At 59.5% G+C, this 56,938-nt stretch carries 53 protein-coding genes, 1 tRNA gene and 4 pseudogenes (1 of these 58 cut by a window edge); 20 read left to right on the forward strand and 38 right to left on the reverse strand.

Features of this window, described 5'->3' with window-relative positions:
- The 4 genes and pseudogenes from E8E75_RS00205 to E8E75_RS00220 all read right to left on the reverse strand — a co-directional run.
- Positions 1-224, reverse strand: a pseudogene (locus tag E8E75_RS00205) (electron transfer flavoprotein subunit alpha/FixB family protein); the annotation flags it as partial.
- A gap of 1 nt (position 225) precedes the next feature.
- Positions 226-975, reverse strand: a complete 750-nt coding sequence (locus tag E8E75_RS00210) for an electron transfer flavoprotein subunit beta/FixA family protein (protein WP_280357650.1) — start codon at positions 973-975, stop codon at positions 226-228.
- Between the two features lie 65 nt (positions 976-1,040).
- Positions 1,041-1,904 carry an MBL fold metallo-hydrolase gene (locus E8E75_RS00215; RefSeq protein ID WP_280357652.1) on the reverse strand — a complete coding sequence of 288 codons (864 nt, stop codon included), beginning with the start codon at positions 1,902-1,904 and terminating at the stop codon, positions 1,041-1,043.
- A gap of 251 nt (positions 1,905-2,155) precedes the next feature.
- Positions 2,156-3,787 (reverse strand): response regulator, encoded by a 1,632-nt coding sequence (locus E8E75_RS00220; protein ID WP_153918050.1) that lies wholly within the window; start codon positions 3,785-3,787, stop codon positions 2,156-2,158.
- A gap of 153 nt (positions 3,788-3,940) precedes the next feature.
- On the opposite strand from E8E75_RS00220, the gene E8E75_RS00225 reads away from it, so the two are divergent.
- Positions 3,941-8,917: a DUF4573 domain-containing protein gene (locus tag E8E75_RS00225; RefSeq protein WP_280357654.1), complete on the forward strand. Its 4,977-nt coding sequence runs from the start codon at positions 3,941-3,943 to the stop codon at positions 8,915-8,917.
- Positions 8,918-9,226: 309 nt separating this feature from the next.
- Entirely contained in the window at positions 9,227-9,592 is a 366-nt protein-coding gene (locus tag E8E75_RS00230; protein ID WP_153921187.1) for a phage antirepressor, read from the forward strand.
- 1 nt (position 9,593) lies between these two features.
- On the opposite strand, the gene E8E75_RS00235 is transcribed toward E8E75_RS00230, so the two are convergent.
- Positions 9,594-9,887 (reverse strand): hypothetical protein, encoded by a 294-nt coding sequence (locus E8E75_RS00235; protein WP_153921185.1) that lies wholly within the window; start codon positions 9,885-9,887, stop codon positions 9,594-9,596.
- A 207-nt stretch (positions 9,888-10,094) separates the two neighbouring features.
- Here E8E75_RS00235 and E8E75_RS00240 point away from each other — a divergent pair.
- A pseudogene (locus tag E8E75_RS00240) lies at positions 10,095-10,704 on the forward strand (tyrosine-type recombinase/integrase); the annotation flags it as partial.
- A gap of 15 nt (positions 10,705-10,719) precedes the next feature.
- On the opposite strand, the gene E8E75_RS00245 reads toward E8E75_RS00240, so the two are convergent.
- On the reverse strand, positions 10,720-11,577 hold the full coding sequence (locus E8E75_RS00245) for a hypothetical protein (RefSeq protein WP_153921183.1): 858 nt from the start codon (positions 11,575-11,577) through the stop codon (positions 10,720-10,722).
- 1,338 nt (positions 11,578-12,915) lie between these two features.
- On the opposite strand from E8E75_RS00245, the gene E8E75_RS00250 reads away from it, so the two are divergent.
- A complete protein-coding gene (locus E8E75_RS00250) occupies positions 12,916-18,288 on the forward strand; it encodes a calcium-binding protein (RefSeq protein WP_153921181.1) in 5,373 nt (1,790 codons plus the stop codon).
- Positions 18,289-18,309: 21 nt separating this feature from the next.
- Here E8E75_RS00250 and E8E75_RS00255 read toward each other — a convergent pair whose 3' ends face one another.
- On the reverse strand, positions 18,310-19,413 hold the full coding sequence (locus E8E75_RS00255; RefSeq protein ID WP_153921179.1) for a helix-turn-helix transcriptional regulator: 1,104 nt from the start codon (positions 19,411-19,413) through the stop codon (positions 18,310-18,312).
- 211 nt (positions 19,414-19,624) lie between these two features.
- A pseudogene (locus E8E75_RS00260) lies at positions 19,625-20,513 on the reverse strand (phage portal protein); the annotation flags it as partial.
- 100 nt (positions 20,514-20,613) lie between these two features.
- Here E8E75_RS00260 and E8E75_RS00265 point away from each other — a divergent pair.
- A pseudogene (locus E8E75_RS00265) lies at positions 20,614-21,147 on the forward strand (tyrosine-type recombinase/integrase); the annotation flags it as partial.
- Between the two features lie 251 nt (positions 21,148-21,398).
- Here E8E75_RS00265 and E8E75_RS00270 read toward each other — a convergent pair.
- The 17 genes from E8E75_RS00270 to E8E75_RS00350 form a co-directional block, all read right to left on the reverse strand.
- Entirely contained in the window at positions 21,399-21,716 is a 318-nt protein-coding gene (locus E8E75_RS00270) for a transcriptional regulator (protein ID WP_280357698.1), read from the reverse strand.
- 1 nt (position 21,717) lies between these two features.
- Entirely contained in the window at positions 21,718-22,044 is a 327-nt protein-coding gene (locus tag E8E75_RS00275) for a helix-turn-helix transcriptional regulator (protein ID WP_280357659.1), read from the reverse strand.
- A complete protein-coding gene (locus E8E75_RS00280) occupies positions 22,028-22,282 on the reverse strand; it encodes a type II toxin-antitoxin system RelE/ParE family toxin (protein WP_280357660.1) in 255 nt (84 codons plus the stop codon). The genes E8E75_RS00275 and E8E75_RS00280 overlap by 17 nt, the downstream gene beginning before the upstream one ends.
- A gap of 46 nt (positions 22,283-22,328) precedes the next feature.
- Positions 22,329-23,603, reverse strand: coding sequence for a hypothetical protein (locus E8E75_RS00285; RefSeq protein WP_280357662.1), 1,275 nt, complete (start codon positions 23,601-23,603; stop codon positions 22,329-22,331).
- A gap of 53 nt (positions 23,604-23,656) precedes the next feature.
- A complete protein-coding gene (locus E8E75_RS00290; RefSeq protein ID WP_280357664.1) occupies positions 23,657-25,003 on the reverse strand; it encodes a secretin N-terminal domain-containing protein in 1,347 nt (448 codons plus the stop codon).
- A gap of 11 nt (positions 25,004-25,014) precedes the next feature.
- Entirely contained in the window at positions 25,015-26,121 is a 1,107-nt protein-coding gene (locus E8E75_RS00295) for a zonular occludens toxin domain-containing protein (protein ID WP_280357666.1), read from the reverse strand.
- Positions 26,122-26,128: 7 nt separating this feature from the next.
- The gene (locus tag E8E75_RS00300; protein WP_120654596.1) at positions 26,129-26,500 is read right to left on the reverse strand and encodes a hypothetical protein; all 372 of its coding nucleotides are present in this window, start codon (positions 26,498-26,500) and stop codon (positions 26,129-26,131) included.
- 2 nt (positions 26,501-26,502) lie between these two features.
- Positions 26,503-27,759, reverse strand: coding sequence for a hypothetical protein (locus E8E75_RS00305; RefSeq protein ID WP_280357669.1), 1,257 nt, complete (start codon positions 27,757-27,759; stop codon positions 26,503-26,505).
- A 237-nt stretch (positions 27,760-27,996) separates the two neighbouring features.
- On the reverse strand, positions 27,997-28,293 hold the full coding sequence (locus tag E8E75_RS00310; protein WP_280357671.1) for a hypothetical protein: 297 nt from the start codon (positions 28,291-28,293) through the stop codon (positions 27,997-27,999).
- 12 nt (positions 28,294-28,305) lie between these two features.
- Positions 28,306-28,476 (reverse strand): hypothetical protein, encoded by a 171-nt coding sequence (locus tag E8E75_RS00315; protein WP_280357672.1) that lies wholly within the window; start codon positions 28,474-28,476, stop codon positions 28,306-28,308.
- 159 nt (positions 28,477-28,635) lie between these two features.
- On the reverse strand, positions 28,636-28,932 hold the full coding sequence (locus tag E8E75_RS00320; RefSeq protein ID WP_280357673.1) for a hypothetical protein: 297 nt from the start codon (positions 28,930-28,932) through the stop codon (positions 28,636-28,638).
- A 206-nt stretch (positions 28,933-29,138) separates the two neighbouring features.
- A complete protein-coding gene (locus tag E8E75_RS00325) occupies positions 29,139-29,423 on the reverse strand; it encodes a hypothetical protein (protein WP_280357675.1) in 285 nt (94 codons plus the stop codon).
- Positions 29,420-29,719, reverse strand: coding sequence for a hypothetical protein (locus tag E8E75_RS00330; protein WP_280357676.1), 300 nt, complete (start codon positions 29,717-29,719; stop codon positions 29,420-29,422). The genes E8E75_RS00325 and E8E75_RS00330 overlap by 4 nt, the downstream gene beginning before the upstream one ends.
- The gene (locus E8E75_RS00335; protein ID WP_280357678.1) at positions 29,697-30,005 is read right to left on the reverse strand and encodes a DUF5447 family protein; all 309 of its coding nucleotides are present in this window, start codon (positions 30,003-30,005) and stop codon (positions 29,697-29,699) included. The genes E8E75_RS00330 and E8E75_RS00335 overlap by 23 nt, the downstream gene beginning before the upstream one ends.
- Positions 30,002-30,229, reverse strand: a complete 228-nt coding sequence (locus E8E75_RS00340; RefSeq protein ID WP_280357680.1) for a hypothetical protein — start codon at positions 30,227-30,229, stop codon at positions 30,002-30,004. Before E8E75_RS00340 ends, E8E75_RS00335 begins: the two co-directional genes overlap by 4 nt.
- A 2-nt stretch (positions 30,230-30,231) precedes the next feature.
- Entirely contained in the window at positions 30,232-30,909 is a 678-nt protein-coding gene (locus E8E75_RS00345; protein ID WP_280357682.1) for a DNA cytosine methyltransferase, read from the reverse strand.
- Positions 30,909-31,130 (reverse strand): DNA-binding protein, encoded by a 222-nt coding sequence (locus tag E8E75_RS00350; RefSeq protein ID WP_348530006.1) that lies wholly within the window; start codon positions 31,128-31,130, stop codon positions 30,909-30,911. The genes E8E75_RS00345 and E8E75_RS00350 overlap by 1 nt, the downstream gene beginning before the upstream one ends.
- A 584-nt stretch (positions 31,131-31,714) precedes the next feature.
- Here E8E75_RS00350 and E8E75_RS00355 point away from each other — a divergent pair.
- The 3 genes from E8E75_RS00355 (at position 31,715) to E8E75_RS00365 (ending at position 34,794) form a co-directional block, all read left to right on the forward strand.
- Positions 31,715-32,881, forward strand: a complete 1,167-nt coding sequence (locus E8E75_RS00355; protein ID WP_280357683.1) for a DUF262 domain-containing protein — start codon at positions 31,715-31,717, stop codon at positions 32,879-32,881.
- A 1-nt stretch (position 32,882) separates the two neighbouring features.
- Positions 32,883-34,097, forward strand: a complete 1,215-nt coding sequence (locus tag E8E75_RS00360; RefSeq protein WP_280357684.1) for a hypothetical protein — start codon at positions 32,883-32,885, stop codon at positions 34,095-34,097.
- Positions 34,098-34,170: 73 nt separating this feature from the next.
- The gene (locus E8E75_RS00365; protein WP_280357686.1) at positions 34,171-34,794 is read left to right on the forward strand and encodes a hypothetical protein; all 624 of its coding nucleotides are present in this window, start codon (positions 34,171-34,173) and stop codon (positions 34,792-34,794) included.
- Between the two features lie 455 nt (positions 34,795-35,249).
- Here the strand turns inward: E8E75_RS00365 and E8E75_RS00370 are convergent, their stop codons facing one another.
- Positions 35,250-35,924 (reverse strand): HNH endonuclease signature motif containing protein, encoded by a 675-nt coding sequence (locus E8E75_RS00370; RefSeq protein WP_280357687.1) that lies wholly within the window; start codon positions 35,922-35,924, stop codon positions 35,250-35,252.
- Between the two features lie 220 nt (positions 35,925-36,144).
- Here E8E75_RS00370 and E8E75_RS00375 point away from each other — a divergent pair, with 220 nt between their 5' ends.
- The gene (locus E8E75_RS00375; RefSeq protein ID WP_280357689.1) at positions 36,145-37,140 is read left to right on the forward strand and encodes a tyrosine-type recombinase/integrase; all 996 of its coding nucleotides are present in this window, start codon (positions 36,145-36,147) and stop codon (positions 37,138-37,140) included.
- 2 nt (positions 37,141-37,142) lie between these two features.
- On the opposite strand, the gene E8E75_RS00380 is transcribed toward E8E75_RS00375, so the two are convergent.
- Positions 37,143-38,108, reverse strand: coding sequence for a DUF3883 domain-containing protein (locus E8E75_RS00380; protein WP_280357691.1), 966 nt, complete (start codon positions 38,106-38,108; stop codon positions 37,143-37,145).
- A 62-nt stretch (positions 38,109-38,170) separates the two neighbouring features.
- Positions 38,171-38,845 carry a PIN domain-containing protein gene (locus tag E8E75_RS00385; RefSeq protein WP_280357692.1) on the reverse strand — a complete coding sequence of 225 codons (675 nt, stop codon included), beginning with the start codon at positions 38,843-38,845 and terminating at the stop codon, positions 38,171-38,173.
- Positions 38,846-39,001: 156 nt separating this feature from the next.
- Between E8E75_RS00385 and E8E75_RS00390 the strand changes: the two genes are divergently transcribed.
- Complete coding sequence (locus E8E75_RS00390; RefSeq protein WP_280357694.1) at positions 39,002-39,271, forward strand: DUF5334 family protein; 270 nt, start codon at positions 39,002-39,004, stop codon at positions 39,269-39,271.
- 117 nt (positions 39,272-39,388) lie between these two features.
- Here the strand turns inward: E8E75_RS00390 and E8E75_RS00395 are convergent.
- Positions 39,389-39,478: transfer RNA gene (locus E8E75_RS00395), tRNA-Ser, on the reverse strand.
- A gap of 269 nt (positions 39,479-39,747) precedes the next feature.
- On the opposite strand from E8E75_RS00395, the gene E8E75_RS00400 reads away from it, so the two are divergent.
- Entirely contained in the window at positions 39,748-40,437 is a 690-nt protein-coding gene (locus E8E75_RS00400) for a crotonase/enoyl-CoA hydratase family protein (RefSeq protein ID WP_120651546.1), read from the forward strand.
- A 41-nt stretch (positions 40,438-40,478) separates the two neighbouring features.
- Complete coding sequence (locus E8E75_RS29365; protein WP_178123556.1) at positions 40,479-40,886, forward strand: hypothetical protein; 408 nt, start codon at positions 40,479-40,481, stop codon at positions 40,884-40,886.
- A gap of 162 nt (positions 40,887-41,048) precedes the next feature.
- Here E8E75_RS29365 and E8E75_RS00410 read toward each other — a convergent pair whose 3' ends face one another.
- Positions 41,049-41,906 (reverse strand): alpha/beta fold hydrolase, encoded by an 858-nt coding sequence (locus E8E75_RS00410; RefSeq protein WP_120651547.1) that lies wholly within the window; start codon positions 41,904-41,906, stop codon positions 41,049-41,051.
- Positions 41,907-42,063: 157 nt separating this feature from the next.
- Here E8E75_RS00410 and E8E75_RS00415 point away from each other — a divergent pair, with 157 nt between their 5' ends.
- Entirely contained in the window at positions 42,064-43,035 is a 972-nt protein-coding gene (locus tag E8E75_RS00415; RefSeq protein ID WP_120651548.1) for a magnesium and cobalt transport protein CorA, read from the forward strand.
- Positions 43,036-43,114: 79 nt separating this feature from the next.
- Here the strand turns inward: E8E75_RS00415 and E8E75_RS00420 are convergent, their stop codons facing one another.
- Positions 43,115-43,834 (reverse strand): amidotransferase, encoded by a 720-nt coding sequence (locus tag E8E75_RS00420; RefSeq protein WP_120651549.1) that lies wholly within the window; start codon positions 43,832-43,834, stop codon positions 43,115-43,117.
- Between the two features lie 340 nt (positions 43,835-44,174).
- Between E8E75_RS00420 and E8E75_RS00425 the strand changes: the two genes are divergently transcribed.
- The 3 genes from E8E75_RS00425 (at position 44,175) to E8E75_RS00435 (ending at position 45,121) form a co-directional block, all read left to right on the forward strand.
- Positions 44,175-44,399: a hypothetical protein gene (locus E8E75_RS00425; protein ID WP_120651550.1), complete on the forward strand. Its 225-nt coding sequence runs from the start codon at positions 44,175-44,177 to the stop codon at positions 44,397-44,399.
- Positions 44,400-44,421: 22 nt separating this feature from the next.
- Positions 44,422-44,682 (forward strand): hypothetical protein, encoded by a 261-nt coding sequence (locus E8E75_RS00430; protein WP_120651551.1) that lies wholly within the window; start codon positions 44,422-44,424, stop codon positions 44,680-44,682.
- Between the two features lie 67 nt (positions 44,683-44,749).
- The gene (locus E8E75_RS00435) at positions 44,750-45,121 is read left to right on the forward strand and encodes a glutathione S-transferase N-terminal domain-containing protein (RefSeq protein ID WP_120651552.1); all 372 of its coding nucleotides are present in this window, start codon (positions 44,750-44,752) and stop codon (positions 45,119-45,121) included.
- A 63-nt stretch (positions 45,122-45,184) separates the two neighbouring features.
- Here the strand turns inward: E8E75_RS00435 and E8E75_RS00440 are convergent, their stop codons facing one another.
- From E8E75_RS00440 to E8E75_RS00450, 3 genes are all read right to left on the reverse strand, one after another.
- Positions 45,185-47,329 carry a 3-hydroxyacyl-CoA dehydrogenase NAD-binding domain-containing protein gene (locus E8E75_RS00440; protein ID WP_120651553.1) on the reverse strand — a complete coding sequence of 715 codons (2,145 nt, stop codon included), beginning with the start codon at positions 47,327-47,329 and terminating at the stop codon, positions 45,185-45,187.
- A 100-nt stretch (positions 47,330-47,429) separates the two neighbouring features.
- On the reverse strand, positions 47,430-48,635 hold the full coding sequence (locus tag E8E75_RS00445; RefSeq protein WP_153921175.1) for an acetyl-CoA C-acetyltransferase: 1,206 nt from the start codon (positions 48,633-48,635) through the stop codon (positions 47,430-47,432).
- A 599-nt stretch (positions 48,636-49,234) separates the two neighbouring features.
- Positions 49,235-50,122, reverse strand: coding sequence for an AEC family transporter (locus E8E75_RS00450; RefSeq protein ID WP_120651555.1), 888 nt, complete (start codon positions 50,120-50,122; stop codon positions 49,235-49,237).
- A 146-nt stretch (positions 50,123-50,268) separates the two neighbouring features.
- Here E8E75_RS00450 and E8E75_RS00455 point away from each other — a divergent pair, with 146 nt between their 5' ends.
- Positions 50,269-50,625, forward strand: coding sequence for a rhodanese-like domain-containing protein (locus tag E8E75_RS00455; protein WP_120651556.1), 357 nt, complete (start codon positions 50,269-50,271; stop codon positions 50,623-50,625).
- Between the two features lie 3 nt (positions 50,626-50,628).
- Complete coding sequence (locus E8E75_RS00460) at positions 50,629-51,426, forward strand: cytochrome c (protein WP_120651557.1); 798 nt, start codon at positions 50,629-50,631, stop codon at positions 51,424-51,426.
- 209 nt (positions 51,427-51,635) lie between these two features.
- Here E8E75_RS00460 and E8E75_RS00465 read toward each other — a convergent pair whose 3' ends face one another.
- From E8E75_RS00465 to E8E75_RS00480, 4 genes are all read right to left on the reverse strand, one after another.
- Positions 51,636-52,367 (reverse strand): proteasome-type protease, encoded by a 732-nt coding sequence (locus E8E75_RS00465; RefSeq protein WP_120651558.1) that lies wholly within the window; start codon positions 52,365-52,367, stop codon positions 51,636-51,638.
- A 105-nt stretch (positions 52,368-52,472) separates the two neighbouring features.
- On the reverse strand, positions 52,473-53,267 hold the full coding sequence (locus E8E75_RS00470; protein ID WP_120651559.1) for a transglutaminase family protein: 795 nt from the start codon (positions 53,265-53,267) through the stop codon (positions 52,473-52,475).
- Positions 53,264-54,214: an alpha-E domain-containing protein gene (locus E8E75_RS00475; protein WP_120651560.1), complete on the reverse strand. Its 951-nt coding sequence runs from the start codon at positions 54,212-54,214 to the stop codon at positions 53,264-53,266. The genes E8E75_RS00470 and E8E75_RS00475 overlap by 4 nt, the downstream gene beginning before the upstream one ends.
- 2 nt (positions 54,215-54,216) lie before the next feature.
- Positions 54,217-55,626 (reverse strand): circularly permuted type 2 ATP-grasp protein, encoded by a 1,410-nt coding sequence (locus tag E8E75_RS00480; RefSeq protein ID WP_120651561.1) that lies wholly within the window; start codon positions 55,624-55,626, stop codon positions 54,217-54,219.
- Positions 55,627-56,064: 438 nt separating this feature from the next.
- Between E8E75_RS00480 and E8E75_RS00485 the strand changes: the two genes are divergently transcribed.
- The gene (locus E8E75_RS00485) at positions 56,065-56,616 is read left to right on the forward strand and encodes a peroxiredoxin (protein WP_120651562.1); all 552 of its coding nucleotides are present in this window, start codon (positions 56,065-56,067) and stop codon (positions 56,614-56,616) included.
- A gap of 267 nt (positions 56,617-56,883) precedes the next feature.
- On the forward strand, positions 56,884-56,938 hold the beginning of the coding sequence (gene ydcS / locus E8E75_RS00490; protein WP_120651563.1) for a putative ABC transporter substrate-binding protein YdcS. The gene runs 1,097 nt beyond the window's last position; 55 of the gene's 1,152 nt are visible here — the first part of the coding sequence; it begins with the start codon at positions 56,884-56,886; the stop codon falls past the right edge of the window.

Below are 56,938 nucleotides of genomic sequence, written 5' to 3' on the forward strand. Positions count from 1 at the left end.
GGAGCGACGTTCTCCGGCAGCTGGTGAGCGTAGGCGGCGTTGTCGGCGACCAGCACCTTGGATACGCCAGCAACCTTGGCGGCAGCTTCTGCAGCAGCACCGACACCCTGGCCTGCGACCAGAACGTGGATATCACCACCGATCTTCTGAGCGGCGGTCACGGTGTTGAGGGTGGCGGCGGCCAGCGCGCTGTTGTTGTGTTCAGCGATTACCAGGATTGCCATCTCAGATCACCTTCGCTTCGTTCTTCAGTTTCTCGACCAGTTCAGCCACAGACTTGACCTTGATACCCGCCTGGCGGGCGGCCGGGGCTTCAACCTTCAGGGTCTTCACGGTGGAGGCAGTGGAAACACCCAGGGCATCCGGGGTAACCACGTCCAGCGGCTTCTTCTTGGCTTTCATGATGTTCGGCAGCGACGCGTAGCGCGGCTCGTTCAGGCGCAGGTCGGTGGTGACGATCGCCGGCAGGTTCAGCGCAACGGTCTGCAGACCGCCGTCGATTTCACGGGTGACGTTGACCTTGTCGCCCGCCAGCTCGACCTTGGAAGCGAAGGTGCCCTGGGCGTAGCCAGTCAGGGCGCCGAGCATCTGGCCGGTCTGGTTGTTGTCGCTGTCGATGGCCTGCTTGCCGAGGATGACCAGCTGCGGCTGCTCTTTCTCGACCACGGCCTTCAGCAGCTTGGCGACTGCCAGGGAGTTCAGCTCCTCAAAGGACTCGACCAGGATGGCGCGGTCAGCGCCCAGGGCCAGGGCGGTGCGCAGTTGCTCCTGGGCACCACTGGTTCCCACGGTCACCACCACCACTTCCGTGGCGATGCCTTGTTCCTTAAGGCGCACAGCCTCTTCCACAGCAATCTCGCAGAAGGGATTCAGGGCCATTTTCACATTGGCGAGATCGACGCCGGATTGGTCCGCCTTGACGCGGACCTTGACGTTGAAATCGACCACGCGCTTTACCGCAGCCAGTACTTTCATCCAGGGCTCCTGTTGAACGGGACAGAGCGTCCCCATTTCCCTCGAAGGGGTCGGTTAAAGGGGTATCAACTATCCAGCCGATGCAGATCGGCGTGATGGTCGAAGGGTTGGTAGCGCGATTGCCGGTCGCGCATGACCTTGATCATCGCGACGCCGGGATCGCGTGGCAGGAACAGCCGCCCGCCGATGGCCACCAGGTGGTCGAGCAGGCGTTCCTTTTCGTCGATCAGGCATTCCGGGTTGCGGTCGAAGGCAGTGGTCAGGTCCAGCCTGAGCCAGTGCATGGCGGGCACCAGGTCGCCGGCGAATACGATGGGGCCACCGGGCATATCGATTTCCGGCAGCAACTGGCCGGGGGTGTAGCCGTCACTGACGTGGAAGCGCCAACCGTCACCCAGGAAGTCGCTGTTCTTTTCGTCCAGCAGCTTCATGCGGCCACTGCCCTCCAGCTGGCGAATGATCTGCGGCACGAACAGCGCGCGGTCGCGGGGGTGCGGGTGCCGGGCCCGCAGCCAGTGGCGCCGTCCGGTCAGGTAGCGCGCCACGGGGAACAACAGCCTGGGGGCGTTGCCCTCGCGCACCGCCTCTTCCACATCATGGGGCAGCACCGCATGCAGGTGGGTCAGCACCACAGCATGGATCTGCCCCTCTCCAAGACCATGTCGGGCGAGGCTGTCCAGCAGGCCTTGGGCCTGAGGTTGGCAACGGCAAGTGCGCGGCGGCGGCGCCAGCAGCGCATCGGTCCCGGCCATGACCAGGATGTTCAAACCGTCCTGCTGAACCAGCAACGCACGACTCGCCATTTCAACCCGATTGTCGTAGTCAGGGCTCATCCACTCGATCCAGGCACGTCGTGGCGTACTGCCGAACACGGCACCACCATCGAGCTTGCGGCTCCTGCCGGTTAACGTGGAAAGACTGCGGTTCACAACACTCACCTCTCTGAACATGCCCATCACTCGACGGAGTCATGGGCACTGACAGCCTATTCAGGATGCAAGCGTCTTTCCCCACCCCCAATGGGGTGGGAAATGGATAACCGATGGGAGGTAGGCGCGGATACGGCCGAGTTTTATGCAGGAGCGAGCTTGCTCGCGAAAGGCCGGCTCAGGAAGTTCGCGAGCAAGCTCGCTCCTACAAGTGCCGACTATGCAAGCCCCGAAGCGTCGGTGAACCGCCCCTAACACTGCTTAGCAAGGGGCAGTGACAGGTGCACGAGTTGTTCTGGTTCGGCGCTGTAGCGGCCAGCCATAAAGGCCGTCAGTTGCTCCGCAAGGCGTCGCTCGATGTCATGGGGCCTTCTTCTGCGACCTGGCACGGCCGGAGGTGCGGACACCTGCAGCGCAAGGTCGACTATCCCGGCAGGAGCCACCGTACCTCGCAGGCTGATCTGGATACTCCCCTGTGGACTCTGCCTGGCGGCGTAGCTCAACAACACGTCGATCAGGTGCAGGAAATGCTCCTCGTCCACCCAGACGTCAGGAAACGACTCCTGACAGCTGAGATCGACCTGGATGCCCGGGCGCTCGCCGGTAGCTTTCCAGGCCTCCACGCCCTGCCGGACCAGGTCGGCTGGTGAGCATGGGGAAGGCGAAAGGGTCAGGCCGCCGGCGGCGATATCGGCGAAAAGCCTGAGCCTCGCCGCGAGCCTGTGAATGGGTGAAGAGCTCCCGGCCTTCGGCAGCAGGTCCAGGCCGGATTGGAGATCAGCGGCCAGGCTACGCAGCAACTCGACATCATGCCTGTGCCTGGCTTCGGCCTCTTCCTTGGCGTTACGCAGCTCCTGCACCAGGAGGTCGTGCTCGCTGAGATCGACCACACCGCCGAGCATGCCGAGAATGCGTCCTTGCGCATTGCGAAAAGGGAAAAGCCAGGCGTGTATCAACCGCTTCTGCCCAAATATCTCGACCATTCCATCGCCGCTAAAGGATGTCCCGTTTTCGATCAATCCCAGGTAGCGCCGCTGGACACGGGCACCAAGCTCGGGCGTGAACCACCCTCCCTCGCCGATTCGGGTGCCTTCGACCCGTTCTGGTGTTGTTTGGTAGTAATCGAGAAAGCGTTGATTACAGAGCAACAGTCGCCCCTCACGATCACGCACGAACATCGCGTAGGGAGAGTCATCGACCAGCGGTCGCAGCCGCTCCAGTTCGTTGGCCCATTCGCTGGGCGCCGGAGCCAGGTCGACGCTCTGGGAATCCGGGCGGGAAAGGCCATTCCGCTGCGCAATCTCGACCAATTCCACCAGGGAGCCCGCGTGCAGCTTCTCGAGAAGTCGCGTTTTGTAGGTACTGACAGTCTTGAAGCTGAGGACCAACTCGTCGGCGATCTGCTGGTTGGAATACCCCTGCGCCAGATGATGCAGAACCGTCAGTTCCCGCGCCGAGAGCTGTCCAAGCTCGTCCGGCTGCGGTTCTCCACCCGCCTCGAGGACTCGGGGAAAGTAGCTGCGCCCGCGCAATGCGGCGCTGATGGCCAGGTTCAGTTCCGCGGGCTTGTCCTGTTTGCTGACGAAGCCCGATGCCCCCAGGGCCTGACAGCGCGGCGCAAACTGCCGGACGCTCTGGGCGCTGAAAACCACGACCTTCAACTGTTCGTCATGGGCGCGAAGCCGGCGCACCAGCTCCAGGCCGCCATGTCGCGGAATCGCCAATTCGAGAATGACCAGGTCAGGGCGCAGTTCCCGGGCCATGGCCAGCGCCTGTGAGCCGCAGTCGGCAATGGCCAGCACTTCGTGACCTAGTTGCTCGATCTGCGCTTTCAAGGCCCTGCATAGCAGTGGCTGGTCGTCGACGATCAGGATCCGGCTCACCTTACGTTCCTTCGTTCATGCCTCGTCCTAGACTAGATCACCGCACTTAATTGGGATTACTCCTACAAGGTTCGAGACATGATCCTACGGATTCGTTAGGTAGCTAAGAAAATACTGATCTCCAGACAAACCCCTTGCGTCCTGGAGATCATCATGAAAAAGCAACGCCGCCAGAGTGCCCCGCTCGTTCTCGAAGATCTGCGCCGCAACAAGCTGGCGCATGTCATCAGCGTGGGACTGGCCACGCTGTTCAGTATCCGCATCGCGGAAGCCGAGGCCATGGATACTCTGCTCACCACCGAGCCGGAGGAATTGAACCGGCCTTCGGCAGCGAGCCTGGACCTCGACAGCCAGCCCGACGCCGGGCAAATGCCGCCGTCCTACCTGGACGTGGCAATGCAGGCCGCGCATGAAGCTCCCCAGGTGTTCATGGCCCGCACCTTGCTCGGTGCGCCAGCGCCCATCACCCTGACCACGGCAGGTGCGGTGGGTATCACGAGTTCAGGCAGCCATTCCGATCAGGCGATCAAGCTGGGCGCGGCCGCCACCACCGGCATCGAGGCCGGCGCTGGCGAAGACATCCGCTTCGCTACCGGTCGGGTGGAGAGCAGCGCCCTCAACGCGACCCAGGCCAGGAACCAGATCGGCGTGCATGCCACTGACGGCGGCCATGTCGGCATTGCTGGCAGCAGCGTCGTGCTGGAACCTAAAACCGGCGCTGGCGCCGTGATCACCGCCAGCGACATGACCGGCGTGATCGTGGACGCCGGAGGCTCGGTCACGCTGACCGATACCAGCGTACTGATCGGTGGTGGCGCCAAGGGCAACAACAATCGAGGCGTCGTCATTACCGGTCCTGGCTCCTCGGCGGATATTTCCGGAGGCGCGATCAGCACCTCGTCATGGGGCGCGGTGGGCGTGAAGGTGGAAGACGGCGCGTCAGCACGCCTCGCCGATGGCGTGAACGTCACCACCAGCGGCGCACGCAGCACCGCCACCGGTGGCAGTCACGGTGTGCAGGTGACCGGCGAGGGCAGCCGGCTCATCGCCAGCGATGCCACGGTAACCACCAGCGGTGGATCGGCCTATGGCATGCGCGTCGAAGATGGCGCCAGCGTCGAGATAAGCGGCACCGACCTGAACACGTCGGGCGGCAACGGTCACGGCATCCTGGTAGATAGCAGCAGCGTCGGCATTGACGGAGGGCGCATCGGAACGTCCGGAAAAGGCTCGGTTGGCGTATGGGCGCGCAACGGCGCCACGGTCGTCCTGAGCAGCGGCACGGAGGTGGTGACCAGCGGTGCCGGCGTGTCCGCGGCTGCTCCCGTCGATGGCGAAAAGGCCTTGAGCCTGAGCCATGGCCTTCTGGCCAGCGGCGCGAACACCCGGATCGAGGGCAACGGGATTGCCATGTCGATCGGCGGCAGCAGTGCCAGCGCCGCGCGCGCCGAGGACGACGGCCGGATCATCTTGAGCAACAGTGCAGTAGAAGTCGTCAGCGGCGCGACCACCACCGCCACGACCGCGGCACTGCACGCGCTGTCGGGTGGCCAGGTGTTCGGCTCGAACCTGGACCTGAGTACGCTGGGCGTCAACGTGGGAGGAGCACGCGCGGAAGGTGCCGGCAGCAGCGTGGTGCTGGACGCCAGCACGCTGACCATCGCTGGCAGCGGCAGCATCGCCAACCCGGCGGCAGCAGCTCGTGCCATGGACGGTGGCAGCATCGTCGTGGAGAACTCGACGCTCTCGACCCAGGGCACCTTTGGCCATGGTGTGTCCGGCGAAGGTGTCGGCTCCCATGTTCGCGTCGCCAACAGCAACCTCACCACCGAAGGCGCACGCTCGATGGGCGTCTACCTGAAAGCAGGTGCTACCGGCGAAGTCGACGACAGCCGCATCCTGGTCACCGCACCGCTCGGTGCCGTCGGCCCCTGGGCACCCGGCGTGCTGGTGGAAGGGGCAGGCTCCAGTCTCGCCTTGTCCCGCAGCGACGTGCATACCACCCAGGGCAGCAGCACCGGCGTGCGAGCGCAGGATGGCGCGACCCTCAGCATCGACAAGGGCTCGGTGACCACCGATGGCAACTATTCGACCGCGATTGCCGGCAGCCAATCGACCATCAGCGTCAACAACGTCACCGTCACTACCCACGGCAACGACAACGCCATGGGCGTACTCGCCGACGTCGGCGCCATCGTGACCGTCAGCGACAGCTCGATCACCTCCACCGGCAACGGTTCACCAGTGGCGTCCAACCTGACCTTTCCCCATGGCCTGGCGTCCCGCAATCCGGGCGCCCTCCTCAGCGCCACCCGTACCAGCGTGGTGACCCAGGGCTCCCAGGCATACGGCGCGGCGGTCGACGACGGTGGCAGCATGCTCCTCGACGATGTCTCGGTACGCACCGAAGGCACTTACTCGGTCGGCTTGTACGCCGGCATAGGCTCGATCAAACCCGGCCAGGTGAGCCTGGACGCCAACAACGTGACGGTGAAAACCCTGGGCGATCACGCCGCCGGCGCCCTGGTCAGCCGGCGCTATCAGGACGAAACCGCCACCCTCAACCTGACCAATGCCAGCGTGCACACCGAGGGGCTGCAATCCCATGGCCTACGGGCCGAGTCCGGTGCTGCTCTGTCGGCCGACAACAGCGTGGTCACCAGCAGCGGCATCGGTGCGCTGGGCGCCATCGCCAACAACGGCAGCACGGTCGAACTCGACCGGGTCGGCATCACCACCACTGGCAACGCCGGTCACGGCGCGGTGGCGAAGAATGGCGGCAGCGTCAACGGTACCGACGTGCTCATCACGGTTACCGGCGATCACGCCTCAGCGCTGTACGCGCAAGGTACTGAGGCACAGAAGGGTGAATTCGACCTCAGCAATGCTGTATTGAACAACCGTGATGGCGCCGGCATCGCTGTCGCCGGCGTCGCCGACATCGCCCTGGAGAGCTCGATCGTCGGCGGCAGCGGCCAATGGCTGAACGTCGACAGCTCAGTGGCCAGCGACGGTACCTCGCTACCGGACATGGGTACGGGACAATGGCAGGGAATTGGCCAATCGTTCGATGCCACTGGCCGGGCCACCCTCGATCTCTCGGGCTCGATAGTGACCGGCTCGGCTGCCACGGCGGCCGGTAGCCATTCCAGCGTGACCCTGCGCGAAGCCAGCATCTGGCACCTGACCGGTGACTCGAACCTGAGCGCATTGAACACAGACACCAGCCTGATCGACTTCAGCGCCCCCATTGGCGGCCTGTACAAGAAGCTGACCGTCAACGACTACCAGGGCAACAACGCCACCCTTGCGTTGAATACCTACCTGTACGACGACGACTCACCGTCCGATCAACTGGTTATCGACGGTGGGAAGGCCAGTGGCAGCAGCAACCTGTGGATCAGGAACGCGGGCGGTCCAGGGGCCCTGACCCAGGGCAACGGCATCAAGGTCGTGGATGCGATCAACCAAGCGACCACGGACGCCGACGCCTTCCGCTTGCTGCACCGCGTCAAGGCTGGTCCGTATGAATACACCCTGTATCGCTCCAGCCTGGACGACAGCAATGCAAACGCCTGGTACCTGCGCTCGACCAAGGATGCGGTCCCGGTTGATCCGGTTGATCCGGTTGATCCGGTTGATCCGGTTGATCCGGTTGATCCGGTTGATCCGGTCGACCCCGTGGATCCGGTCGACCCCGTGGATCCGGTCGACCCCGTGGATCCGGTCGACCCCGTGGACCCGGTCGATCCTGTGGACCCGGTCGACCCCGTGGACCCGGTCGATCCCGTGGACCCGGTCGATCCCGTGGACCCGGTCGACCCCGTGGACCCGGTCGACCCCGTGGACCCGGTCGATCCCGTGGACCCGGTCGACCCCGTGGACCCGGTCGATCCTGTGGAACCGGTCGACCCCGTGGATCCGGTCGATCCCGCGGACCCGGTCGATCCTGTGGACCCGGTCGACCCCGTGGATCCGGTCGATCCCGTGGACCCGGTCGATCCCGTGGACCCGGTCGATCCTGTGGACCCGGTCGACCCCGTGGACCCGGTCGATCCCGTAGATCCAGTCGACCCTGTCGATCCTGTCGATGCGGAAGATCCCAGTGTCCCGGACCGCCCGCTTCCTCCCCAGGTACCCAACTATCGCGCCGAAACGTCGCTCTACAGCGCCATACCGAACCTGGTGCTGCACTTTGGCCATGCGATGGTGGATACCCTGCATGAGCGCGTTGGCGAGGAAGTTCGCCGTGCCGTAGATCCCCTGCCAGGGGAAGATGTCGAGGAGTACGGCCCCTCGCTCGGCTGGGGACGGCTGATCTATCGCCGGGGAGATAATGAGCTGGCCAACGGCGCAGCCTACGACTACCACCTACAAGCCTTCCAGGTTGGCCTGGATCTCCTCCGCTTCGAGGATACGGACGGAAGCACCGATCAACTCGGGCTCTCCCTCTTCGCCGGCAAGATGTCCGCAGGCGTCACTCACTCGGATGGCGAGGCGGCCGGCAGCAACGATCTGCGCGTGTATGGCGTGGGCGGCTACTGGACCCACTTCGGACCGGAAGGCTGGTACCTCGATGGCGTGCTGCAGTTCAGCCACATTGACGTCGACGCGCAGTCCGAAGACATGTCCGAGCTGAAAACCACGGGTAAAGGTGTCACGGCATCCCTGGAAGCTGGGTACCCGTTCGCCGTCAACGATGACAAGACCCTGAAGATCGAACCTCAAGCCCAGTTGATCATCAGCAAGTTCAAACTCGAAGACAGCCAGGATGCCGCCGCCGACGTCGAATTCGACGATGTCGACTCCCTCACCGGCCGCCTCGGGGTACGTATCGACAAGGACTGGTTCCGCGAGAACGACAAGGGCGAGGTCCAGCGCACCAATGCCTGGATACGACCGAGCATCTGGCACGAATTCAAAGGCCAGCCGAAAACGGAATTCTCCTCCGCGCAAGGCAAGGTGCCCTTCGCCTCCGACATGGGTGGCTCTTCGCTGGAGGTCAACCTGGGCGTCGACCACCAGGTCGATGAGAACACTTCTCTGACCTTCTCCGCGGGCTACCAGAAAGGACTGGACGACGAGAGCAAAGGACTCGAAGGGATGATCGGGGTGAAGGTGAAGTTCTGATTGAAGTCGATCTCCACTTTTTGCAAGCGATGGAAAAGCCCCTGATCTCACCAGAAATCAGGGGCTTTTTGCATGTAGGAGCGAGCTTGCTCGCGAACCTTCTGAGCCCGGTCTACGCGAGCAAGCTCGCTCCTACACAAAGCCGTCCAGTCGCGCATTGCGCAGGATTGAATTAGCCAGATCCGACAATGCAACAGCGTTACCGCTTTCCCGCCCCATCCTTGGGCTCTCGCGCCAGCGCCCCGTCACTCCCCCGCACGCCGAAGTCCTGATGCCTGCCTGATCCATCACACGCTCTCGCCAGAACGGTTGCAATGCAAACTGGACGAGGACCAGCTACAACGCGTCTGGATTCGCAATAGCCATGGCGAATTCGGGCAGGAATGGCTGATCAGTGAATCCGACGTCTATGCGGTGCTGATCCTCCACTACGACCCGGAGAATCGGGGAATCCGCCACTGGATCACCCGGCACGTGACTCCGCGTCTGCGGCAGGAGGAATGCTTCGACGGACAACGCCACTATCGAGGGACGATCCCGCGGCAGGGTCGAAACCTGGAACTACTGCATTGGCAGGACACGATCTGGTTACGCCTGAGCGATTTCCCGGCGCTGCTGAGGTTGGGCTACCCGATCAAAGTGATGCGTTGGCGCAGCGCGCGGGCGCGACATTGAATCAACTCTGCTTGATCTCGCAAACGCCATTCGCCTTACCCGGGCCAGTGTACGAAACGTCTGGCGAGCCATCAGGATTGATGCTCAGTGAGATCGTCACGTTGCTGCCCTTTGCCTCGAAGTAGTTGTCGTTGAACTTCTTCAACTTACCTTCCTTTCCATTGATGTAAATCGGACCGCCCTGGTCAGCATGAACCTCGATGTTCCCCGGGCAAGTTGCATTCAACAGAGGTATCCCTGCGCTCGCCGCTTCGGATGCAGCGAGCAATGCAACTGCCAGCAGTGCCTTATTCATGTTCCCAACCTCCTGTTACCGGCAAATGCCGGAATTCCAGCAAAGACCAGTTCAAGCTCTGGCGCCAGCATGGCGAAGGATCTGCCGTGCGCTAGCTGACGTCTTCAGGCCAGAGGGAGGGAGCCTCCAAGCGTCAGAAGATCACCTGCATGCACTGAAACCCCCGAAACTCAATGCTCCGTTCATCGTACTGGGCGGGAATGAAGCTACTTGAAGCCTGTATTCAACGAGCTGTATCAGTTGAGTGAGATCGAATTCCGGAATCCCCTGGAGCGGGTCCGGCCAATCAAGCTCCAGGAGCGCGCTTACGTTCTTGAGTCAGGAAGATATCAGTACGTTACTGAAGGCTTTGGACGCGCGAGAAAGCTCGCCTCACCCGCCGATGATTGCCCGGGGTTGCCTTACAACGGGCTCGCGCTGGGGCGAAGTGGAAGGCCTCGATCCCACCCTGACACGCAACGGCACCGTCACCTTCGCCAATACCAAGTCAAAGCGCACCCGCACCATTCCCATCAGTGCCGAGCTGAAAAAGACGCTGAAAGCCCACTTGGCTCGTCACCGGCGCTTTACGCATTGCATGGAGACCTTCCGGCGGGTACTGCGAGCAACGAACATCAACGCGCCCCAAGGCCAAGCCAGCCACATTCTGAGGCATACCTTCGCGTCTCACTTCATCATGATTGGCGGGAACATCCTGACGCTGCAGAAGATCCTGGGGCATACCTCGCTGACCATGACGATGAGGTATGCGCACCTTTCGCCGGATCACCTACGGGATGCAATTAATTTAAACCCGCTATCATGTGTAAAGCGCTAACCAGAAGTTATATCCCTATACTTCTACTGGTCGCAGTGTGTATACCACTCGCTGTCTCAGCTCATTAGAAACGGAGTCAATAATCCGTTTTTTATGCATTTGAATAGCATTGAGAATATCGTTTATCTCAACACCATCCGGATAAGACTGAACCTCGAACCCTACAATCTGCGGGCTCACCCTTGTTTCCGTTGCATAAATATTCGCCTTCATGCTCGACATGGCTTGCAATGCACCTTGGATAGCAGGAGCACTTAGCTGGGCTGGAATTGGAACGGAATCTGAGATCGCTTTGCTTTCAACACCCATCGTTTGAAACGACATGGTTCCGGATATATCGCTATTTTGAGCGGATATACCAATATTCACGATGTCTGAGATAGCCGCGCCACGCGATGCCGAGTAGAAGTTTGCCTCAGCTCGCAAACCAACCCCCACAGCAAGCCCTAAGATTATCTGAGCCTGTTTGGAATCTCCTAGCGTGTTGACATACGAAACATCAATCGGAACTGAGGCATTGTAATATTTTATATAGTCAATAGTGGCATTATAAGTTTTATTTTCAGAGCTAACTGTTGCGGTAAGATACTTAACCTCTCCCTTTCCAGAAACCTCTCGAATTGAGATTCGCGCGGCACTATTAACAAGAAAATCAAGTTCAGCAGCATAACCTCCAGATGCTAATTTTTTCTTTGCCTCATCATTAGAAACTCCCGCTTCCGTACTTATCTTGCTAGAAAATATGGAGTTCGGCAACGAAATAGGATTGATTGAAACATAGCCAAGGTACTTTACATCTTCAGTCGGCGTGGCTGCCTTCTGCGTAACACAGCCACCAATGAAAAGTGCAGACACGAGGATCAATTTTTTCAAGGTAAACGCCTCCTTGCCCGTGAAAACCAGAATTTCTACTTTTAGCGAAACAATGAAATCTGCCTCACAATGCTTCCGAACTCAATTGGCAGCCACAATTAGACGCCAACGAATAGTTCCTTGGGCTTGCGAGTGCTGATGATGATTCTGCGGAGGCATCGGATTGCCTTGGTTTGGTTTGCCGCGATCTCTGCAGCACACCCCTCGCAACGATAGATCCCGGAATAGGGAGTCGAATAACCGGGTAAGGTTAGTTGATCGAATGCGGCGTGAGTGTTCTGCTGCAGATAATTGGCGCTCTTGTACTGAGCCATTGCTCACTCCCTGAGATAGATAGCCGCCTCAAAAACTAGCAGAGGGCCATCACTCCCGCCAATTTACGCTACAACGGCTTTCGACACCCGCTTTTTCGCAGGCAAAGAAAAAATCCCTGATATCGTTAGAAATCAGGGGCTTATCTATACGGAAAGTGGCGGTGAGGGTGGGATTCGAACTCATGCCCGATGCCCTTGCTCCTCTGGAAGCCGCGTAATCCGGGGCCTCTGCAAGTCGAAAATGAGGAAATCTGTTCCCAGAGTGTTCCCAGATGTGAAAGCGTGAAGAGAGAAAACCGCCCCCAATGACCCCCTTCCGCTTTTTCAGGAAGGCCGCCGGGAAAAGGTAATTCTGGTAATCGGTTTTTTCAGCAAGAACTTAATCAAGTATACTCAATGACATATAAGATTTTATTGAAGGTAATTTTTGGGTAAGTGGACGGTAAGCCGATTACCAAAGAACTGGTATTTTTCATCCAAGAAAAAATCCTTATAAATCAATAACCTCACCCCACCCCAACTCAAAAATTACCGAAAATTACCCGCCCGAGTAAGTGTTCAACACTTAGTGCCACGTGGCTTTCAGTACTGCGAAAAAACCAAATTCCCCAAATTACCTTTTCCCGATGGTCTTCCTGAAAATGAAGGATTCGCCCCCTCCTTTATATGGCTTCGTACGGCCACCGCTCTGAGCCGTCTACTGCGGAGATCCGCAGGTCCGCACCCTCGCCTTATGCGCGTGACCACCCGCCACCCTGTCCACTTTCCAGGGCACCGAAGGAATGCAGAAAAATCGACCTATTTAGCGCGCAGGCGTGGCGGGGGGACGACGGCGCGCGCCGCGACCAGTTCAAGGCCGCATCGCCACCTTGCGATGCGATTCCAAAGCTTGTGCTTCCAGAAACCAAGCCCGTTGAGGTCCGGACGAATGGCGTTACGACTCATTCAATTGAATGAGGGAAGGGATCCGACTGCCTCCTAGTTTCAAATCGTCAGCGTGCTACCAGTTCTACAGGGGGCAGTCATGGCGACTTTTATCGGAGACGGCGGTGCCAACGTCCTGACCGGCACCAACAAGAACGACACTCTCAACGGTCTGGGTGGCGACGACGTACTGGGCGGAAGCGCCGGCAGTGATACCTTGGACGGTGGTAGTGGCAACGATCAAATGGTCGGCGGAGTCGGCAGCGATACCTACCTGTACGGCGTTGGCTACGGCAATGATGTGATCGACAACAGCGGTGGCGCTGCCAACGATCTCGACAGTATCCGGCTCCTCAATCTCAATGCTGTCGATATTCGCCTGTATCGCTATGGCAACGATCTAGTGCTGACCGTCCTGGGGACAGGGGAAACGCTCACAGTCAGCCAGCACTTCCTAAGCGCAGACTTCGGCATCGACCGAATCCAGTTTGCCGACGGCAGTCGCTGGAACGGCAGCACGATCCTCGCGAACCTGTATTACCCAACCGTAGTCCCGACCGAGGGCGCCGACATCATTAATGGGAACCCCATCGCTGACGTGTTGCTCGGACTAGGCGGCAACGACACCCTGTATGGCAACGGCGGCAACGACAGTCTCGACGGAGGCATCGGCGCCGACCGCATGGAAGGCGGCATCGGGAACGATACCTACACGGTGGACGATGTCGGCGATTTGGTAATTGAGGCTAGCAATGCCGGCGACGATACGGTGCAGGCCAGCATCAACTACATCCTAGGAATCGGCACTGAACGCCTGACGCTCATTGGCACTGCCGACCTGAACGGCACCGGCAATTCGCTGGGCAATACGCTGATCGGTAACAGTGGCAATAACCTGCTCGATGGCGGCTTGGGTATTGATGTGCTTCAAGGCGGCGACGGTAACGACATCCTTCGGGGCGACTCGGGGACGGACACCTTGCAAGGCGGTGCGGGGGATGACCAGCTCGACGGTGGCGCTAATATCGACAGCATGGCCGGTGGCCGCGGCGATGACATCTACCTCGTCAGCCAGGCAGGTGACACTGTCAGCGAGGCGCTCGACGAGGGCGACGACACGGTTCGCGCTACAGTCAACTACAGCCTCAGCGCAAACCTGGAAAACCTTGAGCTGATCGGCACTGGAAACCTCAGCGGCACCGGCAACGTTCTGGCTAATCGCCTCACCGGCAATGACGGCAATAACATCCTGAATGGTGCGGATGGCAATGATTGGCTGGCCGGGCGACGCGGCAACGATACCTACACTTACGGTCTCAACACCGGCAACGACCGGATCGACAACAGCGGTGGCGCGGCCGCGGACGTCGATACCGTACAACTGAGCGGTCTGAATGCGGGCGACCTGCGCTTTGTGCGCAGCGGCAATGACCTGCTCATGGTAGTGCAGGCCACATCGCAGACGCTGACCTTATTCAATTTCTACCTCGCCGCGGACTACGAAATCGACCGGGCCCGCTTCGCCAATGGCACCGTCTGGAACAACGCCACGCTAAAGGCCGCTGTCAGCAATACGGCGCCGACCTCCACCGACAACAGCGTCACCACCTTGGAGGACGTCGCGGTGATGCTCGACGTGAACGCCTTCGGCAGCTACAGCGACCTCGAGAACTCTCCGCTGGCGGCAGTGCGGATCACCGCACTCCCCGCCGCCGGCAGCCTGCAGTACTACGACGGCAGCACCTGGGTGGAGGTAATACAGGACCAGGTGATCAGCCGCACCGATCTCGATGCCGACAGACTGCGCTACATCCCGGACCAGGACGGCAATGGCGAGGCCTATGCAAGCATCGGCTTCGAGGTCAGCGACGGCACTGACTTTGCCTTAAACGCCAATATCCTCATCATCAACGTCACCCCGGTTGACGATCCTGTGGTGGCCACGGTTACCACCTTGAGCGATGACAGCGGCAGCAGCACGACCGACTTCATCACGAACATTGCCAGACAGACGGTCAGCGGTACCTATACCGGCACCCTCGCCGCCGGAGCAACCATCCAGGTTTCCGCCGACGGTGGCACCAGTTGGCGGACTGCCTCCGCCGACAACTCCACCCACACTTGGAGCGCCAGCGGCATCGCTCTCGTAGCCGGCCTTGGCACCAGCCTGCAAGTTCAGACCATCGATGCCGCTGGCAACGTCAGCACCGGCGTCGGCCATCTTTACACCCTCGACTCCACTGCCGATGCCGACAACGACCTGACGCTGACAGTGGCTGAGAGCCTGATCAACGCCAGTGAAAAGAGCGCGGTGTCCTACACGGTGAACGGCCTCGACGCCGATGCCAGCGCCACCGCCACCTTCACCGATGGCACTAACAGCGTAATTGGTGTCGATGGCATCGTCGACCTATCCGGCCTTATCGACGGGGCAATCCGTGCAACGGTGACAGCCACCGATACGGCTGGTAACAGCCTCAGTCGCACTAGCTACAGCGCAGGTGGCACCACTGTCTTCACCTTCGATGATATTGCATCTGGCAATGCGCTCACGACGCAATATCTGGGCCTGGGCGTGCTCGCATCGGGGGCGTCGGTTTTGTCTTTCGCTCCGTGGCCAACTCACTCAGGACAGAACCTGATCTACAGCTCCACCGGACTTATGTCGTTCAGCATCAGCTCTGCCGTTATAGGTGACATTGTTCATGTGTCAGCTTATGTGTCCGGTGAGGCGAACACCGGGCTGTTTGCCTACGATGCCAATGGCGTCCTGGTCGGACAGGCTCTGCTGCCGACGGATCCCTCCCCCAACACCTTGCTGAGCGTGACTTCATCAGGCAATCCGATTGTGCGGCTTGATATCCATGATGGCGGCGCGACTTTTGGCGTGGATGATCTGACCCTCGTTGAAGCGCACCCGTTCCTGACGCTCGACACCAGCGCCGATATCGGCAACGACTTGGCCGTGCATATCAGCGACCCGCTGATCGGCGACACCGAGAAGACCGCCGTACTCTACAGCGTGATCGGGCTCGACGGAGACGCCAGCGCCACCGTCACGTTCAGCGACGGCGTCAACAGCGTCGACGGAGTCGAGGGCACCGCCGATCTCTCGAGCCTTGCAGACGGTCCAATCAGCGTTACGGTCGCCGCGATCGACACGGCCGGCAACAGCGCCAGCGCAGCGCTGGGGGGAGTGCAAACACTAATGCTCGATGAGCTGAGCGACGGGGATCTGGCGGACAGCTACCAACACCTCGGCGTCACCGCGAGCGGTGCTCAAGTCACCGCTGCAGCGATGAGCATATGGCCCGCCCATTCTGGCTCCAAACTCGCCTTCGCGCCGTCGGGGTTGATGGTCTTCGACCTCGCCCCGGCAATCACTGGCGATGTCGTAACAGTCTCCGCTTACGTCTCAGGCGAGATAGATACCGGCCTGTTCGCCTACGACGCCGACGGCAACCTGGTCGGCCAGTCAGTACTGCCGTTCGCCGCACCAGCAAACACCTTGCTGAGCGTCACCTCGTCGGGCAACCCGATCGTCCGCGTTGAGATCCTCGGCAATCCCACGAGTTTCGCGATCGACGATTTCAGCTTCAGCACCGCCGTCAGCCTGATACTCGACACCAACGCCGACGTCGGCGGCGACCTAGCCATCACCGTTGCTGACGACTTGATCAACAATGCCGAGATAAACGCCGTTGCCTATACGGTCAGTGGTCTCGACCCAGATGCCGGCGCCACCGTGACTTTCAGCGACATGGCCAACAATCAGGTGACTGGAATAGGTGGCCTTGCCGACCTGTCCAGCCTCGCGAACGGACCAATCAGCGTGACAGTCACGGCCACCGACACCGCGGGGAACACCGCCAGTGGCGCCGACACCTCACTCACGCTCGATCGCCTGGCTCCAACAGTCGCGACAGAAATGCGCGTTACCAGAACACTGGAAAGCGCACAGTATCCGCCTACCGTCACTACATTGGCCGATGGTGGCTGGTTGGTAAGTTGGACTGAGTTCGACCTTACTAGTACGAACATATGGGACATCTACGCTCAACGCTACGATGCCGCCGGCGCTGCAATCGGCGATGCATTCCGCGTCAACAACACTACTGTGTCCAGACAGTCCAACTCGAGTGTCACCGCGCTGGCAGATGGTGGCTGGGTAGTGTCTTGGGAATCATTGGACCCCAGCGGTATTCCGTCCACCGACATCTATACCCAGCGCTACGATGCCAATGGTTTGGCACTCGGCGCCGAATTCCGCGTCAACAGCACCCTGACAGCTGATCAATTGAACCCAAGCATCACCGCGATAGCAGACGGTGGCTGGGTGGTGAGCTGGACGTCGAACGACCCAGGCAGCAACTCCTATGATGTCTACGCCCAGCGCTATGATGCCGGCGGCGCGGCGATTGGCAGTGAGTTCCGAAGCAACAGCTCCACGACGTTCGCGCAGTTCAATACGAGCGTCACCGGGCTTGCTGATGGCGGTTGGCTGGTAAGTTGGGAGTCCTACGATCCAACCAGCACCAACTCTCACGACATCTTTGCCCAGCGTTATGGCGCCGACGGCGCGAAGGTCGGCAGTGAGTTTCGCGCCACCAGCACCATCGCCGGCAGCCAAGGTCAGCCAAGCATTGCCGCGCTTGCGGACGGTAGCTGGATAGCAACCTGGTACTCGGATCAGAACGGCGACACTGACATCTATGCCCGGCACTATGGTGTCGACGGCACCGCAGTCGGCGACGAGTTCCGCGTCAACAGCACCACGGCGTTTAATCAATTCGATCCGAGCGTTGTTGCTTTGGCGGATGGCGGCTGGGTTGTGACCTGGTATTCGAACAAGAACGGCTCGGGAGACGTCTATGCCCAACACTATGGTGCCGACGCAACGGCGATCGGAGGCGAAGTTTTGGTAAGCAGCCTTGCTATCCATGAGCAAGCCTTTCCCGCAACTTCCGCGTTAGGTGATGGTGGCTGGCTGGTGACGTGGGCCGTGGCATCTCAGAATGGTATCGACACCGGCATTTACGCCCGGCGTTACGATGCCGCCGGCAACCCGGTGACCGATCATCTGGAGTGGTACGGTGATTCTGGCAACAATGTTTTCAGCAGCACAAGTGAGGTTGATTGGTTTATCGCAGGAACGGGGAATGACACCTTCCAGTTCACCCAGCTACCGAGTACCCGTGCTGATGTAGTCACCGACTTTGCTAATAGCGAGGATCTGCTGGCGTTGAACAACGGAGTTTTCAACCTGCAGGGCCAAACTCCAGGCGACCCCGGCGTGTTGGCCAACGTGACCGGCACTCAGACCGAACAGGTCGGCGCCTACCTGGTGTTCAACCAAACCAGCCAGACCCTCTACTACGACGCTGACGCCACCGCCAATGGCAACGCACAGGCGCTGGTGACCCTGGCTGGCGTGGCGAGTCTCGCGGCAAGCGACGTGCAAATGTTCGCCTAGCAAACAGAGGGCTCAGGCGCATCACCCACGCCTGAGCCGGGCGAACAGCTTCACCAGGTCTGCCTGGCGACTGGTGTCCGTCTTGCGGAACAATGTCCGCAGCTGAGTGCGCACGGTGTTGATGGAGACGTTCAAGCGCTCCGCACAGGCATCCGGGGTGTTGCCTTGCGCCAGGAGTTCGGCCAAGCGCTTTTCCGCTGGACTGAGGTGGAAAATATCGGCCAGCAGTTGGGATTGCGGTTGGTTGTCCAGCAGCGCCAGCAGGACCAGAGGCTTCTGGAAGTAACGGTTGAAGGGCGCATCGGCCGGTACAGGGGTGATCAGCAGATCCCCCGCGTGCGGCCCGGTCAGCCTGAGCCACCCGGCACGCTGCGGGCCGCTCTTGCCACTGGCCTGGCGAACCTGAGCCTGCAAGCTGGCCTCGTGATGCGCGCAGTGCAGCCGCCCGAAGGTTTCATGAAGCGCAAAGCCGACCTGGCTCATGCGCTGCGTGGCGGACTGGTTGCAATAAACCACCCTGCTCTCGCTATCCACCAGCCATAGCGGCGCCGTGTGCTGATCAAGTAACAAGTCACGTTTGGCTAGTTGCAATTCCAACGACTGGATGCGCTCGGACAGGCGGCCGGCAGTCGTCAGGTGGGGTGAGAGGCGGTTGAGTAGCGATTGCTGTCGATCATTGGGAAGCTGGGTGTCCCAGTTGGTGAGCAGCGAAAGAAACGCCTTGGAGGAGGAGGTTTCATAAAGTTTGACGCTGGTGATGTTGCCCAGCCCACAGTAACGGTGGAACTCCTGGTAGTAGGGGCTGTGTCGTATGGCCTCGACACCATAGTCCACAAAATCGTGATACCAGCGGCCAACGGGCTGATTCGGCACATACATGCGCCCCGGGTCGAGATGGCAGTAATACTCGTTATAGGGGCCAACGATGGCAGGATCGAAGCAGCTGATCTCTGAAATCTGCCCAAAGCTGGAGTGCCCGGACTGAATTAGAAGCCCACCCTGCTGCCGACCAGAAGCTTGCATAAGGCTGTTTAACAGTTCACGCCATTTGGCTTCGTCCAATACGCACGCATAGCAAAGGCTTACCAACTCATCGTAGTTCGTCTGCATGTTCGGTTTGGGCATGACGAGCCTCTGGGCAGGGATTTGCCGCGGCAATGGGCTGGCACTGTGCTTTCATATGGCATGCGCCTTGGGTTCCGGCAAGTACACTGATCCACTTGAATTGCCCGGTCGAACCTTTGGCTGATCGCTTTATTTCTACTTCGCTGGATGCCCGCCTGAGAGCCTGTCGTCTCAAACCTCACCACCTCCTCCCCACCCACTCATTCACCTGCTAGAGCCGCGCCTGAACCGGCTCCAGCTCGTTCGCCGTCCACACCTCCGCCGCATCCTTGATCAAGCCGAACCCACCCGCGTTCACCGGCACAATCCCCATCAGCTGCGGCGGGATGCGCAGCGCCGCGAGCATGTCGTCGCGGCTGATGTTCTTGATCGAGCCGAACTCGTCCTTGGCCGCCACCTCGCTCACCGGGATGAGCTGGATGCCGTCCTTCTTACCGCTGGGTGAGTAAACGAACAGGTTGCGGAAGTTGCCCGGGCCTTTGGCGCTCTTCAGTGCCGTGCGCAGATCGGCAATGTCCTGCTCGTTCTGCGTAGCGTCGGTCATGTAGAGGATGAAGCCGGCGTGGCTGCCGTTGTTGTAGTAGCGCCGACGGAACAGCGTGGCCGACTCGTTCAGCAGCGCGCTCTGCAGCGCCACGGACCACTCCGGCAGGCCGTACACCTCCTGGTTGATGTCCGCCTCGCGCAGGTGGCAGATGCTACCCCTCTCGAAGGCGTGTTCCTCCTGCCAGCCACGGATCATGTAGAAGCGGTCCAGGTCCACGCCCCGGCGCATGTAGCGGGCCAGAACCGGCTGCAGGCCGAGCGGTCCCTTCAGCCGATTGCGGCGCATCTCCAGGTAGGCGTTGCCGAAGGTCAGCCAGTCCAGGGCGAACTGCTCGAAGGCCTGGCGCGACAGCAGCCGGTGCGGGATGAACGTCTTCGGCAGCATGTTGCGCTTGAAGTTCAGCCCCGACTGCAGGAACACCCCAGCGCGCACCGACTTGGCCAGCGCATCCGGCGATACCGGCGGCTCGTACCAGCGGCCGTTGTTCCAGATCTCCAGGTAGTCCAGGACCTCGCGGCCATCCCGGCAAAGGGTCGCCAAAGGTGAACAGCTTCGTGCGCGTAGCCACGGCAGTGGTTTCGGTCATCAGTTGATCGCCATGAATCCGGTAATGGCGGCGGTCTGCCCTTCCAGCGGCTCGTTGTGCAGCGCGTGAAACCATCGCGCTGGCCTGGGAGGATGTCGACTTGAACAGCGGCACGGTGACTTTCCGCCGCTCCAAGGTGCGCGGCGCCCAACGGGTGACCAAGACTCGACGCTCAACACGAAAGGTCCGCTTGCTCCCCCCAGCCTTGGATGCCCTAAAGAAGACCTGGGCACTCACTCAGGGAAAAAAGGTGGCGGAAGTAGAAATCGTCCAGCGGGACAACAAGACCAAGCGGAAGGAGAAGCTGCACTTCGTGTTCATCAACACCAACACAGGTGAGGCTCACATCAGCGACTTCAATATCCGAGACCGCTTTTTCAAGGCCCACCTCAAGGCGGCCGGGGTCCGATACCGAGGACCAGGTCAGTGCCGACATACATACGCCAGCCAGCTACTCACCACTGGCGTCGTGCCGATCGATTGGATCGCTGAGCAGATGGGACATACCAACGGCAACATGATCCGTCAGCACTACGGGAAGTGGATCAACGAGGACGGCCCAGACCTAATTGCCATCCTGGAACACGCCCTGGATCTCTGAGCTCTGTTCCCAGATTGTTCCCATCTGGCCACTTTTTTGCCCATAAAAAGACAAAGCCCCTGATTTTCTCTAAGAAAATCATGGGCTTATCTATACGGAAAGTGGCGGTGAGGGTGGGATTCGAATCCTCCCGACCTCAGCACAGCAAAGCCCACCACCGCACAAGGCATTGATATTTAAAGGGTTTAATTTACCCACCTGCACTCTACCGCCCTTTGTCGCACTTCGTTTTCGACACTTTTTCGACAGCTTTACTGAGCCCGAAAGGACCTTGCCTGAAGGGTTGCATCCAGGCTCTTTGTGAGTGCTGCAAATATGCTCGAAAGGGAATCCATGCCCGGATTACCACGGGCGGACAGCATCCGACGAAGGCTTTTGCTCGGCTTACCTGTCGCCACAGCGAGACCTTCGAATCCAAGTGTGGCGTCAATCAGGTCGCGCAGTGTCAGGCGTGCGGCAGCGGTTTCGCCCTGCAAGAACAGGAAGCCTGCTTCGGCAAGCAATGCTCGGCTGAACGCTGGGTCTCGACTAGCCCTCTCAAGCCGGGCTTGATCCCGAGTCAGTGCGATGTCAGATGCTGAGCTGGTCCTGGGAAACACCCAAGGCCTTGGCAATGCGTTCGCGTGTGGCCTTGCGCGGACGGGAAGAGGCTTCCTGCTGCGCATAGGCGGACTGGGTGACCCCCAAGCGGTCAGCCACTTCTGTCTGGGTCAGGCCCAAGTGTTCACGCCAGGCACGGATAGCAGTGGCCCCATCGACCATGCGGCTGACCACATCATGAGGAATCAGGTCCTCATCGAGGCGACGTTGGGCAATGTATTCCTCATAGGGAATGACAACGAACGCCGGCTTGCCGTCCGGGCCGTTGATGATTTGTACGCTAGTAGGTTCGTTCATCGCGTTTCTTTACCTCCTGGACGTCGACCACCCTGATACCTCCATCCCAATCAAAGAGGACACGGTAGTTGCCAACCCTGAGCCGGTATCCGTATTGGTGGTTGGCCAGTGCCTTCACGTTCTGACAATCGGGCATCCTGCTGAGCTCGCCCACCGCATCACGAATCTGCATCTGGTGCTGCTGATGAAGCTTGAGCAGCTGCTTAACGGCCTTCCTGGTCCAGTTAACTGAGTTCATCGCAAAATATTAGCCTTTTATTAGTTTTTGTTAAACAACCTAATAACTAGGCAGCCATCCCATACCTCACGTATCGCTCCTCCAGCTTCTTGGCGAGGTGCTTCTTGAGCCAGGTCCTGGACCTGCCCTTCTCGCGGTAGTACTCCTCCACCAGGTGGAAGATCGGCAACGTCTTGAGGGCTGCCCAGCAGGACGGGAAGTCCATGCGATTACGGGCGAAGAGCGTGATGGCGTTGCCCAGCATCAGCTCTATGTTCTTTCCCGAGAAACCCCGGGCGGTCTTGTAATAGCGGCGGTAGACGAAACGTTCCAGGGGCGTTTCGAAGCGGGTTTCGGTCTGCAGGATGGTCCAGAGCGGATCGGTGTAGCGCTTGTTGTGCAGGAGCTTGAAGTTGCCCAGGCCGTACTCGAACAGGCCCTGGAGGTGGTTGGCGAGTTCGGCGAAGGTGGACGAGTCCAGGATGTTGCCCTGGGCGTCGTGAGAGCCTTGGGCGAACTGTTCGACCACGGAGTGGTGGAAGCGGAACTCGATGCGGTAGACGTCCTGGTCTGGGTCATAGTTGGTCGGATCGGCCTCAAAGGGGTTGTCGGTGTCGCGCCAGCGGTTCTCCCAGTAGTCGAGCTTGTCGATGGCCCGGGCCTGGGTGGTCTTGTTGTAGAGGGCGCATTGCAGGGCACCTGCAGAGCCGAACAGGAAGGATTGACCGCGGCTGTAGGTGGCAGCCATTTCGTCGAATTCGATGGTGCCGATGCCGTCGAACTGGCGAACGTTGCGGGACTTGCAGCGCATCCTGGACACGAGGTCGGCTGATGGTTTCCAGCCCTGGAAGTCGACAGCCAGGTGCACGGCGCACTGGCTGGCCTCGCACACGGTGAGAATCTGCCGGGCCAAGTCATCGAGGAGCTGCTGCAGGTTCTTTGCCGAGTGCTGTTCGATCAGGTGTGGGCTGGCTTCGATCTTGAGGTGTGGTCCCGGGGAATCCGACTTGACGTTGAAGTTCTTGATCAGCAGGACCAGGCCAAGGTCAGCGTTCTGCAGCTTGTACTGGTAACCGGAGTCCCGCCCTACCCGTCCTGGATGCCACTGATGGCCCGCAAAGGTGACCAGGTCAGTCCCTTCGAACAGGGCGAAGATATCTGGGCGAATCACTCCGCGGTAAAGCTGGCGAAGGGTGTCGACGTGGCAACCCAGGATGCTGAGCTTGCGCATGTCGATGAATGCTCCTGATTCAGGGTTCAGGAAGTAACGACCGGTAGGCGTCTCTTCAAAGACGCCACTCTCGTCGAAGTGGATTCGGACCAGGTCCTTTGCAGGTTTCATTTCTGTGTTCCTCTGTGGTGTCCAGTGCGATGCAGAGAATGTTTAAAGACGTGCTACAGGGACGTCTCCCGGCCCGCCCTGGCGCGGCCGAGCCCATCGCCGGCTGCGCCGACTCCCGGCTCGGCCGCGCTCAGGACGGGTAAAGCAAGGGGACGTACTGGATCACGCACCTTCACGGTGTCGGCGGCGCCATGGATGCGGGCAGTGAGCAGGACGACCAAGTTGGTGGAGCGGCTGCGGTTGCTGGTTGAGCGGAACAGCGGCCCCAGCAAAGGCACCTCGGAGAGGATCGGAACAGCCGTGACCGACCTGTCGGTTTGTTCCGAACGTAAGCCGCCCAAGAGGACGCCCTCCCCGTCCTGGAGCTGAACCCGGGTGCTGATGCGGCGGGTGTTGGTGATGATGTCGGCGGCGGTCTTGTCGTCGGCCACGGTGGAGGCGGACTGGTTGACCTCCAGCTCGATGGCGTTGGCCGGGGTGATGAACGGGGTGACCTCGAGGGTGACGCCCACATCCTGGCGCACGATGGTCTGGAACGGGTCGGAGGCCGGCGTGGAGCCGCTGGTGGTCTGCCCGGTGATGAAGGGCACGTTCTGGCCGACGACAATGGAGGCGGGCTCACGGTTGAGGGTGAGCAGTTGCGGCGTGGAGAGGATGCGGTTGTTGCCGGTGGCTTTCACCGCCTGCAGGAAGGCCGAGAGGGTCGGACCGGAGAAGGTCAGGCTAAAGCCAAGGTCGGACTTGTCGGAGCCGCGCAGGGAGATCCCGCTGGCGTCGATGCGCCTGGAGTCGAGCCCGACGTTGAGGCCCAGGGCTTCGAAGTCGTTGTCGGACAGTTCAGCGACGACGGCGGTGATGATGACCTGCCGACGAGGCCGGTCGATTTCCCTGACCACCGCACGGATGGTGTCGAGCTGGCTGCGGGTGGCAGTGACGATCAGCGCATTGGAGGTGGGCGAAGGGCTGACCATGCTCTGGTTGCGGTGGCCGTCCTGAGTGTCGCTCCTGGAGTTGAGGACATCCTTGACCGCCTGGTGGGCGAAGTCGGACTGCAGGTGCTGCAGTTGGACCACGTCGGTGACCAGGTCCGGGGATTCCTCGACGGCCTGGGCGCTGATGCGCAACGTGGACGGCGTGCTGGAGAAGTGGAAACCGGAGGCGAGCACGGCGTTCTCCAGTAGTTGTTCCAGTTCCTTCGGGCCGCTGTAGGTGGCGAAGATGGAGACGGGCGCGGTGCGGATGTCGGAGCCGACCACCACAGACTTCTTGAGCTGCTGCGCGGACCATTCAACGAAGTCCTGCAGGGTGGCGTCGTAGAGTTCGACGCGCTCGGCGGCAGTGGCCAGGGGCGCCTGCAGGGCGGCGATGAGGGCGAGTGATCGGGTGGGTATCCAGTCCATGGCGGGATCCTCTAGCGGAAGACGGAGTGGTAGTCGGCTTCACGGACCAGGAGGGCTTCGCGGGGACCCCGGTCCTTGACGGTGATGCCTTTGGCGACGAGGTCGTCCTGGGTGATACGTTGGTCCTGGCTGTCGCGGAACACGTAGAGGGTGTTGCCCGCCAGCCGGCCATAGGTGGCGATGCGCAGTTCACCGTATTCCTCGGCCAGCGGTTGGGTGGTTTCAGGGACCGGAGCCGGGGCAGTGGGCTGTTCCTGGACGACGGTGGCCGGTTGGGCGGTGAAGGCGATGGCGCCGAAGATCGGCACGGCCAGCAGGAGCGCGCAGCAGGCGCCGAGGAAGAAGGCGTTCAGCACGCGGGTACGGCGGAAGAAGATGCGGGTGGTGCGCATGAAGAACCTCCAGTTGCGCAGGGCTCGTGGAAGGCGGCGGCGCCAATAGCCGGGCGGCAGCATGGAGTAGGAGCCTTTGTCGTAGCCCTCGTCGTACTCCTGGGTCGTGTCGTAGTAGTCGTAGAACTCTTCGCCGCGGTAGTACCAGTCATCCACCTTGGGCGAGTTGAACTTGGCGCCGTACTTGACGATGGCCTGGTGCAGTTTCGGCAGCTTGCCCTTCCAGCGGCCGAGGGTGATCAGCTGCAGCGGCCAGCGGAACATGAAGGGGACTTTCAGGCGGTCCCAGCGGTTGATGTAGACGACGTGCTCAGCGATCGATTCGCGCACCTGCTTGTCGATGACGTTGACGTTCTGCACGCAGAGCCAGAGGTCCCAGCGGCGCTTGCGCAGGTACAGGAAGAACTTGAGCAGGTCGGAGCGGCCGCCCTGGTTCCAGTCGCGGGAGTTGAGCCAGACGCCGGCTTCGTCCAGGAAGATCCCGCCGAACATTTCTTCGTCGTAGGTTTCGTGGCCGACACCGAGGCCGCGCAGGTCCGCCCCGGTGGGCAGGTCGGGCAGGCGCACGAGGCGCGAGTAGGTATTGCCGGGCTTGCACAGCTTGCCCATGAACACGTCGACGTTGACCGCGACGCGGCGGCGGGCTTTCAGGTACTTGAGGATCTGCATGACCAGCAGCAGGGTTTTGCCCGCCCCCAGCTTGCCGGTGACGATGTAAACGGCCATGGGCGCCTCAGGTGTGGATGAACTTTTCGGAGAGCCGCGTCACCCAGAGGAAGATCAGCGATTTGATCTTGGCCACGACCAGGAGGGTGACGCAGAAGGACAGGTTGCTCGGCACGAACATCCGGCCAATTTCCAGCATCCAGGGCGGGCCGAGGTTGGCTATCTGGTCGAACAGCAGGCTCACCGCGAAAGCCAGGGCTTCGATGGCCAACCCGATCGCAACGATGACCAGCAGGAGGATGCCGACCTTCTTGAAGAACTGGGCGATGAAGCCCATGACCGGGCCGATCAGGGGACCGAAGAAGCCCAGGAGCAGCTTGGCCAGCCCGCCGAACAGGCGGGGGAACAGGGTGCGCAGAAAACCGATGATCCAGCCCATGCTCAAAAGCCTCCCTTCGCGGCTTTGGCGTCTTCCTGGCGCAGGGCGGCGTAGAGGATCTTCCAGAGGCCGATGACGGTGACGATCCAGATGACGTACTCAAGCAACGGCTTGAGCCGAGTGAGTTCGCACACCGGCAACACGAGCGAGGCGCGGTAGTCGCCCAAGGCGAAGTTAATGGTGTAGTTGGCGCAGCCCATGGCCGAAGGCAGTAGTCGGTCCAGGACGTTATTGAGGCCGACTTTGTGGCCGTCGGCGCCGAACCACCCATCGGTCACCGTCTTCGGTAGCGCCTTGAGGGCGGCATCCACTTCGGCTTCGCGTTCGCCCAGGATCTTGTCGGTCTGTTTGCCGATCTGCTCGGCCAGTGCGTCACCCGCGCCCTGCCCTGCCGCTTCCGCATCGCCATCGGAGCCTGAGCCGGACTCGTCGTATTCTTCGCCGAACAGGCCGTCGAGCAGTTCGCCGAGCTGGCCCTGGATATCGGTGAGCAGGGAGTTGGTCTTGTCGATCTTCGGGCCGAGTTTCTCGCCCAGGTCTTCAATGGCCTGGTTGGTCGCGCCTGCATCGGAGCCTTGGGAGCTGCTGCCCGTGCCGGTGGAGGGGCGCGGGTCGTTGGTGTCGTCGCCGTCGGCATTGCCGCCATTCTTGGGGTGATCGGACGAGGACTCGGGGATCTGCTTGGTGGGGTCGTTCGGGTCGTAGCAGACCTGCTTGCCGTTGAAGTAGCCGCAGTTACGGTTGGGCTTTTCGGCTTCCATGCAGCGGTAGGTGCCGTTGAAGTAACCGCAGCCGGGTTCTTCCTGGAAGCAGCCCTCTTTTCCGTTGATGGTGCCGCAGCCGGGCTTCTTCGGGTCGAAGCAGGTTTCTACGCCGTTGGCCGACACGCAATTGGAGTCGGGGTCATCGGGCTTGGGCTGGGAGCAGTCCTCCCCGGCGCAGGTGTCGGGGGCGGTGCCATTGGATTCGCCGGAGCCGTAGAAGCTGCCGGTGCATTGGTAGGTCTGGTTCTCCAGGATGGAGACGCAGGACTTCTTGCCGCCTGCGGTGTACTTGCAGCCCTCGAAGGCGACCTGGTCGTCGCAGACAGCGAGCTTGAGGGTGGTGTTGTACTGGCAGACCTGGGTTTTGAGGATTTCCTGGCCGGTGGTGGCAGCGCAATCGGCAAGTACCGTGCAGCCTCCGGATTTGGCGTCATAGTCAGTGCCGGGCGGACAACTATCGCCAAAACGGCTGGCCGTCCGATTGTACTGAACCATTGTGCCAGTGCTGGGGTGGATATAGCCGCACTGAACTACCGAGGGTGAACCCCATTTGTAGATTCCACCGGGATACGCGCTCTGGGCAGCTTGGCAAGCCAGCAAAGCCGATGGATAGCGGACGGCGCTGTTTGTCAGTTGCCACCAATAATCCACCGCCCACCCAAATTGCCCCCACACCATCAGCATGAGGGCAACCAGAATGCGGATAGCCGTACGCATCTATCCGCGTCCTGCTTAGGCGCCAGCGGCGGAGAAGATGCGGCCCGCCAGCTTGAACAGGGCCACACCACCACGGATAACGCCGAACAGCACGGCACCGGAGGCCATCAGAATGCCGAAGGCCTTAGCCAGGTCGAGGAAGACCTGGGTCAGTTCCGGCGGGATTTCAATGGCGGCGTTGGCCGTGCCCGCGGTCATGGCGGCGGCGATGACGGTGTAGAGAATGGCATGCTTGATGCCCAGTGCTTTACCGACACTGGTGCCGTTCTGGTGAGCGATGGCGCCGGAGCGCACGGTGAGTTGCTTTTGCATGGGATGGTTTCCTTATGCAGATGAGGCGTCGATGATTTCTTTCCAGCCGAGCCGGAACTGGCCCCAGGCGACGCCGACCCCGAGAGCCCCTACCATGAATCCCGCAATCAGCAGGTACTGCGCCCAGGTGAGCGCGATGCCTGCTGCCGATGGGATCGACAATCCCAACCAGGGCACTTCCATAGCCTTACCTCTGGTGTCCGTGGATGAGTCCGAGTGCCATGAGTTGCAGCACCCCGGTTATGAAGTGGAGTGCCCACAGGTCACCGAGGGTGATCTGGGCGAGCATGGAGTTGATGGTTCCCATGGGTCGTGCCCTCCCTGGTGATCTGTGGGGCCGAATCAGGCCGCAGCCTTGCCGGATTGACCGGGCACCACGCCCAGCAGGTGCGGCTGGCTCTTGCCACCGGCTGCGCTGACGAGGGTGCAGAGGAATTTGATGGGGGTCGGTTTTTCGAGGCTTGAGGTCTGGTCGAAGACGCCGACGTCGGCGGTGACCTTCTGCACCAGGTAGCCGCGGTTCTGTTCGCGTTCGGCCGCGCTGATGGGTTCGCGGGCGATGATGGCGGAGCAGTAGGTGCGCCCTTCAACGGTGACTTTCTTGACGTTGAGGCACAGGGCGGTGAGTTCGAATTGCATGGTGTTTCTCCTTTCTGGCTTTTTGCCGCTTTGGCCGGCGGGTTAGTGCCGGGCCGGTTTCTTCCGTGTGGCGGGAGGTTTCGCTCCCTCGTGTTCGGGCTCCGAGGTGGGGGGTCTTTACCCCGCACCCCGCGCATCCCCTTCGGTCTTGCTGCGGACCGTAGCCATCAGCCCCAGGGCCGCAAGGCACGCGCCTTCGGCGCTTTTCAGCCTTGCCCCCCTGTGTCTGCTGGCTCCTTGTGGTCCGCGACCGAAGGTGACGGCGACGGGGTGGGGGTAAAGGGATCGGTGCTGCCTGACAGTTCGTCAGGGCAGCCCAGCCGGACCCATTGCGTGAGCACGGCACCCGCCAGGGTCCAGAGGTCGGTGCCGCGTTGGTGTGCTTCGGTTTGGAGGGCCAGGTGTACCGAGCCGGGGGCGCTGACGTAGAAGCGTCGCTCCTTGTCCTCGATCTCGTTCTGGCGGGGTGGGATGGTGCTCAGGGTGGTCATGCCGGGTCCTCGCGACATTCGGTGGATTGGGGGGCGATCAGTTCGCGCAGGGGCGCCGGGCGGATGCGCTCGGGCTGGGTGCGCAGGTCGGCCAGGAGGTCGGCGGGGATCTGCAGCGCGAAGAGGTCGGGTTGGCTCGCGGGGCTGTGCTGCAGCGCGGCGAGGATCTGGTCCAGTTCCTGGACGGTGAAGATGCAGGGGTACTGGCCGCCCTCCTCGCCTGCCGGGAACACGCCACGGCGGGCCTGGAGGTAGGCAACCAGGGCCTTGCGCTCAGAAGAGGTCGGGCTGTTCATTGATGGGTCCTGGATGTGCCGTGGTGACGTGGGGCGTGGGTTTGCCTTGGTCCTCGATCACGTAGAAGTACTGCGGCGGCTTTTTGCGGCTGAGCGCGCAGCGGCAGGTGGTGGGCTGGACGATCCAGCGGCCATCCAACTGGTACACGCGGTGCGGTGTGCAGTGCGGGCCGTGACCTTTGCCGGTATACGGCGCTTCGGGGCCGGCCAGTTCCGGGAAGCGTTCCAGGAGCGAGCAGCCCGGTTTGATGTGTTCGGGGGTGAGGCGGTATTGGGCGAGGGTCATTGGGCGCCCTCCCCTTGGTATTGGACGGCGGTGCCGATGAGGTGGCCGTAGCCGTGGGCCTCGCACTGGCCGCGCATCTGTTCGTCGATCCAGGAGCCTGTGGTGGGCGGGACCTTGGGGCAGTCGGTTTCCAGGGCGCGGGGCTTGAGGATGGTGAGGATCAGCAGGACCGCGCCAACGGCCAGGAGCAAGATGAATTGGGTGCGGAAGTCGAAGATGAACATGGTCAGGCCTCCATGGCCAAAGCCAGTTGCTGTCCGAAGGCGCACCTGGTCGCCGGTGGAAAGGCGAGCTGGGCGATGACATAGCGTCCCCACTGCTCTGCAATGGCGTCAGCGATACCCGGACAGGTGCGACTGCGGTTCTTCCAACATTCCGGGCCCGGCCCCATTCGATGAACGATCGGCGAGCGGCCGGAGGCTATCCGCGTGGGCTGAAGCTTCGGTAGTCCCTGTAGCCAGAAGTGGGTTTCCTTGATCTCGCCGTGGCCGAACATCCAGGGCTGGACGATCTGGTCGGGCTTGCGGATCTGGTCCGAGATCACCGACCTGGGGGCCTCCAAGGCCTTGAAAGGAATCGGCGCATTCATGAGCGCGCGGACGAAATCCAGTGCCCTTGCCTGTCGGCCGTCAGCAATCTTGGCGGGAAAGTGGCGGGCGCCTGAAACGGCCAAGTCGGTGCACGGTGGATGGGCGATCAGCAGATCCCATCCCCACTCGAGCACGTCCAGGACATTGCCGACGATGTGCTCACCTGGAGCTTCGGAAGGAAGCAGGTCGCAGCTGACGGCGTAAAAGCCAACGCGAGTCAGGGCGTCTCGAACGCGGCCGGAGAACTCGCAGGCCACCAGAGCAGTCGGCTGTCTCGCGGGCACATAGCCGTATGAGCAGGAGACGGCAGACATCAGAAGTCCTCCTGCTCCAGGAGCTGCTTCACCACCAGGGCGACATTGACCATGCGGTGGCGGCCCATGCGGATCGTGGGCAGGTAGCCCTTGTCGCACCAGCCGCGGACGTGTTCCTGCTTTTCCTCCATGCCGATCCAGACGGCGAACTGGCGCCAAGGCATGAGGGGTGGGCAGTTAATGAATTGGCCCGCTTTGAGGTCGTCTACTTCCATGTCCATGCACATTCCTGCACTATGCTTGCTTGGTAGAAATCACTGAGTAGTGAGTAATATCTACCAAGAAAGCTATCCCGGATGAACAGCCTTGTAAATCCTACTGAGTAGATATTTTTCAATGATAAAAGACAGATTGATTAGTCTTTTCAATAGGCAACGAACCACAACCTGGTTCGAAAAACAGACGGGAATTGATCGCTACCGCTGGCAGAACGTGCGGAATGGCAAGGCGCGGCTTTCAGATGCGGAGATCGAGGCTGTGGTTGCCCTCTTCCCTCAGTACGCCTACTGGCTTGTGACGGGGAGCATCGCCCCAGAGATTGGCCAGGTCAGCCCTGACTATGAAGCGGCCAGCCGAAACTCAGCAGACAGTCCGAGAGTGGGATGAGACTGACGAAAGAGATTACTAAGCGCTGGTTTGCCCGTGAATAGGCAGGACCAAACAGGGATTCTCGATCTGAAAAATGATAGAGGCATAAGTCAAATCAAATACGAATCCGCAGCAAGCCGAATTCGTAAATTACAACTACAGAATCTCAACCAAAGTTCGAACGAAAATTAAACTCACCGTTAAACAAGGAATAACTATGGAAGTTAAATCAAGGATTTTTGACCTAAGAATTAGCTCGGAAAATATCTTAATTGAAACCACCCTCGGAGCCTATACAGACCTAATCAGGGAAGCATTAGACAAAAATCCTTTTCAAAGAAAGCGCGTAACATCTTCAAAGACAGTATATTCGCTACTTAGAGAAGACATCAAAAAGGGTTGCGTAATCCCTCCCATCGTATTAGCCCTCTCATTGAACGGAAGTAAGAACGACCCTCAAAACAGACTACCTAACGAAGATATTCTCAAGGCTATTAACGACGGCAGGCAAAACCTGTTAATCCTTGACGGCCTTCAACGAACGCACTCATTTCTCGATGTACTAAAAGAATGCAAACCGGAAGAGGTAGAAAGTGTCCGCAACACTCCGATCAGAGTCGAGGTTTACATAGGGCTCAATAAAATTGGCATTCTCTATAGAATGCTAACCCTGAACACTGGGCAAACTCCCATGTCTCTTCGCCAACAAATCGAAATGCTGTACCTAGACTACTATGACGCTGGAGTCGACGGTGTAAAATTTGTAAGAGAAGTAGACTCCGAGCACGCCACACAGCCAAATGAATTTAATTTCAAAGAAATTATCGAAGGTTTCAACTCGTACCTTGAAAGAAACGAGCAGCCATTAGAAAGATCCGACATACTTGAAAATATAAAGAGCCTTGAAAAGCTTTCACACGAAAACAATAACAAAGACCTATTCAAAGAATACGTCAATGCACTGTACACATTTATCACAAAAACAATCGACCTTCTTGATGGTATAGCGTTAGAAAAGAGCGAAAATCCCAGCATAAGCCTGTGGGGTAAGGATGCGAAGCAGTGCCTAAAGAAAACACAGGTATTTGCGGGTTTCGGAGCTGCAGTCGGCAAACTAAAAGACCACGAAATAATTAATGACCTAAATGACATAGTTGCACACTGCGACAATCTTAGTTTCAACACGGAAGGAAAGGACTTTTTGCTGGAGCTAAACTCGGCGCTTTATTGGATATCAAAGAACACCAGCAAGATTGGTAACGCCCAGCGCATGTTTTTCCAATTCTTTTTCAGAGAACTCTTTAATAAAGATTCCGACTCCTTTCTTAATCTCCAGAAGAGCATAGAAAGCGGAATGCACAAAACCAAGACTCAACTCTTCTAAAATGAAAGTACTTCACGAAACATTAGAAATAAACCTTCAACCAACTTCCATTACTTTGGATGAAGAAAACAATGCATGGCTTATAGAGCTATCGAGCGGAGCACCTGGAGAAAAACTATTTATCACAACCCCCAAAATAGAGTGCAACACTGAGCTTGTTCTAAGCCACAAATACATTCACCAGGTCCTCATTAGCAACTACTTGCAAGAAAATAATTACTGCGAGCTAAAGTTTAAAAACGAAACAATCAACAAAGTCATTGGCTTCCTCTTTCCAATTTCAACCCTATCAAGCCATGAATCATCCTTGCTCGACAGCAGCATACCTGAACCAATAAGAGGCCACGCACTTGCTGCAGCCACAGAACTTCTAAAGGGAGATCTCGGACAGACCGACTTTAAAGAGGTTGCCTGGGGAGAAAGCTATCCAATAACGTATTTTTATAGATATGATTTGGCAATTTCAATATATAGCAGAGACAGAATTTCAGAAGACATAAATGAAGCAACAAAAATCACATCTGGACTTTTTGCGAGCTTTGCAGACATAAAGATTTACGAACTAAAAGACAATAAACAACCCCTAAGACCCAAGCTAGCGAGCGAGCCATTTATTACAAGCAGCAGAATCCACATGCAATCTTGCTCTGCTCAAATCGGGAACAACAGTCTAAACTTCCTCAGAGAACACGTAGCTCAAACCGACGCAAAAGCCAGCGAACCAATTGTTAGATTCTTCTTGCAATATCAATTCTTCGAGCTTCTGATGCAAGAAGTATTCTCCAGGATTATAAAGAGCTTCCTGACTGAAGCAGCGAAGCCCGACTACCAGGCTGATGCATGGAAGACCAAAACTTTAGTTGGAAAACTTAATGAAAAAACAGGTGAAAAATATCGAATCGGTAGACTGCTAGGCTTCCTTTCTCAGAAATTTCCTGACGAAACCAAAGCATTAAATGAAGAGTGCACTGATTTCCTAAAGAACATCAACGCGGAAGAAGACCCCAACGAATCCGAACCAAAAACCTACTATAAAGTAAGGAACGCAATCTTCCATGGATTTGGCGCAAACAATATAAAGAACGAAGAAATCGAGAGCATTTGCGACGCCACCTCCAATATAATATATAAATTAGCACTCCACTACGAAGATATCTCACCTTTCTTTGAGACCAGAAAGGACGAATCACCCACGACCACCGACAATACTCAATGATAAAAAATACGAAGAGAAAAGCAATGAATTAAACCTCTCATCAACCAGATCTACCGCTAGTAATGGAATACAAATGAAATACCTGGAAGAAACCAAAGAAGAGGCCAGCAATAAATTTGAGGCCTATCTTGCAATAGCAGCAAAATTCGCAACCGAAAACTTCAAGGTCATAGTGGCTACGGCTCCGTTAGCCTTCGGATTCATTGTCTTTCTGTTCTATTTCACAAAGCATGGCTTCTATCCCAGCTTCGACATTTTTCAGTTTTCATCCCTTCTCATCTCGGCTTTCTGCATAGGCGCATTAGCGTTCATCATGCTTGCCGCACTGACAGCGTTCCCAGGAACCTTCATAGTTCAAAATTTTCTGAGAAGACAAGAAATCAAGAAAACCATTTCAAAACTCACTGATGGGCGTACAACTGGAGAGCAGAGCAGGGTTATATTTTTCTCACTCCGAACTGTGGTTCTTTGGCCTTGCGTGGTCAATGCTGCAGTGACCTTCTCGTCCCTGGAACTATTCCCAGGCCATCTCCTCTGGTTTATGCTGATCTCGCCGATCGCGGTTTCCATCCTCTTCTCACTTGGCCTGACGCAGTCCCTATACCTGAACTGGAAGAACGTTGGAATCTACATACTCGCTAGCTCTCTCACCCTGTTCTTCTCAACCTTGCTATTTATAAAACTTCCGGTGCCATAGTTTCGTCATTATCAGACTCTCCATTTGAAACACTGTTCATTACGGTTCTGGCAATAGTTATTGCTTCCTTCGTAGCCATGACTGCAATGGCAAATCTTGGGGGAGCGAAAGTCCTGGCATTAGCCAGCATCTTGTTCTCGTCTCTTATGCTGTTTTACGGTGGCGCCCTGACCGATCTACCAAAGAACGTGGTACGTGTACTTGGGTTAGGCGAATACGACGCCAAGGCAATAATCTTCACAAAGGACTATTGCGAAAACTTTGAAAACACGCAGAACATCAAGTTTTCAGGAAATTGCGCAATTCAAGGCGCGAAAATTATTTGGTCGCTTGGCGAGTCATTCGTAATTTCAACCAAGGACAGAGAGAACAAACCGATTAAGGTGCTCCTACCGGCGCGCTATGTTCAGTCAGTAATCAGAGAGGCTGACGTACCAAAGCGGTAGCGATTGGCTTCACTCCAGGACTAAACGCCCTATCTTGATATAGAGCGCCTCCACCATTCCTTTAGCGTTCTGAGCGTAATGCAAGCCACGATGGCAATTGGGGCAAATAGCCACGGCGTTGGCCACAGTATCAGAGCCGCCATCTGCAAGCCGCCGAACATGGTGCACTTCAAGAAAGGGCAACCCATCGCTATCCAAGAACGGCGCCTGATTACCGCAGCACTCGCAATGCCCTTTCGCGCTGTCTAGCACCCAAGCCTTAACCGCCGGGTCGCGCTCGTACTGAGTAATGCTTACGGTCTTGCCCTCAGGCTTTTTCTGTCCTTCTGGCGGAGCCTTGTAACGACCGCGCTTTTCCCTAACCTGCTTTTCAAACTCAGCCACCGGAGCCGAAGGCTGCTGCTCGATGTCGTTGATGAATGATTCGATCAGGGCTGCCATATGTGTCCCGACATTCTTCTTAGGCTTAAGCCCTGGAAGCCAATCACGCCCCATCAAGGACAAGACATAGGAGATGTTTTGCATCCGGAACTCGAAGGACTTTGCCGTCCGCCCGAACTGTTCAGCTAGCGCGTCGTAATACGCCTTCTTAGTGACCTTCTGCCCTGCCCTAACCTTGCCAGCGATCTCCAAATACGCTTTCACCGATGCCCTGAGTTCTTCACCGCTCCATCCATCACCCACAGCTTCCCCTTAGCGCAGCACCGCACGTATGAATTTTCATACAGGCTATCAGGAAAGATTCTGACGAAACACGTTCTGTCAGGGTGTAGGAAGTCCTCTAATCCAGCCCCTCCAATGTAAAGATTCCCGCCACAGTGCAACGCTGTGCAGCGCGGGAAGCCGCACCCTTCCACAATCTGGCTTTCTGGGCCAAAAGCACCTCCAAACCAAGGAGGAGCCCATGAGCATCGAGCAGCTTCAAGACGGCCGCTGGTTCGTAGACGTTGAGCCAATCAAAGGAAAGCGCTTTCGGAAACGCTTCAAGACGAAAGCGGAAGCCGTTCGCTTCGAATCCCTGGTTCGTCAGCGACTCGTCCAGGACACCGAATGGAATCCCAAACCCAAGGACAAACGCCGACTTTCCGAGTTGGTTGGTCGATGGTTCGACCTGCACGGCCATACGCTGTCGGATGCAGCACGTCGCAAGCAAGTCTTGCTGACGCTTGCCAATGAACTTCGAGATCCACTCGGCCGGGAGCTGACTGGCAACCAAGTCAACGAGCTACGCAGGGTACAGATGGAAAACGGCGTAGCCGGGAAGACGCTTAATAACCGCCTGGGCTACTTGAAGGCTGTATTCAACGAGCTGTATCAGCTGGGCGAGATCGAGTACCGGAATCCACTGGAGCGGGTGCGGCCAATCAAGCTCCAGGAGCGCGCGCTATCGTTCCTGAGTCAGGAAGATATCAGCACATTACTCAAGGCCCTGGACGCGCGAGACAGCTCCCCTCACCCGCCGATGATTGCCCGGGTTTGCCTTGCAACGGGCGCACGCTGGGGCGAAGTGGAAGGCCTCGATCCCACCCTGATACGTAACGGCACCGTCACCTTCGCCAATACCAAGTCAAAGCGCACCCGTACCATTCCCATCAGTGCCGAGCTGGAGAAGACGCTGAAGGCCCACTTGGCTCGTCACGGGCGCTTTACACATTGCATGGAGACATTCCGGCGGGTGTTGCGAGCAACAAACATCAACGCACCCCAGGGCCAGGCCAGTCACATCCTGCGGCATACCTTCGCGTCTCACTTCATCATGAACGGCGGGAACATCCTGACGCTGCAGAAGATCCTTGGTCATGCGTCGCTGACCATGACGATGCGGTATGCGCACCTATCGCCGGATCATCTGCAGGATGCAGTTAAATTGAATCCACTTTTACAGAGCGAGGAAAACTGACTCTAAGAGAAACGGACTATCGCACTGATTTTTTCGGCAATCATTAGAGTTCCTTCCTTGGCCCCTTCAACAATCCATCCACCTAGCTCGCCACTAAATCGGCAAATATGCAAAAGAGGCTTATCCAAAGCATCAGTCACAACAGCCAGACGATATGAATCTGACTCCAAAATAAATGCCTTGTATTCGTTCGGAGTCAGCTCGATAGAGAACTCACTACCAGACAGCCCCTTAACCTCTATCCGTAGCTCAGACTTTCCCGAGACTGCCTTGAGATCCCAACCCAGATTATCTCTTTCGACACTCTCAACCTCATAGCCAAGAGACTCGAAATGACGGCAACACGTGTTAATTGCGGACTTCTCTATTAACGCTTTTCGCTCCTGGTCTTGACGACTACTTCTCTTTCCTTTTCCCGTCTGAACCCCGCGCTTGCCATTAACGAAGGAAAGGATTTCTTTTACATACGGTACGCTTTCCTCGCTATCTGCATACCAAACGTTAGATTGCCCCATACCGCCTTTTACTTGTCGGGGTATTTCACATGTACGTTGATCCACTTCCAACAAGACAGCTTGGTCTGCCGGGGCGCTGATCCTATATCCATCAATCTCGTTACGCTTATGAGCCGGGGGCATCTTGGAAAATGTCTGGTAGTGACGAAAAACCGTTGCATTCTTATACCAACCAACAACAGCGGTCCCACCGGTCGGACGAGTAGCGGTCCATATCACTGTAATTCCCGATATCAAGTCATCATTCTGTTGGGCACCAAGCCGTTCGATATTTATTGTCCCACCCGACGGCTGCACATATCCGTGCAAAATACCGCCATCTGCCGAAAAGTTGCACATCTCATGGCCGCGACCTTCCGATTTCACGTAAGAGCCACCGCCGCGAATCTTATCTCCTGAACGCTGCCCTTGATATTTTTCCATCCAGCCGATGTTACAAAACAGAACGCTCATTATCTAAACCTTCCATGCGAATTATTAATATTGGCACAACACAGCGGGGACAAAAAAATCGACTAAGAGGACGCAGCCCTTTTACTTTTTGGCAAGGAGTAAGTGACCTTTGTTCCATCCTCTTTGACGTAATTACGCTGCCGTAGCACCTGGTAAACACTTTCAATCTCTTCGATAGTTTGCTTACCCAGCTTGGCGCGAATGGTATTGAGCAGCGTCTTGATGGTTCGCGGCCGGGATGCCTTACGGCCGACCAGGTCAGCGATCACCAGGTTAATGTCAGCCTCATTGACCGCCTTCGTTGTTTTCGAAGGGGACGCCTTCACTGGCTCCAGCTTGGGAGAAGGTGGCGGAACGATCTTGGGCGGCGAGAAGCAAGGCATGCCTTCTATGGTTTCAGAGCGAGCGGCAAAAACGTTCTTACCTTTGAGGTGCTTGATCAGCGGATCAAAGCCCTTGTCCCGGGAAATGACGTGGAAGAACGCATCCGGCTCTTCGACAACCAGCCGCCCCATGTAGTAGGCAACGTGAAAGTCGAGGGCATTCTGGCCAGGCGTATCCAGCAGGATGTAGTCGGCCCTATCACCGAAGCGCTGAATGGCCACTGCAAGCTCAGTAGGAAGCTTGGTGTTGTTGGGGCCAAGGAAGACTCGAATCTTGAAGTGAGGCTGCTGCAGCAGCTCCAGGGACTGGACCTGGACGTTTTCGTAGTCGATTAGAACGTAATTCGTGCGCATTCAGTGGTCGTCTCACTTCCATGTCCATGTGCCATCATTATTGTGCAGCAACCGTAGAGACGAAAAGTGGCATTCGATCACTCGATAAGATCGAGCGATTTTTTTAGGTTCCGTTTAACCATCTATAGCCCCTCATCAATCAAAGGAAATGACCAAGTGAAGAGATTACTGATCCTGGCAGCGCTGGCCTTCCCCTGCATCGCCAACGCATGGGACGGATATGACAGTGACGCAGGCGCTGATGTCGAGATCGAGCAGGGAAACTTGGTACGGGAGGGGCAAACGATTGAGTTCTATGACTACTCGTCAGGCGAGTACCGCAGCGCCGACGTGGAATCGATTGATCGATACGGGGGCTCGGTAGAGGTAGAGGTCTACGACCATGACTCTGGCGAGTACAGAACGTTTGAGATGGAGGATGACTGACGGGACCCGTTTCCAAGCCCCCAAAGGCTTTCGACACTTTTTCGACACCCGCTTTTTCGCAGGCAAAGAAAAAGCCCCTGATCTCGTTAGAAATCAGGGGCTTATCTATACGGAAAGTGGCGGTGAGGGTGGGATTCGAACCCACGATACGGTTTCCCGTATACACACTTTCCAGGCGTGCTCCTTCAACCGCTCGGACACCTCACCGGAATCTCTTCGAGGCGTTGGCCCCGTCGAGGTGCGCTAATTTAGTGGAGTGTTTTCCGGAATGCAAACACTTTTTTCATAAATTTCATGCGTTTATGAAAAAAGCTTTCGCATGCCAATTTCCATTTCTGCTGTCAAGAGGCTAACGGGTGGATTGGAACGCGTTCGCGCGCGGCTGAAGCACAGGGTGACTCGCCGGTCAGTCTCAGTCCTTTACCTCCACAGTGGCGCTGAGTAACGTCGATCCACTTCTTAACAAGGAACCCGCCATGAGTGAGCTGATCTCCTACCAACTCGAAGACGGCATCGCCACCCTGACTCTCAGTAACGGCAAGGTGAATGCGATCTCCCCGGATGTGATCGCCGCCTTCAATGCCGCGCTGGATCGCGCCGAACAGGATCGCGCCATCGTGATCGTCACCGGCCAGCCGGGGATTCTGTCCGGCGGCTACGACCTGAAGGTAATGACTTCCGGTCCGCAGAACGCTGTTGCCCTGGTCGCTGCCGGTTCCACCCTGGCGCGTCGCATGCTGGCGCACCCCTACCCTGTCATCGTCGCCTGCCCGGGTCATGCCGTTGCCAAAGGTGCGTTCATCCTGCTGTCGGCGGACTACCGCATTGGCGTCGAAGGCCCGTTCAGCATCGGTCTGAATGAAGTACAGATCGGCATGACCATGCACCACGTCGGCATCGAGCTGGCCCGTGATCGCCTGCGCAAGTCCGCGTTCCACCGCTCGGTGATCAACGGTGAGATGTTCGACCCGCAAGGCGCTCTGGATGCCGGTTTCCTCGACAAGGTCGTGCCCGTCGAGCAACTGCAGGAGACCGCGCGAGCCGCCGCTCTGCAGCTGAAGAAGATCAACATGACCGCTCACCGCAATACCAAGCTCAAGGTACGCAAGGCACTTCTGGAGACCCTGGACGCCGCTATCGTGCTGGACCAGCAGCACCTGGCCTGACGCCCGGTCACAAAAATGCCCCGCATCGCGGGGCTTTTTCATTGGGTCTGTCAAAGGTTGCCGCCGTTGTCGTCTCCCGGCTCGCCACCGGCATGTTGGCCATGGTCGTCGCCGACGTCATGGTCAGCCCCGTCATCTGCACCATGACCAACGCCATGGGCTTCACCGACATCGTGGTCAGCTCCGTCGTCCGCGCCATGTCCAACGCCATGGGGGCCGCCATCGTCAGCACCACGGTCGCTGTGGGAGCTGCCCTGGCCGCTATTTCCGGAATGGCCGCCACCGTCTCCGCTGTGGCCGCTGCCGCCGTGACCACTGCCACTGCCACTGCCACCATGGCCACCACCGCTGCCGCCTCCGTGTCCACCACCGCCACCACTACCGCCGCCACTACCGCCGCCACCGCCACCTCCTCCGCCGCCTCCATCCTTGGCGCAGGCAACCGATGAGCTGGAAAGATCGCCCGGCACGAAGGTAAACGACAGGCTCAGTACCGAGCAGATCGCTACCGCCAACACGCACTTCTTCAGCCCCATGACGCGCCTCCGCTTTTTGCTCTCGACTACGTCCTGAACACTAGCCGCGAACACCGGAGAACGTAACAGAATATTTCAGGCGAGCTGACCGGCGGTGATTTTGCTTGAAAACTGCGCCATACCGCCGATTACTTCCTCGATTACCGTCGCCGGTGATCGCAACCAGGCACTGTGCGGATTTTCAGAAGCGGGCCGCGGGGAGCGCAGCATTCGGATCTCGGGCCGCTCCTGGAGCAAGGCCGCGAGACCGCGGGTCGAGGCTTCCGGTGCGAAGGGGTCGCCGTGAATGCCGATGAACAGAGACGGTATCGGGTTACTGCGTGGATGAGCCAGGCCCAGGCCGAGGTGATCGAAGCTGCCAGTCCACGCTACCCGCCCCCAATCGCGCATCAGGCTGCGCGCTTCGTGGCCGCCAAAGCCGATGGTCTTTCCGGGCAGGTAGCCGAACAGGGCCGTCAGCAGGTTGAAGCACAGGGCCACCGACGGGGTCAGCAAGCGTTGCCGCCCTTCCCAGTTGCGGTAGTGGATATTCCCGCAAGCCACGCCCACCACCGCCACATCGGAATGTGGATTTGCCGCAGCGAACAAGGTAGCGACATGCCCGCCCAGGCTGTGGCCCAGAAGCACCAATCGCCCATCGGGAAAGTGCTCCCTTGCGGCGTCCAGCAAGCTCGGCACGAACTCGTCAATCAGGTCGCGGTAGCCATAGTCGAGCCGACGGTTCGGTCGCGGGCCGCTTTCCCCCTGGCCCGGCCAATCCACCACCAGCACCTGGTTGCCGGCTGCGACGAGGCCCAGGGCAAAGTTTTCGTACTTGCGCGCCGCAACGCCCATGGCTGGCAGCAGGATCAGCACGGGGCCGGGCACGGCGGAGCGATATACGCGATAGGGGCAGTGGAATCGCCCCGCGGAAAAGCGAAAGGCCTCGGTCACTTTGTTCTCCTTGTTCTGGTCGAGAGGCGTGAACAATCTAGAGCAATCGCTCTAGTCATGCCATTGCAGAACCTCGGCGTTCGGCAAGACTCAGAAGATCAGGCGCGATAATCTCCGCCACAGATTTCCTACCAACGGATGAAGGAACCGCTGAACCATGGGTCGAGTCGTTGCCGCCGCTGTATATGCCAAAGGCCGGAAAGTCACCGACATAACCCTCGACGAAGGCTTGCAGTGGGCCAGCAAACCGGGGCATTTCGTCTGGATCGGCCTGCACGATCCCGGTGCAGAGGAGTTGAGCAACCTGCAACGGCAGTTCGACCTGCACGAACTGGCCCTTGAAGACGCCCTCACCCGCCACACCCGGCCCAAGCTGGAAACCTTCGGAGATGCGCTGTTCCTGGTGGTCTATTCGCCCATCGAAGTGGAAGGCGAGCTGCAGTTCATCGAAACCCAGCTGTTCGCCGGCAAGGGCTACATCATCAGTGCCCGTTATGGCGAATCCGCGCCCTACTCCCGCGTTCGCCAACGCTGTGAGGCACGCCCATTGCTGCTCGAACATGGCGAGGACTTTGTTCTCTACGCCCTGCTCAGCTTCGTAATGGAGAACTACCGCCCCCTGATGGACAGCTTCCACTCGGAGCTGGAGGAAATCGAGCAGGCCGTCCTGGAACGGCCGCTGGGCAAGGCCGACGTCGAGCGCATCCATTGCCTGCGCCGCGACTTGCTGCGCCTGCGTCGTTACATCGGCCCCATGGGGGAAATCTGCGAAGAGCTGCAGCGCCTGGACTTTCCCTTCATCGACAAGCAGATGCGTCCGTACTTCCGCGACATCGCAATCCATGTCAATCGGCTGCTGGAAGACCTGACCGGCCTGCGCGAAATGGCCGACCACGCCATCGAAATAGGCCTGCTGCTGGAGTCGTCGCGGCAAAGCGTGGTGCAGCGCAAGTTCGCCGCCTGGGCCGCCATCCTTGCATTCCCGACGGCGATTGCCGGTATCTACGGGATGAACTTCCAGTACATGCCAGAACTGAACTGGCATTACGGCTATTTCGGTGTGTTGGGCGTTGTGGCAACCGGGTGTACCGGGCTGTACGCCAGCTTCAAGTACTACGGATGGTTGTAGAAGCCGACCTGCGCGACACCTGACTCCACTCCATGAAAAAGCCCGCCATTGGCGGGCTTATCTTGCTGCCGAGCGGCTATCAGGCTGCGCGGTCGCGAGCGACGAATCGCATCATCCACTCGGCGACAGCGGCGCCCTGATGGTTGCGATCCAGGCTGCTCACGCCCTGCTTGTAGACCTCATCGCCCAGGAAGTCCTGGCGTAGGTCCAGAATGGCGCGGGAATAGTCTGCGACGAACTCCGGATGCCCCTGGAAGCACAGCACCTGATCCCCAACGGAGTAAGCCGCATTCGGGCAGAAATCACTGGAGGCCAGCAGCGTGGCATTCTCGGGCAGTTGGGTGACCTGATCCTGATGGCTGATCAGCAACGTCAAATCGTCCAGCGCAGGGGTCATCCATTCCGGCTTCTGTTTCAGCTGGTAGCTATGGGTGCCCACACCCCAGCCCTGGGTGGCACGCTCGGTACGGCCGCCCAGCAACAGCGCCAGCAACTGGTGACCGAAGCAGACGCCCAGTAGCTTGTCGCCGGCGTCGTAGCGCGCCAACAGGAACTCCTTGAGCTTCAGAATCCACGGGTCGGTTCCGAAGGAGTCTGCCTTGCTGCCGGTTACCAGGTACGCGTCGAACTTCTCGCCCTCGGGTGGGTAATGCCCCTGCACAACGTTGTAGACACTGAACTCCGCGGGAATCGGCTGCTTGGAAAATAGCTGCTCGAACATCAGGCCGTAGCCTTTGTACTGGTCGATCAGCTCGGGGCGGAGAATGTCAGTTTCGAGAATGCAGATGCGAAGTGGCATTAGCTCATGGTTCCTGAAATGCAGAGAGGCTCTATGTGGGGGAAATGTGCGTTTTATTTAACACAGAGAAGATGTGATTGAAATACCGCTTGATCCGCCCAGCGATAGCCAGCGCCTAACGGGGCGATAGGCTGCTGCAGACGCCCCGCTTCTCCCACCGCGGCCGCAACACGGCGCCGCTCTAATTCGGGGGCTCGCAGGACACGTCAAGTAAAATTTACGCCGCCCTCGGGAACTATTGGTCCCGTCGATACTTACCATGCTTGAAGGTCGTTTTTTCATCGAAAGGATTTTCGCGACTCTACGCACCACCCAGTCCCCCCGGTCGCGGAGTCCAGTCATGAGCAACCTCACCATCAAATACGCACGCAATGGCGCCCTCGCCAGCCTCGGCCTGTATTTCGTCGTGGTGATGGTGGTCCTTGCTGTCAGCTTCGGTTACGAGCGCGGCCGCATCGGGGTGAGCCCGACAGACGGCTCCATGAGCTTCTACCAGCAACTCAGCCAGAGCATTCCCGTGCTGCTGGCGAGCCAGAAGAAGCCCAGCGGCAAGACCCAAGGCTGATACCAGGAACAGGCCGACGACGATGAAGCAGCACAAGAACCGACTCTATTTCCTTGCCGCCCTGGCATTCATGACCAATGGCTTTTCCTTGATCGGCTGCGCGCACGGTTCGGTGGGTGCTGTCGCCAAGAACATCGAGGCCAACCACAACATCGCCCGCGCCATTGCCAACGAACGCGCCTTGGGTGTGCAATCCGGCAATCCGCCGACCGAGCGTGAACTGCAGCTGCCGGCCGCGTTCGACGTCAACTCCCTGAAGTGCTACAGCAGCCTTCTGGCGTGAATGTCGGCTGAACCCGGCAAGTTCCGGTAAACTGCCGCCCCGTTTTTCCACTCAAGGGTGCGCCACCGTGTTCATCAAGGCATTACGAGTCGGCCTGGGCCAACTGATCATCTTCCTCGACTTCATCACCCGTCCGCGCAAGCAGCGCCGCAGCCCGGAATCGCAATCCCGGGTCGCTGAAGAGGCCGCCAGCCTCGCGCTATATCAGTTCAACGCCTGCCCCTTCTGCGTGAAAACCCGCCGCGCCATGCATCGGCTGAACGTGCCGATCACCCTTCGCGACGCGAAGAATGATGAAACCCATCGCGCTGCCCTGCTGGCCGGTGGCGGCAAGGTCAAGGTGCCCTGCCTGCGGATTGAAGAGAACGGCGAGAGCCGCTGGATGTACGAGTCCAACGACATCATCCGTTATCTGGAAAGCCGCTTCGCCAAGGTGTGAATCCACACCGCGAACAAAAAAACCGGCTCTTATCGAGCCGGTTTTTTTATACGAAGCTGGAAACTAGAAGTGCTCGCCCCGGGCCGCCTTGTCCAGCAACAGCGCTGGCGGCTCGAACCGCTCGCCGTATTGCTCGGCCAGATAGCGGGCGCGGGCGACGAAGTCGCGCGGGCCGTACTGGTTGATGAACTGCAGCACGCCCCCGGTCCAAGCGGCGAAGCCGATGCCGAAGATGGAGCCGATGTTGGCATCCGCCGTCGACAGCAATACGCCCTCCTCTACGCAACGCACGGTCTCGATGGCCTGGATGAACAGGATGCGATCACGCACGTCTTCCTGCGGGATCTGCTTGTCGGCCTTCTCGAAGCGTGTCTTCAACTCCGGCCAGAGCTGCTTCCTGCCGCCCACTGGATAATCGTAGAAACCACCACCCGCTGCCTTGCCCGGCCGCTTGTACTCGTTGACCATCAGGTCGATCACGGCGAAGGCCGGATGCTGCGGCATCGCCTTGCCCTCGGTCTTGAGGTCTTCAGCGGTCTGGTTGCGGATGTGGGTCATCAGACTCATGGAGACTTCATCGGAAATCGCCAGAGGCCCTACCGGCATGCCGGCCTTGCGCGTCTCGTTCTCGATCATCGCGGCGGAAACGCCTTCGCCCAGCATGGCGATCCCTTCATTGGTGAAGGTGCCGAACACGCGTGAGGTGAAGAAGCCACGGCTGTCGTTGACAACGATGGGGGTCTTCTTGATCTGCAGGACGTAGTCGAAGCCGCGCGCAAGGGTTTCATCCGAGGTTTTCTCGCCACGAATGATCTCCACCAACGGCATGCGATCCACCGGGCTGAAGAAGTGCAGGCCGATGAATTTCTCGGGCCTGGACACCGCCTGGGCCAGGCCGGTGATGGGCAGGGTCGAGGTGTTGGAGGCGATCACCGCATCCGGCAACGCCGCGGCTTCGGCAGCGACGCTGACCTTGGCCTTCAGCTCACGGTTCTCGAATACGGCCTCGATGATCAGGTCGCAACCGTCAAAATCCGCATCGCTGTCAGTGGCCTTGATTCGGGCGAGGATGACATCACGCTTCTCCGCCGCCATATGGCCGCGGCTGACGAGTTGATCGAGCAGGCCCTGGGAATAGGCCTTGCCCTTCTCCGCAGATTCCAGCGATACGTCCTTCAGTACCACCTCGATACCGGCGATAGCGGAGACGTAGGCAATGCCCGCCCCCATCATGCCGGCGCCGAGCACACCCACTTTCTTCGTCACATAGGGCGCCGGGCCTTTGGGCCGCGAGCTGCCAGCGTTGATTTCGTTCAGCTGGAACCAGAAGGTGCCGATCATGTTCTTCGCCACCTGGCCGGTGGTCAGCTCGGTGAAATAGCGAGCCTCGATCAGTTGGGCGGTATCGAAGTCCACCTGGGCGCCTTCGACTGCCGCGCACATGATCTTCTCCGGCGCCGGGAAGCAGCCCTTGGTCTTGTCCCGCAGGACAGAAGGAGCGATGGCGAGCATCTGCGCCACATTGGGGCTGGACGGCGTGCCGCCGGGAATCTTATAGCCGGCGGTGTCCCAGGGTTGCGCCGCCTTGGGATTGGCGGCAATCCAGGCGCGGGCCTTGGCCAGCATCTCATCCGGGGTCTGTGCCAGGTCGTGGATCAGGCCGGCCTTGAGCGCCTGCTCCGGGCGTACCTTGCGGCCCTCGGCGAGGTACGGCAGCGCCTTCTCGATCCCCAGCAGGCGCACCATACGCACCACGCCGCCGCCGCCCGGCAGCAGGCCGAGGGTCACTTCAGGCAGGCCGAGTTGCACGCTGTTGTCGTTGACGGCGATGCGATGATGACAGGCCAGGCAGATTTCCCAGCCGCCGCCCAGGGCAGCGCCGTTGATGGCAGCCACCACCGGTTTGCCGAGGGTTTCTAGGCGGCGCAGTTGGCCCTTGAGGCCCAGCACCATCTGATAGAAGGCGTTGGCGTCGGCCTTGGTGACCTTGATCAGCTCATTGAGGTCGCCGCCAGCGAAGAAGGTCTTCTTGGCCGACGTGATGATCACACCGGCAATCGCGTCCTTCTCGGCTTCCAGTCGTTCGACTGCCTTGGCCATGGCTTCGCGGTACACCGCGTTCATGGTGTTGGCGCTCTGGCCCGGCATGTCCATGGTCAGGACGACGATGTTGTCCTGGCCTTTTTCGTAACGGATGGCGTCAGTCATTTCTTATGTCCCATTCGCAGTCGCCGTAGGAGCGAGCTCCGCTTGCGAACACCCCTCACAGGGGCACTATTCGCGAGCAGAGCTCGCTCCTCCAGTCGGATCAGATTCGCTCGATAATCGTTGCGATACCCATGCCGCCGCCGACGCACAGCGTCGCCAGGCCGTAGCGCAGGTTGCGCGCTTCCAGTTCGTCCAGCAGGGTGCCGAGGATGGCGCAGCCGGTGGCGCCAAGCGGGTGGCCCATGGCGATGGAGCCGCCGTTGACATTGACCTTCTCTTCCGGCACGCCCATGTCCTTCATGAACTTCATCACCACCGAGGCGAAGGCTTCGTTGACCTCGAACAGGTCGATGTCGGCCACACTCAGGCCGGCCTTGGCCAGCGCCTTGCGAGTGGCCGGCGCGGGGCCGGTAAGCATGATGGTCGGGTCGGTGCTGGTGACCGCGGTGGCGACGATGCGCGCGCGGGGTTTCAGGCCCAGCTCCTTGCCCTTGGCCGCTGAGCCGATGAGCATGGCGGCGGCGCCGTCGACGATGCCGGAGCTGTTGCCCGGCGTGTGCACGTGCTCGATGCGCTCGACCTGGCTGTACTTGCGCAGGGCGGTTGCGTCGAAGCCCATCTGCCCCATCATTTCGAAGCTTGGCTTGAGCGCCCCCAGGCCTTCCAGGGTGGAGTCGCCGCGAATGAACTCGTCATGGTCGAGCAGGACGACGCCGTTCTGGTCGGTGACCGGTACCAGGGATTTCCTGAACGCACCTTCGGCGCGGGCACGCGCGGCTTTCTGTTGGGAGCGCAGGGCGAATGCATCGACATCCGTGCGGCTGAAGCCTTCGAGGGTGGCGATCAGGTCGGCACCAATGCCTTGGGGCACGAAACTGGTGTGAAGGTTGGTTTCCGGGTCCATGGCCCAGGCACCACCGTCGGACCCCATGGGCACACGGGACATGGATTCCACGCCGCCGGCCACCACCAGATCCTCGAAGCCGGAACGCACCTTCATCGCAGCCAGGTTCACCGCTTCCAGGCCCGAAGCGCAGAAACGGTTGATCTGTTGGCCGGAAACGGTCTCGTCCCAGTCGGCAACCAGCGCTGCGGTCTTGGCGATATCGGCGCCCTGGTCGCCCACCGGCGTCACGCAGCCGAGGACGATGTCGTCAACCTGGCTGGTATCCAGGTCGTTGCGCTCGGCCAGGGCGCGGAGCAGCCCGGCGATCAGATTGACCGGCTTGACGCTGTGCAGAGCGCCGTCCTTCTTGCCCTTGCCGCGGGGTGTACGCACCGCGTCGTAAATGAATGCTTCGGTCATGGCGTCCTCTTGAGGCAGCTAGGCGGCACCGCTGGTGCCCGTTGTTCTTGTGTGTCGACCACCGGTGTCCTGGCAGGCTGTGGCTACCTTATCGCTATAGGCCATTGGCTCAATGACGGAAAAGCTCAGCCACATTGACCGCTGCGCTCAGACGAACGGTCGGCTGATGGCCAGTTGCTGGCGAAGGCGAAAGGGAAGTGTCTGGCTTCGGGGCTGGTCGATAGCGATCAGCCACCCTCAATAGCCGCGCATTACTAGCAGCAACGCACTAGTTACCAACCGGTATAAGCGGAATGTGATGCCGGCCCTAGAGTTTGAAATGCAAGCAGCCGCTGCCGGGTTTTGCCGGAGTGGTGATTTGTCAAAAGCCACGGAGGAAGGTGAGGTTACGGGCCGGCCGTAGGGAGCCCAGACCGACGCACCTCCAACAACAAAAAAGGCAGTTGGCCATGTTCAAGCAGCCGAAAATGCGGCAGGCGAGCCTTATCGTCTTTGCCACCACCGTCATTCTCATCCTTCCCAACCTGACCCGGCTGGTCAGCTGATCGTCAATTGTTACCCATCAACTGGTAGTCCTGTGCTGCGTACCGCCCCTGCGGTCAACGCAGCGCGGGTAACCACCACGCCAGCAGCAACGGAATCAGCACGAAGGACAGCAGCGTCGAGCACATCACCAGACTCGCCACCGCTTCAGGCGATCTCCCTGCGCGCACCGCGAACAGGTAGTTGAAAACCGCTACTGGCATCGCCGACTGCATCACCAGTACCCCCTGAGCGAGCGGCGTCAGCCCGAGCATCCAGCCCACCAGCCACCCTGCGGCTGCTCCGCACAGAATGCGCAAGGCACCTAGAAGCATGCCGTTGCCCAGGTGATGAACGCGAATACTCGCCAGGGACACGCCGAGGGTCAGCAGCATCAAGGGAATGGTCATGCCACCCAGCAAGCCGATGGTGTTGGCCAGCCAGAGTGGCAACTGGATGTCCCAGATCACCAACGGCAGGGCCAGGGCAAGGCTGATGATGATCGGGTTGACCAGGAGCTTTTTCGGCGAACGCTCGGTACCGGAGAGCAGCAAGCCCAGGCTGAAATGCCCCACCGAGAGGACGAGGAAGAACGCCACCGCCAGCGCCAGCCCCTTCTCACCGAAGGCATAGAGGGCAATCGGCAGGCCCATGTTGCCGGAGTTGGGGAACAGGTAAGCCGGCACCAGGATGCGCCAGTCCTGGCGGAACACCCGGCTCAACAGGCTGCCGATCAACCCCATGACGAGCATCACCAGCACACAGGCGATAGCCAGCTGACCGAAGGCGTGGCGGTCGATCTCGGTGCGACTGAGCGTGGATAGCACCAGACTCGGCGTGCCGATATTCAGCACCAGGCGAGCGATGAACTCCGTGGGATAAGGCTGCCCCGACCGGGCCCAACCGTAACCGAGACCGGCAGCGATCAGCACCGGCGCCATGACCGCGAACAACTCGGCCAGCATGGCCACTCCTTAAAAGCTGCCGACTGCCGAACAGCGCGTCGAACTAAGCTCTGGTTATGACGGAAAACCGCGATCCTACTGGCCTGCGCCCCCTCCGATCAATTGTGCTAGGTTCGGGGGACACGCCTTATTCAGGAGCCGCCATCATGCGTACCCTGCTTGCTGCTCTCTCCCTTGCCCTGAGCCTGCCGGCCGTCGCCGGTGATACTGATCAGGCCGCCGCCGTCGAAGCGATGCGCCAACCCAATGCCGTGTTGATCGACGTGCGAACCCCCGAAGAAGTGGCCGAAGGCACCATTCCCGGCGCGCGCAACATCGGCTACGAAGCTATCAGCCAGCGAATTGCCGAGGTCGCCCCGGACAAGGACACCCCGATAGTGCTCTACTGCCGCAGCGGCCGCCGCTCCGGTATCGCCCAGGACAGCCTGAAGGACCTGGGCTACAGCCGGGTGATCAATGGCGGCGGCTACCTGGACCTGAAAACCGCCCTGCACAAGGACTGATCGATGCGCCATGCGCTTCTCGCCCTGCTGTTCTGCTTCACCCCGCTCCACGCCGCCGAGCTGACCCTGGAAATGCCCGGCGGCACACGCACCTGGGATACCGCCGCCCTGCTCGCCCATCCGCAAGCGCAGGAGGTGACCATTGTCGATGACGTCTCCTACAAGAAGTCCATGCGCTACCGCGCCGTGCCTTTATCGGCATTGCTGGAAGGCGTGAAGCCGGACGAACACCTGCAGGCCGTGGCGCTGGATGGCTTCGCCGCCGAACTGGCTGCAGCTCCGCTGTTGAACAGCAAGGGCGCCCGCGCCTGGCTGGCCATCGAAGACCCGGCCAAACCATGGCCGCCGCTGGCTGCCGGCAAGCCCAGCGCCGGGCCCTTCTATCTGGTCTGGACCAACCCCAAGGCCGCTCGCATCGGCCCGGAGCAATGGCCCTTCCAGGTAGCACGCATCCGCTACCTGCCCTCCGTGGCCGAGCGCTTCCCGGCCCTGCTCCCGGCCGACAACGCCGACGCCGGAGTACAGGCCGGCTTCGACCAGTTCCAGAAAAACTGCCTGGCTTGCCATCGCCTCAACGGCGCGGGTGATGCCCAGTTCGGCCCGGACCTGAACATCCCTCATAACCCCACCGAATACCTCGCCGGCGACTTCCTCCCCCGCTACATCCGCGACCCACAGAGCCTGCGTCGCTGGCCCCAGGGCAGAATGCCGGGCTTCTCTAAAGAAGCCATCACCGATGAAGAGCTCGGGCAGCTGATCGGCTACCTGAAGCACATGGCGGGGAGAAAGGTGGCGCCGTAGGTTTCCTGTAGCGCTGGCTGCTTCTGGGGGGATTGCTATCGCGAATGAATTCGCTCCTACAGGTGAAGGTTGGGTGCCTGCATTGCCCAACCGCCCTCACGCCAGCCCTCTCCCAGCGGGAGAAGGGGTAGATATCGTGCCGCAGGTGAGTTCGGCGCAGTCCCCGTAGGGGCGAACTCATTCGCCAAGGAGGCCGAAGGTCTCCCCGATCACACGTTGTATTCCACCGGTGGCGGTGGCAACTCGCTGATCAGGGCTTGCAGTCCTTCCGCCCATTGGCGGCGGATGTCGACGAAGTATTTGTCTTCCTCGGTCACCCGGTAGCCGGCGGGAAGAATCAGGCTGTCGCGGTGATACACCAGCAGGTCCAGTGGCATGCCTACGGATAGGTTGCTGCGGATGGTGGAATCAAACGACACCAGGGCACAGCGCAGGCCCTCTTCCAGGCTGGTGTCGAATTCCAGGTTGCGGTCGAGGATCGGCTTGCCGTACTTGCTCTCCCCCAGTTGCAGGAAGGGGGTGTCCACAGTGGCCTGGATGAAATTGCCTTGCGGATAGATGCTGTAGAGGTCCGGCGGGGTGCCGGCGATTTGCCCACCCACCAGGAACGAACAGGTCAGGTCGGTATTGCCCGCCAGCGGAGCACCATCGCGGGCGATGACTTCACGAATGGTTTCGGCCACCAGCGCAGTGGCGTCGTAGAGGGTGGGCACGGTGTTCAGATTCGGTCCCGGACCGCCTATGCGTTGCTTGAGCAGGTTGACCACGGACTGCGATGTAGCCAGGTTGCCGGCGCTCTGCAGGACGATCAGCCGCTCGCCGGTAACGCCGAAGGTATAGAGCTTGCGGAAGGTAGCGATGTGATCGATGCCCGCATTGGTTCGCGAGTCCGATACGAACACCAGGCCGTCGGCCAGGTGCATGGCGACGCAATAGGTCATGCCGGTTCTCCTTGTTGAGACTCTCCGCGTCGAATGTCCGGCCGCCGGCCCTGGCGGGCTGGCAGAAAGGGGCGGCCGGTCTCGCGGAACGCCGGGAAGCTCGCGTTACTGCACCTGCACCAGCAACGGCGGCGCGTCCACCTTGGCGTGCATCTGCTCGCCGCCACCGCCGCGACGCATGCCGCGCACCGGACAGGCATCCAGGTAGTCCAGTCCCACCGCCAGTTTCAGGTGACGCTCGGGGCGGGCCAGGTTGTTGGTCACGTCGAAGCTGTACCAGGCATCGCCCAGCCAAGCTTCGGCCCAGGCGTGGCTGGCGAGGTTCTGGTCATTGCCCTGGTACAGGTAACCGGAAACGAAGCGCGCCGGAATGCCCAGGCTGCGGGCACAGGCCAGGAATGCGTGGGTATGGTCCTGGCAGACTCCGGCACGACCGGCGAAGGCTTCGGCGGCGGTGCTGTCGACGCGGGTCACACCTTTCTTGAAGGGCATCTGCGCATGCAGCGCTTCCATCAGGTCGATCAGTCCACCCCGATCACGACGGTTCCCGCACTCAAGCGCGGCGAACTCCCGCAGGGCGTCGTCTGCCGTGGTCAGGCGGGTGAAACGCAGAAATGGCAAGGCCGAGTGTTTGTCGTGCTCGGCCTCACGTTTCTCGTCGATCTCCACCTGGCCACGGGCGCTGATGACGATGGAGTCATGGGGCTCGTCCAGGGTCAGTACATGAAAGATGTTGCCGAAGGGGTCGACCTGCGCACGCACCGGGCGCGGCAGGGTCAACTGCCAACTGAGCACGTGCTGGCGTTCGTTTTCCTGGGGAGTCAGGCGCAGGTACTGGATGCTCGCGCGGACCTGGTCGTCGTAGCGGTAAGTGGTGTCGTGGCGGATGGACAGTTTCATACAGCCTCCAGATACGAGCTATGGATGGCCCGAGCCAGTTGGCGGACCAGCAGGATGAAGTCGGTGAGCCACGTGTGCAGGCCCTCATCGAGGATTTCGTCGATGGCGGTGTAACGCAGCCGCGCGTCCAATTCCGCGGCCAGGCGCTGGGCCGGGCGACCGTTGTCTCCTGGCAGGTGGGCGAGGATGTCGTTCAGTTCTTCCATGCACGCGCGCAGCGAACGCGGTACGTCGGCGCGAAGCAGAAGCAGCTCGGAAACCTGACGGGCATCGGGCGAGCCCCGATACACCTCGGTGTAGGCCTCGAACGACGACAAGGCGCGGAGCAACGCGCTCCACTGGTAGTAGCCGCGTGCGGAACTGTCGCTGACCTCCTCTGACTCTTCGCCAAACATTTCGTAGCGCGAGTCCAGTAGGCGCAGGGTGTTGTCCGCGCGCTCGATGAAGGTGCCCAGGCGAATGAAGCAGTAGGCCTCGCCACGCATGATGGTGCCGTAGCTGGCGCCGCGGAACAGGTGCGAGCGCTCCTTTACCCACTCGCAGAAACGGCTGATTCCGTAGCGGCCAAGACCCTCGTTGGAGATGTTCAGCATCTCCAGCCAGGTGGCGTTGATGTTCTCCCAGATGTCGGCGGTGATCCGCCCGCGCACGGCATGGGCATTGATCCGGGCCGCGCGCAGACAGCTGAAGATGCTCGCCTGGTTGTCTGCGTCAAGGGCGAAGAAGTGCAGCATGCGCCCGGCGTTCAACTCACCATGTCGCTCCTGATAAAGCTCCAGGGTGCCGGTGCTTAGCAGCGACATGGCCAGTTCGTCCAGGCCATCGCCACGGCCGTCCTGGGGCATCAGCGACAGCGAATAACTGACTTCCAGCATGCGTGCCAGGTTTTCCGCGCGCTCCAGGTAGCGCGACATCCAGTAAAGCTCGGAGGCAGTTCTGCTCAGCATGATCAGTCCTCCACGATCCAGGTGTCCTTGGTACCGCCACCCTGGGATGAGTTCACCACCAGGGAGCCTTCACGCAGCGCCACGCGGGTCAGGCCGCCGGGCACCAGTCGGGTTTCCCGCCCGGAGAGCACGAAGGGCCGCAGGTCGATGTGGCGCGGGGCGATGCCCTTCTCGACGAAGGTCGGGCAGGTGGACAGACACAGCGTGGGCTGGGCGATGTAGGCCTCGGGGCGGGCCTTGAGGCGCTCGCGGAAGGCTTCGATTTCCTTGGCACTGGCGGCCGGCCCCACCAGCATGCCGTAGCCGCCGGAGCCCTGGGTTTCCTTGACTACCAGTTCGGGCAGATGGGCCAGCACATGGGACAGTTCTTCAGGCTTGCGGCATTGCCAAGTGGGCACGTTCTTCAGGATGGGCTCCTCATCCAGGTAGAAGCGGATCATGTCGCCGACGTAGGGATAGATGGATTTGTCGTCCGCCACGCCGGTGCCGATGGCGTTGGCCAGCACCACGTTGCCGGAGCGGTAGGCGGCCAGCAGGCCGGGCACGCCAAGCATGGATTCGGGGTTGAACGCCAACGGATCGAGGAAGGCATCGTCCAGCCGGCGGTAGATCACGTCGACCGGTTGCGGGCCGGCGGTGGTCCGCATGAACACCCGGTCGTCGCGGACGAACAGGTCAGCCCCTTCCACCAACTCCACGCCCATCTCGCGAGCGAGGAAGGCATGCTCGAAGTAGGCGCTGTTGAAGCGCCCCGGCGTCAGCACCACCACGCTGGGGTTGTCCAGCGGGCTGGAGCTCTTCAGCGTGTCCAGCAGCATGTTCGGGTAGTGATCGATAGGGGCGACGCGCTGGGCGGCGAAGAGCTCAGGAAACAGCCGCATCATCATCTTGCGGTCTTCGAGCATGTAGCTGACACCGCTCGGGGTGCGCAGGTTGTCTTCCAGCACGTAGTAGGTGCCATCACCATCGCGCACCAGGTCGACCCCGGCGATATGGGCGTAGATATCGCGGTGCAGATCCAGGTCCTGCATGGCGATCTGGTAGCCCTCGTTGGCCAGCACCTGCTCGGCAGGAATGATCCCGGCCTTGATGATCCGCTGGTTGTGATAGAGGTCGGCGAGGAACATGTTCAGCGCCTTCACACGCTGAATGCAGCCTTTCTCAACCACCCGCCATTCGCTCATGGGAATGGCACGGGGAATGGTGTCGAAGGGGATCAGGCGCTCGGTACCCTGTTCATCGCCGTAAAGAGTGAACGTGATACCGGCTCGGTGGAATAACAGGTCAGCCTCACGGCGTCGCTGGGCCAGAAGCTCCTCGGGGGTGTCGGCCAGCCAGCGGGCGAATTCCCGGTAATGCGGACGGCACTCGCCACTCGCGTCATACATCTCGTCATAAAAAGTGCGGGACATGCCTAACTCCTTGTCACCACGGGCGAATACGCAGTCGCAAGCCCCGTGCCATCGCAACAACCGCTTGCCTTTCAATAACTTGCAGCACACGCGCAGTCGTAGCGCCCCAGACTGGTGCAGCTCGCGGAACCGAACTGACCATGTCGCCCTATTTGGCGGCGGTACAGGGTTGGACGGAATGCGACGGCGAGGTGTTCCCCCGGTTGTCAACGAAGGAACCGCCATCCCTGGAACGAACAGTCTAGCCCGGCCTCGTGCGGCCCTTGGGATCGATTGTTCTATGTATATGTTGCGATTTGGAATTTGTCCTATAACCCTCCGACCTAAGGTCATAGCCAGCTTCCTATGGTCGCCATTGCCCGGACGCATTTTCCAAGGTCGCGGGAGCCTTCCATACTTGCTCCATTCCAGTGCCCCTCCTGCCCGGAGCAACCTGCCATGCTCACCATCGGAGACAAACTGCCGGCGTTCAACCTGCTGGCGGTAGACCACGACTCGGAACACGCCGCCACCCCGGAGAGCGCTTTCAAGCGCGTCAATCAGGACAGCCTCCTCGGCAAATGGAAGGTGCTGTTCTTCTGGCCCAAGGATTTCACCTTCGTCTGTCCTACCGAGATCAAGGCGTTCGCGGACCTGCTGGAGCAATTCAATGACCGCGACACCCAGCTGATCGGGGCCTCCACCGACAGCGAGTTCGTCCACCTCGCCTGGCGCCGCGACCACAAGGACCTCAAAGGGCTGAGCTTTCCCTGGTTGGCGGACATCCGGCACGAACTGACCAACGCCCTGGGCATCATCGACCGGCGCGAAGGCGTGGCCCTGCGCGCGACCTTCATCATCGACCCGGACAATGTCATCCGCCATGTCTCGGTGAACGATCTGCTGGTAGGTCGTAACCCGCAGGAAACCCTGCGCCTGCTCGACGCGCTGCTGACAGAAGAGCTGTGCCCCTGCAATTGGCACAAGGGTGAAGCGACCATCCATTTCTGAGGGTGCAACCGCACGAATTCATTCGCGAAGCAGATCGAAGATCTGCCTTGTTCACGCGGGGAAGCTGCGCTCCCCCTTTCGCGAATGAATTCGCTCCCACACCTCTCGCACCACTCCCAAGCACCCTTCCTTGTCAGCCCCAAAGCCCCGAACTACGCTGCTCAATGCGAGTAGCGGCCGTATTTTTCGGCGCGCTTTCATCGCATCGCCAACGGCATGTAGTTCCGCCGAACAGGCTCCGCACGTCATGTACAACAGGAGTCGACAATGCCTTCGTTCAAACCAGCCTTCCTTTCATTCGCCGTCAGTTGCGCCTGCCTCA

It is taken from the genome of Pseudomonas sp. BN606 (genome assembly GCF_029873115.1).
Classification (GTDB): domain Bacteria; phylum Pseudomonadota; class Gammaproteobacteria; order Pseudomonadales; family Pseudomonadaceae; genus Metapseudomonas.

What these genes read in the sequence shown, in the direction of transcription:
- E8E75_RS00485 (WP_120651562.1), top strand. Translation starts at nt 56,065, where the DNA reads ATGCTCACCATCGGAGACAAACTGCCGGCGTTCAACCTGCTGGCGGTA.
- E8E75_RS00420 (WP_120651549.1), bottom strand. Translation starts at nt 43,834, where the DNA reads ATGCCACTTCGCATCTGCATTCTCGAAACTGACATTCTCCGCCCCGAG.
- E8E75_RS00310 (WP_280357671.1), bottom strand. Translation starts at nt 28,293, where the DNA reads ATGCAAAAGCAACTCACCGTGCGCTCCGGCGCCATCGCTCACCAGAAC.
- E8E75_RS00275 (WP_280357659.1), bottom strand. Translation starts at nt 22,044, where the DNA reads ATGAACGAACCTACTAGCGTACAAATCATCAACGGCCCGGACGGCAAG.
- E8E75_RS00330 (WP_280357676.1), bottom strand. Translation starts at nt 29,719, where the DNA reads ATGAACAGCCCGACCTCTTCTGAGCGCAAGGCCCTGGTTGCCTACCTC.
- E8E75_RS00415 (WP_120651548.1), top strand. Translation starts at nt 42,064, where the DNA reads ATGGGTCGAGTCGTTGCCGCCGCTGTATATGCCAAAGGCCGGAAAGTC.
- E8E75_RS00375 (WP_280357689.1), top strand. Translation starts at nt 36,145, where the DNA reads ATGAGCATCGAGCAGCTTCAAGACGGCCGCTGGTTCGTAGACGTTGAG.
- E8E75_RS00480 (WP_120651561.1), bottom strand. Translation starts at nt 55,626, where the DNA reads ATGTCCCGCACTTTTTATGACGAGATGTATGACGCGAGTGGCGAGTGC.
- E8E75_RS00450 (WP_120651555.1), bottom strand. Translation starts at nt 50,122, where the DNA reads ATGCTGGCCGAGTTGTTCGCGGTCATGGCGCCGGTGCTGATCGCTGCC.
- E8E75_RS00210 (WP_280357650.1), bottom strand. Translation starts at nt 975, where the DNA reads ATGAAAGTACTGGCTGCGGTAAAGCGCGTGGTCGATTTCAACGTCAAG.
- E8E75_RS00440 (WP_120651553.1), bottom strand. Translation starts at nt 47,329, where the DNA reads ATGACTGACGCCATCCGTTACGAAAAAGGCCAGGACAACATCGTCGTC.
- E8E75_RS00320 (WP_280357673.1), bottom strand. Translation starts at nt 28,932, where the DNA reads ATGCAATTCGAACTCACCGCCCTGTGCCTCAACGTCAAGAAAGTCACC.
- E8E75_RS00295 (WP_280357666.1), bottom strand. Translation starts at nt 26,121, where the DNA reads ATGGCCGTTTACATCGTCACCGGCAAGCTGGGGGCGGGCAAAACCCTG.
- E8E75_RS00345 (WP_280357682.1), bottom strand. Translation starts at nt 30,909, where the DNA reads ATGTCTGCCGTCTCCTGCTCATACGGCTATGTGCCCGCGAGACAGCCG.
- E8E75_RS00445 (WP_153921175.1), bottom strand. Translation starts at nt 48,635, where the DNA reads ATGACCGAAGCATTCATTTACGACGCGGTGCGTACACCCCGCGGCAAG.
- E8E75_RS00430 (WP_120651551.1), top strand. Translation starts at nt 44,422, where the DNA reads ATGAAGCAGCACAAGAACCGACTCTATTTCCTTGCCGCCCTGGCATTC.
- E8E75_RS00285 (WP_280357662.1), bottom strand. Translation starts at nt 23,603, where the DNA reads ATGAAACCTGCAAAGGACCTGGTCCGAATCCACTTCGACGAGAGTGGC.
- E8E75_RS00425 (WP_120651550.1), top strand. Translation starts at nt 44,175, where the DNA reads ATGAGCAACCTCACCATCAAATACGCACGCAATGGCGCCCTCGCCAGC.
- E8E75_RS00380 (WP_280357691.1), bottom strand. Translation starts at nt 38,108, where the DNA reads ATGAGCGTTCTGTTTTGTAACATCGGCTGGATGGAAAAATATCAAGGG.
- E8E75_RS00255 (WP_153921179.1), bottom strand. Translation starts at nt 19,413, where the DNA reads ATGCCCAAACCGAACATGCAGACGAACTACGATGAGTTGGTAAGCCTT.
- E8E75_RS00400 (WP_120651546.1), top strand. Translation starts at nt 39,748, where the DNA reads ATGAGTGAGCTGATCTCCTACCAACTCGAAGACGGCATCGCCACCCTG.
- E8E75_RS00360 (WP_280357684.1), top strand. Translation starts at nt 32,883, where the DNA reads ATGAAAGTACTTCACGAAACATTAGAAATAAACCTTCAACCAACTTCC.
- E8E75_RS00350 (WP_348530006.1), bottom strand. Translation starts at nt 31,130, where the DNA reads ATGGACATGGAAGTAGACGACCTCAAAGCGGGCCAATTCATTAACTGC.
- E8E75_RS00235 (WP_153921185.1), bottom strand. Translation starts at nt 9,887, where the DNA reads ATGAATAAGGCACTGCTGGCAGTTGCATTGCTCGCTGCATCCGAAGCG.
- E8E75_RS00300 (WP_120654596.1), bottom strand. Translation starts at nt 26,500, where the DNA reads ATGGGCTGGATCATCGGTTTTCTGCGCACCCTGTTCCCCCGCCTGTTC.
- E8E75_RS00340 (WP_280357680.1), bottom strand. Translation starts at nt 30,229, where the DNA reads ATGTTCATCTTCGACTTCCGCACCCAATTCATCTTGCTCCTGGCCGTT.
- E8E75_RS00455 (WP_120651556.1), top strand. Translation starts at nt 50,269, where the DNA reads ATGCGTACCCTGCTTGCTGCTCTCTCCCTTGCCCTGAGCCTGCCGGCC.
- E8E75_RS00290 (WP_280357664.1), bottom strand. Translation starts at nt 25,003, where the DNA reads ATGGACTGGATACCCACCCGATCACTCGCCCTCATCGCCGCCCTGCAG.
- E8E75_RS00385 (WP_280357692.1), bottom strand. Translation starts at nt 38,845, where the DNA reads ATGCGCACGAATTACGTTCTAATCGACTACGAAAACGTCCAGGTCCAG.
- E8E75_RS00470 (WP_120651559.1), bottom strand. Translation starts at nt 53,267, where the DNA reads ATGAAACTGTCCATCCGCCACGACACCACTTACCGCTACGACGACCAG.
- E8E75_RS00250 (WP_153921181.1), top strand. Translation starts at nt 12,916, where the DNA reads ATGGCGACTTTTATCGGAGACGGCGGTGCCAACGTCCTGACCGGCACC.
- E8E75_RS00460 (WP_120651557.1), top strand. Translation starts at nt 50,629, where the DNA reads ATGCGCCATGCGCTTCTCGCCCTGCTGTTCTGCTTCACCCCGCTCCAC.
- E8E75_RS00305 (WP_280357669.1), bottom strand. Translation starts at nt 27,759, where the DNA reads ATGGTTCAGTACAATCGGACGGCCAGCCGTTTTGGCGATAGTTGTCCG.
- E8E75_RS00335 (WP_280357678.1), bottom strand. Translation starts at nt 30,005, where the DNA reads ATGACCCTCGCCCAATACCGCCTCACCCCCGAACACATCAAACCGGGC.
- E8E75_RS00365 (WP_280357686.1), top strand. Translation starts at nt 34,171, where the DNA reads ATGAAATACCTGGAAGAAACCAAAGAAGAGGCCAGCAATAAATTTGAG.
- E8E75_RS00315 (WP_280357672.1), bottom strand. Translation starts at nt 28,476, where the DNA reads ATGGAAGTGCCCTGGTTGGGATTGTCGATCCCATCGGCAGCAGGCATC.
- E8E75_RS00225 (WP_280357654.1), top strand. Translation starts at nt 3,941, where the DNA reads ATGAAAAAGCAACGCCGCCAGAGTGCCCCGCTCGTTCTCGAAGATCTG.
- E8E75_RS00465 (WP_120651558.1), bottom strand. Translation starts at nt 52,367, where the DNA reads ATGACCTATTGCGTCGCCATGCACCTGGCCGACGGCCTGGTGTTCGTA.
- E8E75_RS00355 (WP_280357683.1), top strand. Translation starts at nt 31,715, where the DNA reads ATGGAAGTTAAATCAAGGATTTTTGACCTAAGAATTAGCTCGGAAAAT.
- E8E75_RS00280 (WP_280357660.1), bottom strand. Translation starts at nt 22,282, where the DNA reads ATGAACTCAGTTAACTGGACCAGGAAGGCCGTTAAGCAGCTGCTCAAG.
- E8E75_RS00325 (WP_280357675.1), bottom strand. Translation starts at nt 29,423, where the DNA reads ATGACCACCCTGAGCACCATCCCACCCCGCCAGAACGAGATCGAGGAC.
- E8E75_RS00475 (WP_120651560.1), bottom strand. Translation starts at nt 54,214, where the DNA reads ATGCTGAGCAGAACTGCCTCCGAGCTTTACTGGATGTCGCGCTACCTG.